Genomic DNA, 57,671 nt, shown 5'->3' on the forward strand with positions numbered 1-57,671 from the left:
AGGCTGATCAGGAAGCGACCGCCCAGCACAAAAGCGATGGTGAACAGCACCGATCCCCACAACGACCAGCGCAAAGCGGTGCGGACCACTACCCGGAACTGGCGTCGGCTACCTTTACCCACGGCTTCGCCAATCAGGGCCTCGGCGGCATTGGCAAAGCCATCCAGACCGTTGGAAATGACCAGCAGGAACGTGAGCAGAACTGCATTGGCGGCCAGGATGGTGTCTCCCTGGCGGGCACCCTGCGCGGTAAAGAAGGCCAGGACCAGCAGCAGTGCGATGGTCCGTACCATGATGTACCGGTTGACCTGCAGAATACGCAGGTAGTCCGCCAGCTGTCCCAGCAAGGCACGGCTGAAGGAGTGCCCCGCAGGTAATCGCAACAGCACCAGGCGAAAACCAATCGCTGCGGCTGAGTACTCCGCGATAACCGTGGCGACCGCGACCCCCTGGCTATTCCAGCCCAGAACCGTCACGAATAGCATGTCCAGCAAGATATTCAGGCTGTTTGCCACAATCAGCATGATCATGGGCGCTCGCGGAAACTGGGTGCCGATCAGCCAACCCACCAGGGTGTACTGACAGAGGACGGCGGGCGCGCTCCAGATTCGTATGGCGGCGTAGTCGGCGGCCAGCTCCGCCACACGCTCGCTGGGGTTCATCAGGGTCAGGCCAATACTGATCAGGGGCTTATGGAAGGCGATCAGCAACAGGCCAATGGCTGTCGCCAGTATGATGGAGCGCAACAGCAGGGCGATCTGGGCAAACTCATCGCGCTTGCCCCAGGCCTGAGCCGAAAGGCCGGTGGTGCCCATACGCATGAATCCGAACGTCCAGTAAAGAATACTGAACAGGTTGGCACCGACCGCGACCGCCCCCAGGTATTGTGGACTCTCCAGATGACCGAGCACAGCGGTATCCACCAGCCCAAGCAGGGGGACGGTGAGATTGGTGAGCATAAGCGGCCAGGCCAGTGCCCATAGCCGTTGATCCATTCTGGTCAGCGGAAGGCTTATATATGATTTGATTATTAATAATCCTGGCTTATAACGTTTGGGTTTAGTCGTCTTTTAGCATTTTCTTGATCTGTGTCTATACTCAATCCTGAGTTATCCATAAGCAGACTTCCACTCTGACCTGACCGGTGTGTGCGAGCTCCGCCAGAGCAGAGGGATTGAACGCAAAATCCGACAAGAATAACACTCTGTGGAGACACAGTATGCGCGTGCACGCTAAGCGGGCAGGTGCCCTTTTGGGCGGCCTTTTGTTCCCCGCCTGGTCCATGGCGGACTGGACATTGAACATGGCTCCCGGGGTAACCGGCACCAGTAACGAAATTTTCAGCCTTCACATGACCATCCTCTGGATATGCGTTGTCATTGGCATCGTGGTTTTCGGGGTGATGTTCTGGTCTATCTTCGCCCACCGCAAGTCCCAGGGGCACAAACCGGCGAACTTCCATGAAAACACGGTGGTGGAAATCCTCTGGACCATCATTCCCTTCGTAATTCTTGTGATTATGGCCATTCCGGCAACGGCGACTCTGGTGGATATGTATGACACCGCCGAGTCGGACGTGGACATCAAGGTGACTGGCTACCAGTGGCGCTGGAAGTACGACTACCTCGACGAGGAGTTTGGTTACTTCTCCAACCTGGCGACCAGCAAGGATGAGATCTACAACCGGCTGGACAAGAGTGAGAATTACCTGCTGGACGTGGATAACCCGTTGGTGATTCCTGTTGGCAAGAAGGTGCGTCTGCTGGTGACAGCAAACGATGTTATCCATTCCTGGTGGGTACCGGCTTTTGGTGTCAAGAAAGATGCCATTCCCGGATTTATCAACGAAACCTGGACTCGGGTTGATGAGCCTGGCATCTATCGTGGCCAGTGCACGGAGCTGTGCGGTAAGGACCATGGTTTTATGCCGGTTGTGGTCAAGGCCGTACCCGAAGCTGAATACAATGAATGGGTCGCTGAACAGCAGGCCGCGGCCGAGCGTGAGCGCGAGCTGACCGAGAAGGACTGGACCCTGGAAGAGCTGATGGAACGTGGCGAACAAACCTATGCCACCACCTGTGCAGCGTGCCACCAGGCCGACGGTAGCGGTGCTCCTCCGGCCTTCCCGGCCCTGAAGGGTAGTCAGGTTGTACTTGAAGATATGGATGCCCACCTGGACATCGTGGTTAACGGTGTGTCCGGTACCGCCATGCAGGCGTTCGGTGGCCAGTTGAGTGAAGTGGACCTGGCCGCTGTTATTACCTATGAACGCAATGCCTGGGGTAATAACACCGGTGAGATGGTTACACCGAAGGAAGTATTCGAGTACAAGAACCAGGAATGATTCGCCAAATAACATCACCAGCCAGAATAACAAGGCGGTAACGGGGGTTTTTCATGAGTGCGGTTGCAGATACCCACGCCCAGGATCATCATCACCACGGCCCTGCCAAGGGCTTCAGCCGGTGGTTGCTGACGACCAATCACAAAGACATCGGGACCATGTACCTGATTTTCAGTTTCGCCATGTTCCTGCTTGGTGGAACCATGGCCATGGTGATCCGTGCTGAGCTGTTCCAGCCCGGCCTGCAGATTGTCGAGCCGGAATTTTTTAACCAGATGACCACCATGCATGGTCTGATCATGGTGTTCGGCGCGGTGATGCCAGCGTTTGTGGGCCTTGCCAACTGGATGCTGCCGTTGATGATCGGCGCGCCCGATATGGCCCTGCCTCGGATGAATAACTGGAGTTTCTGGTTGCTGCCGTGTGCCTTCCTGATCCTGGTATCCACCCTGTTCATGTCCGGCGGCGCTCCCAACTTCGGCTGGACCTTCTACGCGCCATTGTCGACGACCTATGGTCCGCCCAGCACGACCTTCTTCATCTTCGCGGTCCACATCATGGGGATATCCTCCATCATGGGCGCGATCAACGTCATTGCCACGATCCTGAACCTGCGGGCACCGGGCATGACTCTGATGAAGATGCCATTGTTTGTCTGGACCTGGCTGATTACCGCATTCCTGCTGATCGCCGTAATGCCGGTGCTGGCGGGCGTGGTCACCATGATGCTGATGGACATCAACTTCGGCACCAGCTTTTTTGATGCCTCTGGTGGTGGTGACCCGGTGCTGTTCCAGCATGTGTTCTGGTTCTTCGGGCACCCCGAGGTGTACATCATGATCCTGCCGGCGTTCGGGGCGGTATCGCACATCATTCCGGCTTTTTCCCGCAAACCGCTGTTCGGTTATGCGTCTATGGTATACGCGGTTGGTGCCATTGCCCTGCTGTCTTTCGTGGTCTGGGCTCACCATATGTTCACCGTTGGCATTCCCATCGCCGGTCAGCTGTTCTTTATGTACGCGACCATGTTGATTGCCGTACCCACCGGGGTGAAAGTGTTTAACTGGGTGGCCACCATGTTCCGCGGCGCCCTCAGTTTCGAGGCCCCGATGCTGTTCGCCGTGGCCTTTGTCATTCTGTTCACCATTGGCGGCTTCTCTGGCCTGATGCTGGCCATTGCCCCGGCTGACTTCCAGTACCATGACACCTACTTTGTGGTGGCTCACTTCCATTATGTGCTGGTGCCGGGTGCCATCTTTGGTATTTTCGCCTCGGCCTATTTCTGGCTGCCGAAGTGGACCGGCCACATGTACGACGAAACTCTGGCGAAGACTCACTTCTGGCTGTCGTTTATTGGTATGAACCTGGCGTTCTTCCCCATGCACTTCCTCGGGCTGGCGGGCATGCCGCGTCGTATTCCCGACTATGCCCTGCAGTTTGCCGATTTCAACATGGTATCCAGCATCGGGGCCTTTATGTTTGGCGCCACGCAGCTGTTGTTCCTGTTGATTGTGGTGAAGTGTGTGAAGGGGGGCGAGAAGGCTGCGGCCAAGCCCTGGGATGGAGCGGAAGGTCTGGAGTGGACGCTGCCGTCGCCGCCGCCCTACCACTCGTTCACGACACCACCGGAAGTGAAGTAGGACAGAGCCTGTCGGCAATTATCGGATCAGGAAAACAATAATCGATAACGGATAAGCCATCGGAGACTGTCATGGCGGAAAACCAGACGTATTACGTGCCCGAACAGAGTAAGTGGCCGATCATCGCTACGGTCGGTCTCGGGGTAACCCTGTACGGCGTTGCCTCGATCATGGTGAACGGCAAGCAGGGAGAGCCGACCACCGGATCCTGGATCCTGTTTTTTATTGGCGCCCTGATCATGGCTTATATGCTGTTCGGCTGGTTCGGGAGTGTGATCAAAGAAAGTCGGTCAGGCCTGTACAGCCCGCAAATGGATCGCTCCTTCCGTTGGGGGATGAGCTGGTTCATCTTCTCGGAAGTCATGTTCTTCGCCGCCTTCTTTGGCGCTTTGTTCTACACCCGGGTATTTGCGGTGCCCTGGTTGGGCGGGGAAGGTGACAGGGCCAGCAGTAACATGCTGTGGGAGGGGTTCCAGGCGACCTGGCCGCTGATCAATAACCCGGATCCTCAGGCCTTTCCCGGCCCCAAGGAAGTGATTGGCCCCTGGGGCCTGCCGCTGATCAATACGATCCTGCTGGTCACCTCCTCATTCACAGTTACGGTGGCACACCATGCCCTGAAGGAAGGTCACCGACAGAAAATCAAGATCTGGCTTGGCGCCACCATTGCCCTGGCACTCCTGTTCGTGTTCGTTCAGGGCTATGAATACGCTCACGCTTACGCGGATCTGGATCTCACGCTTCGGTCCGGCATCTACGGCAGTACGTTCTTTATGCTCACCGGTTTCCATGGTGCCCACGTCATACTGGGAACGCTGATGCTGAGCATTATGCTGATCCGGATTATCAAAGGGCATTTCACCGCTGACCAGCACTTCGGATTCGAGGCGGCAGCCTGGTATTGGCACTTTGTCGACGTGGTCTGGCTGTGCCTGTTTGTCTTCGTGTATGTGATCTGAGGTGGTATATCAGGGAGTCGGGTTCAGCACCAGGCTCCCTTGCCAGAGGGAAATTACAATCACCAGCAGCAGTAGCACACTCAATGCCACCCGCACCGCCAGTGAGTTCACCACCCGGTTGGTTTTGCCGCCGTCCTTGATCAGAAAAAACAGCCCGCTGAAAAGACTAGCGACGACAGCCAGCATGAGTATGACAACAACAGCTTTCAGCATGAGATTTCCTGTTTCTGATGGTGTTTATTCTGAGGTCACTATAGCAGAGCATGCCTGATACCGGGTCGTCCACACGTCGCCAGTGGCAGTTCGACTGGCGGATACTGTTGTTTGCCGGGGTGTTTCTGCCGTTACTCGTCAGCCTGGGTATCTGGCAGCTTGAGCGGGCCGAAGAAAAAGAGCAGCAGTTGTTGCAGTGGGAGCAGCAGGCAGAGACCCTGAGCTGGCCCCGACAGGAGGCCCGCGGGTTGAGTAACGGTCGTCCGGTTACGCTCCTGGGTCGGTACAGTGACCTGACCTGGCTGCTGGACAACCGGACACGGGATGGCGTTCCCGGCTATGAAGTGTTGACGGTGTTCTATCCGGATGAAGGATCAGCGGTGGTCGTCAATCGTGGCTGGATCCAGGCGCCGAGGACCCGTGACCGCTTGCCCCGGATTGATGTTCCCGACGGGGTGCTTGAAATTCGCGGGCGCCTGGCGGAGTTCCCGGAACCTCCGGTGCTCGCCGATAGCGAAACACTGGACAGCGGCTGGCCACGGCGGGTTCAGGCCCTGCCACGCGCGCAGGCTGTGGCGCAGGAGTCGACCCTGGCTGCAAAGGTGATCAGACTTTCCGACAGCGAACAGCCCGGTGCCTACCGGGCTGACTGGGAACCGGACCTGATGGGTCCACAGACACATTACGGATATGCATTTCAGTGGTTTTCACTGGCCATCGCACTGGTTATATTGACGGTGGTAGCGAGTTACCGAAAGACAGGAGCCAATAATGACAACGACAATGGCTAACAGGGAATCCGATCAGCAATCCGGAGGCCCCACGCCCGAACAGGTTCGCCGTGGCCGACGTACAGCCCTGTTGCTGTTCGCCATTGGCTTCGGCCCCATGGTGTTTGCCACCATCATGTACTACACCGGTTGGCTCAATCCGGCTGGTCACACCAACAATGGCGAACTGATACAACCCGTGTTACCGATTGCCGAACTCCAGCTGCAAACCGCTGATGGCCAACCGCTGGCCAATCGGTTTGGTCCTCAGCGGGCCAACGCCGAATGGATGATGATGGTCGTGGCTGGCCAGTGCACCGAAGAGTGCGAAAACCTGCTTTACCTTGCCAGACAGGTCAACATTGCCCTTGGCAAGAACGCCGACCGGGTGTCCAGAGCCGCCTATATCGCGAATGTACCTGCCGGACTGGAGGCCCGTTGGAGCGATGAGTACAGCGGCATGGAACGACTGCAGTCACGGGGTGATCAGGCTCCGGCCTGGCCGGCCGGAGTTCAGCCCGATCGCGAGCCGCGCATCCTGCTGGTTGACCCATTCGGTAATGTGATGATGCATTACGGCAATGAGCACACCGGCAAGGACATGCTCAAAGACCTCAAGCACCTGATGAAAATTTCCCAGATTGGTTAATCGGATGCCCGGAGGACGCTGCTCTTGATCCAGACTCAGACCACCCGATTATCGCTCTCCATAGCTGACCGTGCCCGCATCATGGAGCGCTGGTCACTGTTTGCCGCGCTACTGGCGGTAGTGGGCATCATGCTGGGTGCCTGGACCCGGCTGGTGGATGCCGGGCTGGGTTGCCCGGACTGGCCTGGCTGCTATGGTTTCCTGTCGGTACCGCAGAGTAGCGAGAGCATTGCAGTTGCCAATGCCCGTTTTCCGGAGACACCGGTGGATGTGGCCAAGGGCTGGCCGGAGATGATCCACCGCTATGCGGCAGGCACCCTGGGGCTGGTGGTGTTTGGACTGGCGGCCTTTGCTGTTCGCCATCGTCGGGAAGGCCTGCCGGTCAAGTTGCCATTGTTTATTGCCGGCTTTATCGTTCTCCAGGGGGCGTTCGGCATGTGGACCGTGACCCTCAAACTGTGGCCTCAGGTGGTCGCGCTGCACTTATTGGGAGGCTTTACCACACTGAGTGCACTCACTCTGCTGACGCTTCGCTTACGGGCGAGACACAAGACACCGTCCGAGCGCAATTCGATGCCAGGACTGAGCCATTTCCGTCCATGGCTCTACGGTGGCCTGGGCCTGGTTATCCTGCAAATCGCTTTGGGGGCCTGGACTGCGTCCAACTATGCAGCAGTCGCATGTCCGGAGCTGCCCACCTGCCAGGGTGAATGGTGGCCGGCCGATATGGATTTCCAACACGGTTTCGATATTACCCAGCATGTCGGCCCCAACTATCTGGGGGGGCAACTGACCGCGGATGGACGAGTGGCCATTCACGTCACCCATCGTCTGGGCGCATTGATACTGCTAGGCTACTTTACCGTGCTACTCGGGCTGATGTGGCGGCGGGTTCGCCAGACCGGGATGGCCAGGCACGTACAACTGGTTGTCCTTGTGCTGGCCGCCCAGATTACCCTGGGGATCATCAATGTAGCCTTCCATATTCCACTCTCTGTTGCCGTGGCCCATAACGCCATGGGCGCAGGCCTGTTGCTGTCAGTGATCAACCTGCTGTGGCGCCTGCACGAACAACCGCAAACGCACGCGGCAAACAGCCAAAACACAACAACAATTAACCGAGAGGTGACGGCATGAGCGAGCATGTGAAAACACTGCCGGCCCACAGCGCTGGGAATCACGCAGAGACGCAGACAGAGGCCTCCATTTCCTGGCGGGATTTCCTGGAGCTGACCAAGCCCCGGGTCGTAGCGCTGATGATCCTGACCTCGGTGATCGGCATGTTGCTGGCGGCCCCCGGTGTCCCGGGCTGGGAAGTGTTGGTCTACGGTAACCTCGGTATTGCGCTGCTTGCTGGCGCCGCGGCGGTGGTCAACCATGTGGTTGATCAGAAGATCGACACGGTGATGGCGCGCACTCGCAAGCGCCCGGTGGCGACGGGGAAAATCAGCCCGGTCGACGCCATGGTTTTCGCGACGCTGCTGGCAGCGGCTGGTATGGGCATCCTGGTATGGCAGGTCAATGCCCTGACGGCGTGGCTGACCCTCGCCTCCCTGGTGGGGTACGCCGGTGTCTACACCCTGTTCCTCAAGCGGGCCACACCCCAGAACATAGTGATCGGCGGCCTCGCGGGCGCCATGCCGCCGCTACTGGGGTGGACCGCCGTTACCGGTCAGGTCGAGGGCCATGCCCTGTTGCTGGTGCTGATCATCTTCGCCTGGACACCACCGCATTTCTGGGCCCTGGCCATCCACCGCAAAGAAGAGTATGCCAAGGCCGGCATTCCCATGTTGCCGGTCACCCACGGCAACAAATACACCGAACTGCATATCGTGCTCTACACGTTCATGCTGTTGGCGGTCAGCCTGTTGCCGTTCGTTACCGGTATGTCTGGTGGCATTTACCTGGTGGGAGCTCTGGCGTTGGGCCTGCGTTTCCTGCAATATTCCATCCGTTTGCTGCGGGGGGATGATCGTCGTGTTGCCCTCAAGACCTTCAAATATTCCATCACCTACCTGATGGTGCTGTTTGTGGTATTGCTGGTGGACCACTTCGTATTTTTCTGAGCAGCCGTTTGATGGAGCCTGCATGAACCGCTCGATTCGCCTGACCCTGATTATCCTGCTGCTGGTAGTGATATTGATATTCGGTCTGGTGGTCGGGCGGCAAATGTACCTGGCCGGAGATCGGGCGCCTGCACCGGCTCCCGAACTCGCCGAGCTCAACACCTACGTCTACGATCAGGGCCGACCCTTGCCGGAATTCGTGTTGCTTGATGAGAACGGTGACACGGTTACCCGTGACGATCTGAAGGGGCACTGGACCTTCGCCTTTGTGGGCTACACCAGTTGTCCTGATGTCTGCCCTGCCGCCATGGCAAATTTCAGACGCACTGATAACCTGATACCGGACGACCTGCCCCAGCCTGATTACCTGCTGGTGAGTGCGGACCCCGAACGCGATACGCCCGAACAGTTGAAGCGGTATCTGGGTTTTTTCGGCACAAACTTCCACGGCCTGACAGGGGACTTGGAAACTTTGCGGGCGATTGCCAAAAGCCTCAACGCCGTCTTCGTTCACCGGGAAGTTGACGGTGAACTACTCGTTGATCACAGCGGCCATTTTGCCTTACTGAACCCCGATGGCGAGATGATCGCGGTGTTCCAGCCACCACACAATCCCGAAGACCTGGCCGAGGCCTTTGAGCGAATCTATGAGTGGGCCAGGGCCAACCACGCACGGGCAAGTTAATAACGCCTGATACCCCTGACTTCGTGACAGTTGTGGCTTAAACTGCGCCCCTTTTTCCAGGGATGTCTGCCATGTCCGTATCTCGCCAGAGCTGCACGTCACGTCAGGAACTGTTTACAGTCCTTGCTGCCGGTGCAGTGGTTCTTCTTGTCGTCCATGGTCTGGGCCGGTTCATCTACACACCGCTGTTACCCTACCTGGTGGATGACGGCCAGTTCGGTGCCGCAGAAGGCGCCGCCGTTGCGACCTGGAACTATCTTGGTTATCTGATGGGCGCCATGGTGGCGATTCGCTGGCATCGCATCGATCAGATTCGCACCTTGCTACCGGTCTCGCTGGCGCTGCACGTTGCCACGACACTGGTGATTACCCAGACCGATCACCTCACTGTTATCTCCGGTGCCCGCTGGCTCAATGGCGTCGCCAATGGCATCGTGTTCGTGCAGGCGCCGGCGTTGATCCTGGAATGGCTGGTGTTACGCAATCGCGCATCCATGAGTGGACTGGTCTACATCGGGGTTGGTCTTGGCCTGCTCCTGTCCAGTGGCCTGGTCACCGGCAGCGCCGACTGGCTCGAGGGCGCCGAGCGCTGGTGGCCCGCCGCCCTGATATCAATTCCCCTTGCCTGGTGGGGCGCGGCACGCCTGATGAAACTGGACGTACCGGTTCGCCAGCAGGAAAACAACAATCACCCCGTCACCACCAGCCCCCTGTTCGACCGCGCCAGCATCCCGCTGTTTCTGTCCTACGCCGGCGCTGGCCTTGGTTACATCCTGCCAATGACCTTCCTGCCGTTGCTGGCGAAAGTGGAATTGTCAGCTGGCCACTGGTTGCTGAACGGTACCTGGCTGATCGTCGCGCTGGCCACCATTCCCGGCCCCTGGATATGGAACAAACTGGGCGCCCGAATCGGCGACCTGCCGGCCCTCAAACTGAACTTCCTGATCCAGCTGATCGGTGTCCTGGCCGCTATCGTTCTGCCCAGCGAGATTGGCTTGATCCTCTGCGCCGCCCTGGTCGGCGGCACTTTCCTCGGCACCGTGCTACTGACCCAGCGCATCGGCCGCGCCCTCCATCCCCACCAGGGGCCCCGACTCTCCGCGGCCATGGTGGCACTCTATGGCTTCACCCAGATGGTCGGCCCCTGGCTGACCAAGCAGTGGCTGGATGGCGGCGGCACCCTGGTCAATGCGTTCGGCATTGGTGTGGCGGCTCTGGTCTTTGGGCTGGTATTTGTGTTTTTTGTGCCTCGGTCGGAGTAGGGAGTTTGGGTTCTTTTCAGGATTGAGGATTTTGGGGATTGATCGGGGTGGAGGGGGTATTTTTTCTTGGAAATGGAACTCGCTTCGCTCAGACACCCATGTTCCGGCGGAAAAATACCCCCTCCACCCCGCTCTAGCTGACCATGCCGATGTCGCTGGTTAGAGACAAAACGAAAAGATCGTTCGGAGCATTTTGCTTCCTGGTAGGTACCGTTGTCGGATTACGCTTTGCTAATCCGACCTACGCGGGAACATGCACACATGTAGGTCGGATTAGGCGCAGCCGTAATCCGACAAAGCAGGCTCGAAAAGCCTCTTCCGGCCAAACCCAAGCCTAACCATGGTATGTTGAAAACGACAACTGGAGTTACAGCTGGGTATGGGGGTGGTATCTATTTTTTGGCGGACAAAGGTGTCTGAGCGAAGCGAGTTCTTTTCCGCCAAAAAATAGATACCACCCCCGTGCCCTCCCCCAAACATCACAGTCCTGAACCAAGCCCAACCATGCTCCCGATAGACCAAATCCTCCCCAAGTTGACCCAAACCCTGGCGAACTCCACCACCGCCCTGTTACAGGCCCCACCAGGTGCGGGCAAAACCACCCGTGTACCCCTGGCATTGCTGGAAGCCCCCTGGCGGGAGGGCCGCAGGATCCTGATGCTGGAACCAAGGCGGCTGGCGGCTCGGTCGGCGGCAAGGTTCATGGCCGGACAGCTCGGGGAGAAGCCGGGGCAGACCGTTGGGTATCGCACGCGGTTGGATACCCGGGTGTCGTCGCAAACCCGCATTGAGGTCGTGACCGAGGGCATCCTGACGCGGCTGATTCAGAGCGACCCGATGCTGGAAGACTACGCCGCCGTGTTGTTCGATGAATTCCATGAACGGTCCTTGCAGGCAGATCTGGGACTGGCGCTGGTGCGGGAGTCCCAGCAAGCGTTGCGGGAGGACCTGCGGGTGCTGGTGATGTCGGCGACGCTGGACACCGCGCCCCTGGCCAGGGTCTTGGGGGACGTGCCGGTGATCACCAGTGAAGGGCGGGCGTTCGACGTGGATGTGCTGTATCGACCGTCTCCACGGAACGCGCGGGTTGCGGATCAGGTTACCGCCGTTATCCATGAAGCCCTGCGGGATCAGAGCGGTTCGTTACTGGTGTTCCTGCCCGGAGCCGGTGAGATCCGGCGCGTGGAACAACAGCTGCGGGGTCAGGATCCGGAGCAGGTAGTGATTGCACCGCTGTACGGCAATCTCAAATCCGACGAGCAGGACCGGGCGATTGCACCGGCTGCAGAGGGACAACGCAAAGTGGTGCTGGCCACGGCGATTGCCGAGACCAGCCTGACCATTGATGGTATTCGTGTGGTGATCGACAGTGGTCAGCAAAGGCGGGCCGTATTCGACCCGAACAGCGGCATGACCCGGCTGGTGACCGGGCGGGTATCGAAGGCGTCTGCCGAACAGCGAAAGGGCCGCGCCGGGAGGCTGGAGCCCGGGGTGTGTTACCGGCTGTGGAGTGAATCCGAGCAGTTCGGCCTGGCGGATTTCACGCCGCCGGAAATACAGGAAGCGGACCTGGCACCCCTGGTGCTGGAACTGGCCCAGTGGGGCGCGCGTTCCCCGGAACAACTGGAGTGGATCGATCTGCCCCCTGCCGCACACTGGCAGCAGGCGGTGGAGTTGCTGCAATGGCTGGACATGCTCGATGCCGACGGCGCCATTACTGAGCACGGCAAGGCTGCCCGGGAGATGGGGGTTCATCCCCGGCTGGCACACATGATTCTTCTAGGCCGCAACATCGGCCATGGCTATCTTGCCGCGGAACTGGCGGCGCTGCTGGAAGAGCGGGACCTGGCCGCGCGATCGGCGGGAGCGGACATGCAGGAGCGGGTTCGGATTCTTCGGGGTCAGGGCACTCGCCATGGTATTGATATCGCCAGGGTGAAAGCCATTGGCAAGTCGGTCTCGCGGCTGGCGGGTGGTCTGGACCGGCCAGCCGAATTGCCCACCGATGACGAAGTGGGGCGCTTGCTGGCGCTGGCCTACCCGGACCGGGTGGCCCGTAAACGGCGTGGCGATGCTCCGCGTTATCAGCTCAGCAATGGCCGTGGTGCTCTGCTCCGGGACGACGACCGGCTGGCCCGTCATCAGTGGCTGGCCACGGCAGAGCTTGATGGCAAGGCCCGGGAAGCGACAATCTACCTTGCCGCGCCGGTTGATCCGGCGCTGCTGGCACAGGATCTGGCCGGTCATGTCCAGGAACTGGACGAGGCAATCTGGGACGACAGCCGGGGAACCGTGGTGGCACGCCGTGTCAGAAAACTCGGACAGGTGGTACTGGAGGAAACGGCCTTGCCGGCTCCGCCCCCAGAACTGTTGCAGCAGGGTCTGCTGGCAGCCGTGCGTAAAAAGGGACTCAACAGCCTGCCGTGGACACCGGCGGCGAACCAGTGGCTGGCCCGGGTCGCCCTGCTGGTGCGTTATTTTCCCGGTGACTGGCCCGACGTCAGCGAGCGTTGGTTGCTGGAGCACCTGGAAACCTGGCTGGCGCCATTCCTGGCGGGAATGAACCGCTGGCGTGATCTGGAGAAGCTTGATCTGAAACAGGCCCTGTCCAGCCTGTTGGAATACCCGCAACAGCAGGCGCTGGAGGAATTGGCGCCAACACGCCTGACTATACCCACAGGCCAGTCGGTGACGCTGGACTATACGGCGGAAAATGGTCCCGTGTTGGCGGCCAAGCTGCAGGCCTTGTTCGGATGGACGGAAACCCCGCGAGTGGCCGGTGGCCGGGTGCCCGTTGTTATCCATCTGCTTTCCCCCGCCCAGCGCCCCCTGGCCGTCACCGCGGATCTTGCCAGCTTCTGGCAGAATGCCTATCCCGACGTTCGCAAGGATATGCGCGGGCGCTATCCCAAACACCCCTGGCCCGAAGACCCGCTTATTGCTGAGGCGAGTCAGGGCACGAAAAAACGCCCTGCTCGCTGACCCGGCCTGTGACCAGAGATTCGGGGATTGTCTCGAAATAGATGTTCCGGGGGGTAATCCAGTCACCCTCCGGCGCACCTAATTCGCTGGCCGGCATTTCTTCCAGAGTGACGTTTTCGCTGGTCTGATCGCTGTGCCGGAAACTGTCCGCAAGCACCCATAACGGCTTTTTGTGGGCGCGGGCGGCCAGGGCGAGGAGTCGGGTCCCGCTCTTGTTGATGAAATGCCCATCCGCCAGCCAGGTATCACAACCGGTGATCACCACATCCGCCTGCGGGACAAACAACCCGATCTGGGCATCGGTAATCAGCGTCACCGGAACCTTCATATCGTTCAGAGCGACGGCCAAAGAGTGCCCCTCGTGGCCGGGGCTGCTCTGGGTACAGATCACGGAAAAGCCGTGTTGTTCATGGGCCAGTAAACGAAGAAGCCCGAGCACTGCGGAGCTGGCACTGTGAGTCATAACCACTGCATTGGTCGGAATCAGTGGGTGCGCGTGCCGTGCTATGGCTGAACTGGCGTTTTCCAGTTCGCAGGTAACCCGGGTTATCGCAGCCAGTGGTGTCTCCCCACCAGCCAATCGTGACGCCACTCTTGCCAGGGCATTGGCAATCACAATCATACTGGGCCGGGCGTTGCGAAGCTCGCTTAGCAAGGGTGTCAGGTCGCCAGGTTTGACCTCCTCTACATACCGAGAGAGACCCTTGAGGGTCTTCAGCGCCAGCGTTGTTGCTCCAGATTTGTAATCCTTCCGGAGCATGCGAAGAAGTTCCATGGCTCTGTCATCGAAACCTGACATGGCTGCCCCCCTTTCACTGAACCTGTTCAAGAGTAACAGGGCCTTCGTTGATTTGGGTAAGACGGGTGACTTGGTGGGAATCAAACCTATTGCGCCGAACCCAAAGCTGTATAAAATGCGATCACCTCACCGGAGCACACAAACTCACAATGAAACTGGTTTCTTTCGATATTTTTCGCACCCTGGGCTTTCCCAATACCAGCACCCTGAAGCCTGAACAATTTCTGCAACACAAGGAGCTCCTGAGAGAGTCGGACTGGGTATTGTTTCCGGAATACTGGCAATTGAACGCCCTGGTTCATGGCTTGAAATGCCGGGTGTTTCCAAGCATTGCCAGCTATCGAATTGGCCACGACAAGGTGGAGATGACCCGGGCATTTCAGACCGTTGCGCCGGAGCACACGCCGTGGACCATGATCGAAGCCAACGGCCCGCAGGAGCGGGAACTGATCTGGGAAGCGATGGTGCATCCCTTTGTGGCCAAGCTGCCGAAAGCCAGCATGGGCGAAGGGGTCTGGCTGATTGAAAACCGGGAAGACTGGCACCGCTATTGTGAACGGACCGATGTGCTTTACGCACAGGAATACCTGCCGCTGGATCGGGACGCGCGGGTAGTGGTTGTCGGCGACCGGGTGTTGACCGCCTACTGGAGAACTCAGGCAGATCAGGGGTTTTACAATAATGTCGCCCGGGGCGGCCGTATTGATACCAGCCCTGTACCTTCGGTGATGACGGATCTGGCGTTGCGTCTGGCGAAGGAGCTGGAGGTCGATCACGCCGGCTTCGACATCGCGCTGGTTGAGGGGTACCCCTATGTCCTTGAGTTCAATCGGTTGTTTGGCAACCAGGGACTGGGACAGGGCCGCGAGTTGCAGCAGGCCATTCTCGACTATTTGCATTGCCAGACCGAGCCAAAAGATCCCGATGGCCCAACGGATCCGACACCGCTTTGGCCCATAGCCGTTTAGCCCCATAACGAGTAGGGAAAGGCTGCCCGGTTATGGGTAGATATGCGCATATCCGGCTCAGAAAAAAAGCCCGATGATCGCGCCAATCCGGGGAGCTGCAGCCAGGCTGTAGCGCCCCTTTTTTATGCCTGTTTGCCCGCTGGAGGGAAACACCATCCATGACCGAGTCTGCCAACGCCCACATCGCCGATTATTACGACGCCGAGACCTTTGCCCGTATCAAGGCTTTTGCCGATACCAAGGAAACCCCATGCGTGGTGATCGACACCGCCACCATTGACCGTCAGTACAACGAACTGGTGGAAGGTTTTCCGTACGCCAACGTTTACTATGCGGTCAAGGCCAATCCGGCGCCGCAGATTCTGACCATGCTGCGTGACAAGGGGGCCAGTTTTGACATCGCCTCTGTGTATGAACTGGACAAGGTCATGGCGCTGGGTGTGACCGGTGATCGCATCAGCTACGGCAACACCATCAAGAAGGCGCGGGACATCCGCACTTTTTACGAGAAAGGCGTGCGCCTGTTCGCCACCGATTCCGAAGCTGACCTGCGCAATATTTCCAAGGCTGCCCCAGGCTCAAAGGTGTATGTGCGTATCCTGACCGAAGGCACGCTGACGGCGGACTGGCCGTTGTCCCGCAAGTTTGGCTGCCAGACCGACATGGCCATGGACCTGCTGATTTTGGCCCGTGATCTGGGCCTGGTGCCCTACGGTGTGTCTTTCCACGTGGGTTCCCAGCAACGGGAGATCGGCGCCTGGGATGCCGCTCTGGGTAAGGTTAAGGTGATTTTCGAGCGCCTGAAGGAAGAAGACGGCATCGAACTGAAGATGATCAATATGGGCGGAGGCTTCCCGGCTAACTACATTACCCGCACCAACGAGCTGAAAGTGTATGCGGAAGAAATCGCTCGATTCCTGCAGGAAGATTTTGGTGACAATCTGCCTGAGATTATCATTGAGCCGGGCCGTTCGCTGATATCCAACGCCGGAGTTCTGGTCAGTGAAGTCGTGCTGATTTCCCGTAAATCACGGACCGCCCTGCACCGCTGGGTCTATACCGATGTGGGCAAGTTTTCGGGACTGATCGAGACCCTCGACGAGTCCATCAAGTTCCCGATCTGGACGGAAAAATCCGGTGAAGGCGAAGACTGTGTCATCGCCGGGCCGACCTGCGACAGTGCGGATATCATGTATGAGCATCACAAGTATCCGCTGCCTTTGAATCTGGCGATTGGCGACCGGATGTACTGGCTCTCTACGGGTGCCTATACGACGACCTACAGTGCGGTGGAGTTCAACGGTTTTCCTCCGCTAAAAGACTATTACATCTAGTTGGGAGTCGGGCCGCGGGGCGGGGTGTCTTTTCCTCTGGGAAAAATAACTCGCTTTGCTCAGACATTTTTTTCCCGGCGGAAAAGACACCCCGCCCCACGGCCTTTCAGCCTTTGGTGTGGGAGTCATTGTGAAAGGATCAGCCTACGGGCTGGTCCTTTTTTCGTTTCAGGTCCAGGGTGAAGGCCAGGGGGAGGACCAGGACGCTGTAGGCGACGATGGTGAGGATGGCGTGGCGGGCATCGCCGGTCCAGTCGGCCAGCAGGCCACCGAGCATCGGAACGGAGAAGGCCATGGTGTAGCCGACCAGGAAGGTGCCGGCGGAGAGGCGGCCGGTTTCCTGTGACGATGTGACCAACGGTGGTACCGCGACCAGCAGGATTAGCAGGATGCCGGCAGTGAGGCTCATAAGGGTGGCGCTGGCGATGGTCCACCAGCCGGTGAAGGTGATGGCGCCCAGGGTGCCGATGATGCTGAGCAAGGCAGTAATGATGATCGCGGAGCGGCGGCCTACCCAGATTCTGGCCATCTTGAGCATGATCAGGGAGGCGAAGACCTGGGCGATGTTGTACCAGAACAGGGCGTCGGCGAGTTTGTTGAACTGTCCTTGCTGTTCCAGCAGGTTACCCATGTAGGCGTTGAGGCCAAAGAACATGGAGCCGGAAAGGCCAAGGAGGAGACCGACTCGCAGGGTCAGCGGATTGCTCCAGTCCGGTAACCAGGCGACTTTGCCCACCGGTTTTGCCCGGTCTCTTTTGGGCAGGTACAGGGCAGCGGCGATCAGAAGGGCCGGCAATGACCAGGCAAGGAGCGTGGCACGCCAACTGTTGTCCAGCAGCGGCATCAGCACGGGTAAGGTAATTCCCGCCCCAATAAATTCGCCCATCAGCATACCATTCATGTAGATGGCAGAACCCAGGGCCAGGTGGTGGGGCTCCAGCCAGCGCGGCAGCAGTGCGGGCAGGGCCGGTTGCATCATGGCGACGCCCAGGCCCATGACGGCGCTGGCGAGCATCAGGGTGAAGGTGTCCGGTACCAGGCCACGCCCGGCGGAGCCAATGACCATGATCAGCATCGCCAGCGCCAGGGTATTACGCGGACCGATACGGGCGATGGCCAGGGAGCCGGGCATGGAGCCGATGGCCAGCATCAGGATCGGCAAGGTGGTCAGCGCGCCGGTCAGTGTCTGGGACAGGGCCAGTTCGTCACCGATGAAGGGTGCCAGCGGCGGTGCGACGAGTATCGGTATGCGCAGGTAGACGCCGGCGAGCCAAAGCAACACCGCCACCGGAAGCAGCGTTGCCTGCGGTGGCGGTGTGGTGGCGCGGGGATCAGCCACGGAGTGCGGCTTAGTCTTCGCCGGTATCCGGCAGGTAGGCGCCGTCCTCGTCATGCACTTCGCGACCGGTAACTGGCGGGTTGAAGGCACAGATCAGGCGCATGTCTTCGGTGCCGCCACGGAGCGTATGCTGGTCGTGCTTGTCGAGTGCGTACAGCGTGCCGTCGGTGATTTCGTGGGTTTCACCGGTGGCCTTGTCCAGAATGCTGCCATTACCGGCAACGCAATAAACGGCTTCCAGGTGATGTTTGTACCAGAGGTTGAGCTCTGCGCCGGCGGGGATGATGGTCTCGTGGAAGGAGAAACCCATGCCATCCTTTTTCAGCAGCATGCGACGGCTGGTCCAGCCCGGGCCGCTGACTTCGCGCTCGGTACCGATGATGTCTTGCACTCGTACGATTTTCATTCGCATTCCTCATTTTGTGATGGAATAGCCCTACAGTATAAACATCCCGGTCAGGTCCGGTTCAACCGCCAATCGTCGTAAACCGTCATCGCCTGCTCGATGGCGGCGGCAAAGACAACCCGCTGACGGTCGTCGGGTGTCCTGCGTTTGCGGCACCGGTTGAAGACTCTCTGGATGTCCTGCCGGCTTTTACGGTCCAGGTTTTCCAGCCAGTGACTATCTGCTGGTGCGAGATCAAGCTGATCGCGGCCGGCATGGTTGCGGTGGCTGATATGCCACCAGTGATCCACGGCCCGTCCCAATACAACATAGCCGAACTGACTGTCCTGTACAGGGCCGAAGGTGGCGGTTTTCAGCCCGTCCTGTAGAGCGCCGATCTTCAACGCCGGCAGCGCCAGCCGATCGCCATAGAAATAGCTGCCGGCGGCGCCGAGAATACCTCCCACCAGAGCACCGGTGCCCAGTGACGAACCGAAGGTGAGTGCGTCAATACCGGCACCACCAACGGCACCGGCCCCAAAGCCTGCGGTGGCCAGGTAACGTCGGCTGACAGCCCAGACACGGCGACTGTCCTCACTGAACAGGTCGTGATCGCTGTGCCACTCCAGTTCTGCCTCCTGACGCTGAATCCGCTTGTGCTGGTACAGGTGTTCAACGGAGACCCGAAGGGTCTGTTCACGACGACGTTGGTGCTGGTACCAACTTCGCCTGAGAGTATCCGCCAGGGCCCGCTCGTTGGTTTCCGTGGCCTGATTGGTCGTCAGGGTGCGCTTTTCCTGGTACGACATTATGTCTTCCAGGGCTTTGGCGATCAGTCGGGCGGCCTGGGTTTTCCGCTGCCTGCGCTGGTCCGCGAGAAAACCGGTGGCTTGATCCAGGGGCGACTCCCAGGCCGGTTCCAGTTGGCCGAAAGCCCTCAGGAGGCTGAGATGTTGCTCAAAATGTGCGCGAACAGCGTCAAACTTGCGAATAACCTGAAAGAACTGACCAAGCGCAGCCTGCCAGGCAGTGCTGTAGTCGTCCGGACCAATGCTGTTGATCAAGGCCAGGCTGGGGCGACCGGTCCAGCGCAGGATGGTCATTTCCGCTTCGTGTTCCGCGCTGTAGGGCACCGACCCGTCGACCACGTAGATGATGCCGGCCCCCTCGACCAGCGGAGCCAGCAGTTCGCACTCGTCAGTAAAGCGCGGGTCGTCGCGGTGTTGGGTCACGAAAGCGGCGACGGTTTCGGCGCGATCCGAGGCGGACACACTGTGGGCGTCCAGCCATTCCAGAACCCGCCTTGGGCGCTGGAAACCCGGGGTATCCACTAGGGTGTAGAGGGTTCTGCCGTCCACGGTTAACGGATAGGCCTGGCGCTGACGGGTGGTGCCGGGCTCCAGGGCAATGGCAATGGCATCGTTCTGGGACAGGGTCGCCACCACACTGGATTTGCCTTTGTTGGGGTGACCCACCACAGCAAAAACCGGGGCATTGTCCATGGCTACAGCTCCCCCTGACGATATGGATTCTGAGGAAACAATGGCGGAAGGCTGACGCAGGCGAAGTCGGTTCCCAATCGCTCGGTAAATCGCAGCCATTGTTGGACCTGGTGCGTGGGCGGCTCTTCCTGCCCGGAGGTGGTCAGCGGCACCACCGCCACGTGACTGGTGGGGGGCCATAGTTCGCGGGCGTGCTGGAGAAAATCCTGCAGTTCGCCGGTGGGGGGCTCCCAGCTGCGGGTCACCACAATGACCGCGGGCCGGGTGATGTGCGCAAGGTGATTGGCGGCTTTCTCCAGGGTAAGCGTGTCGTCCTGAAGCGAGGCCCGGCCACCGGCACGGAGCACCAGGGTGTCGGGTCCATTCAGGGCATCCGGCAGCTCCGGCTCTCCGGCGCCGGCCCAGCAGATAACGGTGTCACTTTCCGGAAGCGGCTTCAGTTGACTGTTGGTGGAGGTGTCCGGCTGGTGCTGGGCGTCGTTATGAGCGTTACCGGTTTCCAGTGCCGGCGTTTCCATCCGGTACTGCAATGCGGTCAGCCCCGGGTGACGGTTGAGCAGCCGTCTGGCCTTTAATTGCAGGTGTCCATTGGCGATGACCGCCAGTACCAGTCGTGGCAGCAGGACATAGAATGTCCACACCATGGCGACGAACGGCCACCAGTCACCCAGCCGTGCCGGATTGAGGGTGAGGTTGCCGGTCTGAGCCCGGAAGAAACGGGTGGTTTCCACCAGACTGGCGTCGGGCACCGCGCCAGGCCAGAGCCATTGCCAGGGGGCTGCAATGGTCTGGACCAGGCCGAGGAATCGGTGACTGTCAGTATTGAGCGTGGTGCTCCAGCCAAATGCCAGGTCCTGAACCACAACCATCACTAACAGCGTCAGCAAACCGCAGGTACCGAATGCCAGGCCACCGATATGAGCGGCCCTGGCCATGAGCTGTGGTTGGAGTTTACCCAGCGCCGCAGGCGACTTCTGGTCGGCAAATCGGGTCAGTAGTGGGCGCCAGGGCTGCCATCCGGCAAAGGCCTGGAGTGTGGTAAAGCCTGCCAGCAGGCACTGGAGAAAAACAAAGGCGAGGATTACGGTAACGTTGATGCGCTGGCCGCCCTCATAGAACAACAGGCCGAGCATGGTGAGGACCCCCAATGCACAGCCAGCGAGGATAAATCCCGTCATGATGCGTCGCCAGGTTCCGAGGGCGGCATCGGCAACAGACTCCCCTCCTTGCCCGCTCAGGCGTTCCAGGTGAGCCAGCCAGTGCCCTGGCGACGGAGTCATGTCGCGTTGTTGGCAATCCAGGGCGTATTTCCGGTCGCGTCGGTGCAGGAAAGCCGGAGGCTGCTCATGGTCTCGGCGTACTTTGTCGTCAAATTCCAGCAGCAGCCGGATGGCGGTGTCGGTCATTCAACATCCCGGTGGCAAGTTCGGTAGGGTATCCCTATGAATGCTAGGATATAGGGATTCCGGCCACCGATACCAGACATACCATGCCCCACCATCTGATGAATCTCCGCCACGTTCCCGATGACGAGGCGGATGAAATCCGCGAATTGTTCGCATCCCATGACGTTCGTTACTACGAAACCCCGCCCAGTCGCTGGGGGATCAGCATGGGGGGCTTCTGGGTTCACGACGATGACGAGGCCGCCCGGGCCCGGACTTTGCTGGAAGAGTATCAGCAACAGCGCCGGGCACGACAGCGGACGGAATACGAGCACGAGCTCGCGGCGGGCCGGGTCGGCGGCTTCTGGTTCCGGTTACGGCAAAAACCCGTACGAACGCTAGCCGCGTGCCTGGCCATCGTTGTCATCGCCGCCCTGAGCCTGCTGCCTTTCGTCAGAATCGGCTAGGACCCGCTGTCAGCAGAGAGGCTGTGCCGGCGCAGAAAGTCCGCCGCCCGATCCACCGCCTGTCCTGCGGTCAGGAAGCTGGTCAGGTGGCCACGAAGGTGCATCCGGTAGAGTTCATTGTCCACGCTGTTCGCATTCAGTGTCTGCTGCAGCCGTTTTGCCTGACTAAAAGGCACCAACATATCCATGCCGCCATGGAACAGGAAAAACGGGGGAGCAGAGGGGGTGACATGGGTCACCGGTGATGCCTGCCGGTAGATGTCGGGTATCTCCTGCTGTTCTCCTCCCAGGAACTGCTTGATCAATCTGCCGGAATCAAACGCTTCCAGATCAGCCGGTATGCCACCGGCGACGACGGCCGTGGGACGAGTTGCGTCACCGCCGTAAGGGTCGTTCAACGGGCTGTCGGAACTGGCGACCAGCGCCATCAGCGACACCAGGTGAGCGCCGGATGAGAAGCCGAAGGCACTGATGGCCGAGCGGTCCAGTCCGTATTCGCTGCTGTGTCTGTGAAGCCAGTGCATTGCCATCTGCACGTCGTGGAGTTGTGCGGGGAAGGTGTGCTCCGGCGCAAAGCGATAATCGACGTTCATTACCGCGAATCCCCGACTGGCCAGGTCCCTGGCAATCCACGCCATATCCTTGCGAGAGCGCCGTTCCCATCCACCGCCATGCACCAGTAACACGGTGGCATGTTTGCCGTTGGTTTCCGGAAGGTAGAGGTCGGCGTAAAGAGTCTGCGGCCAATCCTCGGGGGTATAGGCAATATCGTCGAGCATGCGGAAATCGGTGTGGGGGTGATCCGGCGTGGATGCTGGTGCGCCGGAGTGAGTGGCGCAGCCCCACAGGCTGCTCAGCATCAACAGCATGATGGTTACCCGGTAGCGGAATGGGATGGACATTATGAGCTCCCGAAGGGGTGAGTCCAGATTGGATTATCAAGCTTTTACGGTCCACGACAGCGATCGGATGCATTACAGGTCTGTGATTTTTCTCACATTTTACCGGGTTAACTGGCGACATGTCGGAAACTGAATTTCTGAAAATTCAGTGAAACCAGTCAGTTGGCATGTGTCGCATTTGTGATGACCCGGTTGCCAGGATGTTCGGGTCGACCCTGCCAATCTGAACAGGAAACGGAGCCTTTAGGGTTCCGCCCCACGAACGACTCGGGCTTACCGCTCGGAGAACCAATTCCCGCGTGTCAAAAGGAACTTAGCCATGTCGTACATGATCCGCCGATCCGTACTTTTTTCCCGCCTTGTTTTCGCCACCAGCCTGGTGGGCGTTTCACCTCTGGTGAGTGCAAGTATGGGCAATATTGGATCGACCTATGGCGTGTTGCCGACGGATATAGCCTCCGCACAGGCTTTATCCATGTTTAACACTCAGGTGTCGGCCAATTTCTACAACCCCGCCTATCTGGCTTCGGACTCCCGTGGTGAACTGACCACCGGTTTGTTACATGCCCAGCCTGATCTGGAAGCCACAGGTAGCAACGGCACCTTCAGCTTTGAAAAGGAAAGTCAGCATGTCCTGATCGGTATGAAAACCGATCTCACGTCGATGTTTCGAAACGGCCCGCCGATCTACCTCGGGTTTATTGCCGGTGTGGAAAAGTACGGCAAGGAAATGCTGGCCTTTGGTTCGCAAACATCCAGCGAGGGGCAATTCCTGGAGTATGGCCGCCAGCCATTGTTCCTGAACATCGGTGCGGCTTCGAATGTGTGGCGAGGCGTCAGCGTTGGTGCCTCGGCTCGGGTCACGCTTCATGCAAGCGCGGAGCTGCGGGCCGTCAGTGATCTGGCGGGGAATACCGAAAAGGAAAAGCTGTCGGTCGACGCCCAACCCTCGGTTCGCCTGATCTATTCCACCAGTGTCGATCTGGGGCGCACCTTCTGCCAGGAAAGCCAGTGCCTGCTCAGTGGCTGGGAGGTGGCTGCGGTCTATCGCACCAGTTCGGATACCAATACCACGGTGGATTCGAGTGTGGTCATTCCCGGGTTGATACCGGCTTCCGCCCCCCTCGAATTCACCATCCGTACCTACGACTCCTACCAGCCCGAAACCCTGGCGCTGGGGTTGCAGTACAAGGGCGGCGGCTGGCGGATTGGCGGCAGCCTTGAGCAACAGAACTGGTCAGGCCTGAGTGACAAGTTCGAAGGAGATCAGATCAAGGATCAGGCAGAGGTGCGCTTTGATGACATTATTGTGCCCCGTATCGGCGGTGAGTATCAGTTCCACCCCAATTTTGCGCTGACTACCGGACTGGCCTATCAGGAATCTCCTCTTGGAGATGGCCTGACACCGGATGTGAACTATTACGACAGCGACCGATTTATTGTCGGGCTCGGCCTATCCGCGCAGTACGAGCAAACGCGTCTTCTGGCATACCCGGTCCGCCTGGACATCGGGTATCAGTTCCATCAATTGGATGATCGTGAGTTTGAGCTGAGCTCCACCGGTTCTGGTAACGAAACGGTGACCAACGGGCAGGTGACTGCCGGGGGCGAAGTCCATGTCATCGCCGGTTCCATCACGCTGAAATTCTGAACAGGAGGCATCCATGAACCTTTGGAAAGTCGGCTCACTGATGCTGGTTTCGGCCTTGCTGTCAGCATGCGGGGGAGAAAACTCCAGCATGCAGACACCAGGGCCTGCGCTCTCGTTGATATACAGCTACCCCGCCGACGGTCAGCGGGACGTTTCGCCCCGGGCCAGTCTGGTCCTGAGGTTTTCTCAGCCAGTGGATGAGCCTGAACTGGCACTGGAGGCCGGGGATGAGCGGATAGACCATAAGCTGACCCCGGTGGATGGTGGCCAGAGCTGGGTGATTCGCCCGGCTGCTGCCCTCAAACCGGCCACCACCTACAGTGTTCGTCTGCAGCGACCGGTCCGAACCGGTGATACTGCCATTGAGCAGCTGGGTAGTGATGGCAGCCTGGAGTTTCAGACCCGTGGGAGTTTCAGTGGTATCCCCTCACTCTCCGGCACGACGGCCGAATTCGGAGTCCAGGGCATGGTCCCTGACGGTGAGCATTATCCCCTGGTGGATTTTTCGACCCTCCGACTGTCGTTCAGTCAGCCTATTCATCCGGCGGGCGCCGTTTACGGGGAGTCGGTGAGGCTGGAAGACAGTGCCGGTAACCTGGTCCCCGCGCGGGTTCTGTCCGGAAAGCGGCACCTGGTGATAGACCCGATCGCCGCTACCGACGGCTCAGCATCGGATCTGAACCCCGGGGAAACCTACCGGCTGGTTGTCCGCGACTTGCCCAATGCCTATGGCGATCAGTTGGCCAATTATGAAACCACCCTCACCCCTCAGGACTCGGGCCCGGGGGAAATCCTCTACCAGGCGGCGGTTGCCAACTCGGATGCCCGGGACCTGCGCTCGGTACTGAACGGTGAGCCCATAAACGGCATTGCCCTGAGTTCGGTGTTGCTGGGAGATACTCCCACTTCCTACCAGACGGGCGAGATGTGGGCAGAGCTGGCCTATGCGCCGGACTACCCCGAAATGACACCGTTGCAGATCCCCGCCGGGACGTTACTGAGCAGCACCTCCCTGGATGTGAACGTCGGCGGCGTGGTGCCGTTGATGACCGACCGTGGCGTCCAGACAACGGGCGACATCCGGGTGACCACGATCTCCGATGCGGTGGGGTACCTGTACCGGAACCCATACTCCGATGCGGATGACGCGCCCCGGCATATCCGCCTGTTCATGGATGTCGCCATGAGCACCGAGGAAGCGCAACCGAATGCTGCGCTGTCCCAGACCATTCTTGGGCTGGAGCTGGTAGGAACCGCGATCATCAGGAACGGGACCCTGGAAATCGATGCCCTGAGCATGGTCGAACCGCGGCTGCTGGGGCTTGAGAATGCGGTGGCCTCACTGGCGTTCCGGATCGAAGCGGATACCCTGGATCGGGCCCAACAGAACGCGCCGGACCCATTCGTGGATACCCGGGGCCCCGAGCTGTTGAGCTGGATGCCCGATGAGGCCGGCAGCGGTCTGTACAACGCCCATCGGCCAGGGGATCCGATCACCCTGTATTTCGATGAACCGGTATCGCGCGAATCCCTCGCTGACGGGCTCCGGGTACTCGCCGACGGGAATCCCGTGGAGGCGCTGGACCTGTCCGTGGATGGAACCAGTGTGTCGGTGGCGCCTGCCGGCGGGCTTGTTCACGGTACGCATTACCAGATTCGGCTGACCTCGGGCCTCACCGACCTGGCAGGTAATGGCGCTGTGCCCGAGGAACTGTCGTTTGAGCTCCCGGTCCAGGCGGACCAGTCTGCGTCGTCCCCACTGGCGGTGGCGGTTTATCCCGGGTTTCCCTGCGTCACCAAGGGGCTGGATTTACTGAACGACCAGCATGGGCGTTGCGTTGGCGCCATTGATGGCAATGGCGTTGACTACAACCTGGATGACGAAAGCATGCCGGTGGTTTCACTGCCCGCTAACCGGCCCATTGCGGTGACGTTTTCCCAGTCCATGGATCCTGCGTCCATCCGCCTGAACGAAACTTTCACGGTGGAAAAGGTGACCGATCCGGGTGATGGCACCGGTGATAACGTCGAGGTTGCCCGGGAACCGGTGGCGGGCCGGCTTGAGATAACCGCGCGTAAGCTCTGGTTCTATCCGGAGCAACCATGGGAACAAGGGGCCCGGTACCGATATACCCTGTCTTCGGAGGCATCTGAATCCCCGGACTGCGATCTTGCCATCTGCTCTGTCGCTGGCCAGGCTCTGGAGACCGATGCGCTCGCCGGTTTGAGTCAATCGGGCGGTCCGGATATGACCATTTATTTCCGGGGCGGTGCGCCGTCCGATACGGTGCTGCTGCCCCTGAGAAACCTCCCGGTGCGGGATGTGAACGCCGACGGGGTGGTTCAGTGTGGCATCGTGGATGAGACGGACAGTGACGGTGTTGTTATTCGCAAAGTCTACGAGCGTGACTGCACAGAGCCACCCGAAGTGGCCCTGGATGACATGGGCCAGCCACTCACGCCACCCCAGGCTACCCGGGTCATCAGCCGGAACCGCGAAGAGGCCCGTGTTGGCTGTAACCGCGACCGTAAGGATATCTTCTCGCCCTGGATTGAAACCGAGTGTCCTGAGCTCAAGTTCATCTACATGACCGGAGCCCTGAACACCGAGGTTGTGGGTCCGGTGGATCCGGATGATCCTTCTGCGGGTGTGCGCATCCTGCTCCATCCCACCCTGCTGACCACCACGTCCCTGACAGTGAATGCCAAAGTGGGAACAGACCTGACCTGGGCAGAGACACCAACCGGTCCGCAGGTTATCCGCATGCGCTATGCAGAGGATGAAGAGGGAAATCGCACGCGTTTGATTCCGGGGGTTATCCGCACAGGTGAGGATGGTTTTCCGGTTTTCGAGACCGACGTTAAGACTTACCTGGATGCGCCGGATCTGGCCACCCCGCTGGACCTGCCCCACAACCTGCACAGTGTGCCTCTGGATCTGGACCTGGCGGGTGAAGTCCGATTCCTGGATGATGGTCGTCAGGTGATTGAGCAATACAATCAGGTGGCGCAAACTCTGGCGGTGGATGTCGGGGGAATTGTGGCCTTTGATCTGGAAATACCAGCCAACGGTCTGCATTTGAGTTACCTGTCATCCCCGGTCAAATCCATGATCGGGGTGAATTCGGGGCGCTGACCCCTCCAGCGACTCCGTCCAGTCGGGGCGGAGTCCGCCTGCTTGTTCGTATTTCCGGACAGTGTCTGGCTATCCGGACACTGCCATTAACTGCCTGTTTACAGTGCGCCAGAGTCTAACGGTGGATACGGCAGTGTCCGGAATCCCGGATAGCCTCGAATCGAACTCCTATCTTTCCAGTAAATATTCTTTGTTTTCAGTGCCTTGGTGAGTTGGCACGGCATACGCATGACAGCCAGTCGGGCCGGAGTGCCTGAGGTTCGGCCTGACCGTTAACAACAACAAACAAGGAACGAATCATGAGACGATTGCTGCTATGCACCCTGATCGGTGCAATCGGGGCTGCGCCCGCCACTGGCAATGAGGGCAAGCCGCCATTCAATGCGATACCCGATTTTATCTCCGGTGATATCCAACAGACGTGGTACGACGGGCAGACCGACGACCTGCTGACGGCTGGCCTGGGCGCCGACGGTCTGGCCAGCGCAACCCCGCCGGCCTTTGATGATGCCCTCAATCCACCCCCCGCGGAACTCCGACGACTGGCGATCTACAACAACTACCGCGCGCTGGTGGACACCGCGCCGGGCGGCGGTTATGGCACGTTCTTCGGGCCCACTGTCGGAGTTGACGGAAACGGTCTGATTGCCGGCGAGGAGTTCCTCGCCTTGATGACGGTAGCAGGCCATACGGTGCCGGTGACTGCGATGGTCCAGGTGCCGGACAGTTTCGATCCTCGCCGGCCCTGTATGGTAACCGCCCCTTCCTCCGGTTCGCGGGGGGTGTACGGTGCGATTGGTACCGCTGGCGAATGGGGCCTGAAAAAAGGCTGTGCCGTAGTCTATACCGACAAGGGCACCGGAACCGGCGCTCATAATCTGGTCACCAACAGTACCCAGCGAATCGACGGTACGCTGACCACCACCGACGATGAATCGGTGTTGTTCCGGGCCAGCCTGGATGATGCCGCCCGGGCAGATTTCAACAGCCAGTGGCCGGACCGGTTTGCCTATAAGCACGCTCACTCGGGCGTGAACCCCGAAGCCGACTGGGGGACTCATGTGCTGCAGTCGATCGAGTTTGGCTTCTATGTGCTGAACGAGAAGTATGGCCGCGAACTGGGTAATGGTGAGCGATTGATGACCATCAAGCCGAGGAATACCCTGGTGATTGCCTCCAGCGTTTCCAATGGTGGTGGCGCCTCTGTCAGGGCCGCTGAGCAGGATGACCGGGGGCTGATCGACGGTGTCGCGGTTTCCGAGCCCAACATCAACCCACAGGTGGATGACTCGTTTACCATTCGTCAGGGCAATGGCCCGGTCATTTCCGGGCACAGCCGCAGCCTGCTGGATTACACCACGGCGCTGGCGGTGTATCAGGGCTGTGCCAACCAGGCACCCGCCATTCGGGATGTGGCACCGTTTAACTCGGTATTCAATCCGCCGGCTATTGGTGAAAACATCTGCGATTCGCTCGCCAGCAAGGGCCTGGTTTCCGGCATTACCACCGAGGAACGTGCCACCGATGCCTTGCGGATCCTGAACGAAGACTTCGGCATTCAGCTCGAGCAGAACCTGCTGGCGCCGGTGCATTTTGGCCTCTCGGTGGCACAGGGTATCTCCATGACCTACGCCAATGCCTATGGTCAGGCCGGCGTTGAGGATCGGGTGTGCAGTCTGAGTCTGGCGGCGACGGATGGCACCGGAGCGGTGGTTCCGTTGGCCCCATCACAGGAAGCTGCCCTGTTCTCGGCCAGCAACGGCATTCCGCCAAGTGCCGGTGTGAATGTGGTGAATGACAATGCCCTGGGCCAGCCGACCCATCTGGCCATGAGCGCTTCGGCCAGTACTGGTCAGCAGGACTATGGCCTGGATGCACTGTTGTGCCTGCGCAGCCTGGTGCAGGGGGAGGATGTCGCCACGGGCAATCCCCTGGAGGGAGCCGATTCCGTCCTGGCCGATGCCATTGATCAGGGTATTGAGGCGATCCGCGCCAGTGGCGACCTGCAGGGCAAGCCAGCCGTGTTTGTTACCGGGCGGGCCGATGCGATCCTGCCGATCAACCACACATCCCGGCCATACCTGGCGCTGAATCAGAGGGTTGAAGGTGATAGCTCCGGCCTGCGTTATTACGAAATTCTCAACGCCCATCATCTGGATGTATTGAATGGATTGCCGGGCGTGGCGGAGCGTTATGTTCCCTTGCACCATTACTACTTCCAGGCACTGGATCTGGTCTACGAACACCTGACCGAGGGCCGGTCCCTGCCGCCGAGCCAGGTGGTGCGAACGGTGCCGCGGGGTGATATCACCACGGCGTTGTCGGAAACCAATGTGCCGGATATCCAGGATCAGCCGCCGGAGAGTGATCTGATCGTGTTTGCTGATAACCAGCTGAATATCCCTGATTGACGGGCTGCCCAGGTTTTGTACCATGCAAGACAATCTCTCTGGCGGTAACCGGTACATGACACAGCTATTTGCCCACAATAAAAAGAATGGCCTGACTCGAGAACTCATCGAAGCCCTGATCCCGATGTTCGAGGAGGCCAGCGCAGGGGCAATCGCTGTTGGTCGTGACAACCGGATTACCTGGATCAACGCCAGTTACTCCGATTTGCTGGGATTCAAATCCCCGTCATCGGTGATCGGCCGGTTCGTGCGGGATGTGATCCCGCACACCCGCATGCCCGAGGTGGTGGAGACCGGGAAACCGCTGCTGCTGGATATCATGGAACACCAGAACCAGCAATTTGTGGTCAGCCGCCTGCCGTTCTTTGATGAAGAAGGCGAGATCGTTGGCGCGGTGGCCTTTGTCCTCTACGACGATCTACAGCCGCTGACGCCTTTGGTCAGCAAGTTTCGGCGCTTGCACCAGGACCTGGCGGCGGCCCGCAAGGCACTGGCAAAAAAGACCCGTGGTACCCGCTACAGCCTGGGGGATTTCGTCGGTGCGAGCCCGGCCTCCCTGGAGGTCAAACGCCGGGCCCGGTTGGCCGCCGGTCGCGATATGCCGGTATTGCTGTTGGGCGAGACCGGTACCGGCAAGGAGGTGCTGGCTCAGGCCATTCATACGGTATCCGGGCGCGCGGAAAAGCCCTTTGTCGGGGTCAACGTGGCGGCCATTCCGGACAACCTGCTGGAAGCGGAGTTCTTTGGTGTGGCGCCCGGCGCCTATACCGGCGCCGACCGCCGCACCCGGGACGGTAAATTTCAGCTCGCCAACGGTGGCACCCTGTTCCTGGATGAGGTGGGCGACATGCCGTTGCCATTGCAGGCCAAGCTGTTGCGGGCGTTGCAGGAAGGGGAGATTGAGCCCCTGGGTTCCAACAAGGTGGTATCGGTGGATGTCCGTGTCATTGCCGCCACCAGTCGCAACCTGGAAGCCATGATGGCTGAAGGCAGCTTCCGCTCCGATCTGTATTACCGGCTCAATGTCCTGGAGATTCCGATTCCGCCCCTGAGGGAGCGGCTGGCGGACCTGGGTGTGCTGTGTGAGGCTCTGCTGGAAGACATCTGCGACGGTCTGGAATTGCGCGGTGAGATTACCGATGCCGCGGTTTCGGCATTGGGAGGTTACGACTGGCCGGGTAATATTCGTGAACTGAGAAATGTGCTCGAGCGGGCGCTCACCATGGGTGAGGATAACGGCCTCCTGGATGCCGATGCCATCTTCAAGGTGCTTCCCCGTAACGGATCTCGCCCGCAGTCATCCCTCTCCCCCCGACCGGTCAGGCCGCTGGCTCAGGTGATGGCGGAAGCGGAAGCCCAGGCGATTGAGTCGGCGCTGGTTGCCTGTCGGGGTAACCGGACCCGGGCAGCCAAGCTTCTGGGTATTTCCCGTTCCGTTCTGTATGAAAAGCTCGCCAGGATGTCCTGAAATCAGGACAGTTGTTCGAAGATCAGGACAACTACCTACGACATAGGTCTTAATGCGTCCTGAAATCCGGACGCTTCGATCTGCCCCTTCTCTGCAATAAAATACTTACGTCGCTGATTTATTTGATTTTTCTGAGTCTGGCACGGCATCTGCTAAATCCCCGACGCAGGACGTCAGAACAACGCGGAAAACAAGACTGGCGCTCAACGTTGGACCCACAATTTGTATTGTCTGTCTCGTTTTCTGCGATGTCTGACTACACTCAGACTAGGACCGTCAGTCAAGAACCGGCGGCCGGATAAAACAACAATGCTAGGAGACTCGCTAATGAAACTCTTCAAGGCTCTCGCCGGAATTACCGGTGCGATCGCCCTGTCCGCAGGATCGGCGTTCGCAGACGACCTTCGCTGGAAAATGCCTGTCGCTTTCGCCACCAATCTGCCAGGTCTCGGTTCTCCCGCAGCCTGGGTGGCCGATAACCTGACCACAGCTTCTGATGGCAGCATTCAGGTCCGGGTATATGAGCCGGGCAAGTTGGTGCCCCCTTTCGATATTCTCCAATCTGTTTCTGACGGCAAGGTATCCGCCGGCTATACCTGGATCGGCTATGACCAGGGCAAGGTGCCTGCGATTCCCCTGTTTGCCGCTGTGCCTTTTGGTATGAAGCCCCCCGCTTACATTGGCTGGTATTACTTCGGTGGCGGTCACGAAATGCTGCAGGAAGTCTACGACAACAAGGGCTTCAAGGTTCATGCCCAGTTGTGCGGCATTATCGGTCCTGAAACAGCGGGTTGGTACTCCAAGCCCATCAAAACACTAGAAGATTACAAAGGTTTGAAGATTCGCTTCGCTGGCCTGGGTGGCAAGGTTCTCGAAAAACTGGGCGCCTCCGTCACCATGATGCCCGGCGGAGAGCTATACCAGGCCCTGGAAAAAGGCACCATTGATGCCACCGAATTCTCCATGCCTGCCATTGATCAGATCCTGGGCTTCAACCAGGTCGTCAAATACAACCTGTTCCCGGGCTGGCACCAGCAGTTCACGGCCCAGTACATGCTGATCAACAAGGATGAGTGGAACAAGGCTACCAATGCGCAGAAGGCGCTGGTTGAGGCTTCCTGCACCGCGGCCACCACTCGTGGTCTGGCCGAGGGCGAGTACAAGAACGGCAAGGTTCTGGCTGAATTCCAGGACAAGGGTGTTCAGGCCGACCAGATTCCCCGTGACGTTCTGCTCAAGCTGAGAGAAGTGACTGAGGAAGTGCTTGAGGAAGAAGCCTCCAAGGATGCCGATTTCAAGCGCGTCTATGAAAGCCAGCAAGAGTTCATGGAAACGTACAAGGTGTGGGATACGCGCGCCTATGTTCCGGCGGACCTGTAAGGTTCGGGGCTGATCCCGGGGCGCCGGAAAAAATTCCGGTGCTGTGATCGAGTCTGGATGGCCCTTCGGGGCCATCCTTGTTTCATGACAGGCTTTCTGAACGAGGAACTGTTGTATGACAGTGTCTGGTAAAGGCTCACCGCAGGATGTGCGGGCATCCGTGTCTGACGCCGGTAAATTTATTCATCATCACACCGAGTTTCCTACAACCTGGCTCAGTCAGGTTATAGACGGTGTAATTTCTGCAATTGGCAAGAGTGCTTCCTGGCTCTGGGTGGTGGTCACCGGCGTGATCATCTATGCAGTGGTGGGCCGCTATGCCTTTGGCCTTGGTTCGGTGACGTTGGAAGAAGTCCAGTGGCACCTGGCCGGTGCAGGCTGGCTACTGGGGCTGGGCTACACGCTGGTGACGGATGATCATGTGAGGGTGGACGTGATCCATGAACGCCTGTCTCTCAGAGGCCAGGCCTGGATTGAGCTTTTAGGCGTGGTGTTCCTGCTGTTGCCGTTTCTCGTGCTGGCAGTTTACGAAATGGTTCCCTACGCCTTCAGTTCCTGGCAACAGGGCGAGACCAGTCAGGCACCCGCCGGGCTTCCACATCGCTGGATTCTCAAGAGCATTCTGGCATTGTCTTTTGTACTGCTGATTCTGGCTGCCCTGTCCCGCCTGCTGAAAGTAACGGCTCTGCTTTTCGGCTTTCCGAAGCCAATCCGGATCGAGTCCGGGAATAACAAGAAAGAGGATGCGTCCTGATGGAGCTTGAAACCCTATTTGTAATCGGCATGTTCCTGACGTTCGGGGCATTGTTGATGACCGGTTTTCCGGTTGCCTGGGTGTTGGGTGGCACCGCGGTTATCTGGACGGTGATTGGCGTGGTGGCGGTTGATAACTTCGGCGCCAATTTGTGGTTCGACTATTCCTCCTCCATGGGGCTGGTGCCTGAGCGGGTGTGGAAAGTTGTAAGTAGTGAGACCCTTGTGGCTCTGCCCATGTTTATCTTTATGGGCATCATGCTTGATCAGTCCGGCGTCGCCGAGCGACTGATGAACGCTATGGTAAAACTCTTTGGTGCCGTTCGCGGTGGCTATGCGGTCACAGTGATTGTCATCGGGGTACTGCTGGCAGCCACCACCGGTATCATCGGTGCGTCCGTGGTGCTTCTGGGTATGCTCTCCCTGCCGGTGATGATGGAAAACAAGTACGACAAGGGGTTTGCCGTGGGCACTGCCTGTGCCACCGGTACCCTGGGGATCCTGATTCCTCCGTCCATCATGCTGGTGCTGATGGCAGACCGGCTGGCGGTGCCCGAGGCGTCGGTGGGCGATCTGTTTATGGGCGCGTTCTTCCCCGGTTTAATGCTGGGCGCCATGTACGTGGCCTATGCCATTATCCGCCCCCTGTTGCAGCCTCACGTTGCACCGGTGCCAGAAGGTACCCTGAAAGTATCCTGGAGTATTGTCTGGGAAGTGGCCAAGGCCGTAGTGCCCACGGCTGCGCTGATCCTGGGTGTGCTTGGTTCGATCTTTGCCGGTATAGCCACGCCCACGGAGGCTTCCGGCGTGGGTGCTCTGGGTGCTCTGTTACTGGCCCTGATGGCTAGACGCCTGAACCTGAAAGTGCTCAACTCATCGTTGCAACAGACCACGCGCACGTCCGCCTTCATCTTTGCCATTTTCCTGGGCGCGACGGCCTTCTCTGTGGTATTGCGGGGCCTGGGTGGCGACCAGGTAATCGAAGATGCGCTGTTGGGACTGCCATTCGGCCCCTATGGCGTGGTGCTGACCATTCTGTTCGCGGTGTTCCTGCTCGGCTTCTTCCTGGACTGGGTCGAGATTACTCTCATCATCCTGCCGCTGGTGGCGCCGGTGGTTCAAACGCTGGGCTTTGACCTGGTGTGGTTCACCATCCTCTTTGCCATGTGTCTGCAGACGTCGTTCCTGACGCCACCGGTAGGCTTTGCCCTGTTCTATATCAAAGGTGTCGCGCCGCCGGAAATCAAAGTGATGGACATCTACAAGGGTGTCATACCCTTCATCATCATTCAGCTGGTGGGGCTGGCCATCGTATTCCTGGTGCCCGAGATCGCTACCTGGCTGCCCGCCGCGGCTTATAATTAAGGAGATAATAAAATGCGTCTAGAAAACCGGATTGCTCTGGTGACCGGTGCCGGTCGTGGCATCGGCAGGGCCATTGCCGAACACTATGGACGTGAGGGGGCAAAGGTCGCGGTTGCCGATCTGACCCTGGAAAGTGCCCGTGACACCGTTCAGGCTATAGAAGCCAGCGGCGGCACGGCCATGGCCATTGCGATGGACGTCACCAATGAGCAGGCTGTTGATGATGGTGTGGCCGCCATTGTCGAGCAATGGGGCGGGCTGGACATTGCCCTGGCCAACGCCGGTGTCCAGCACATCGACCCGGTGCACAAGCTGGCGTTTGCGGACTGGAGCAAAGTCATGAGCGTCCACCTTGACGGCGCCTTCCTGGTTACCCGTGCCGCTCTGCAACACATGTATGCCTCCGGTGGCGGTACCATGTTGTACATGGGCTCGGTGCATTCTCTGGAGGCGTCACCCCTGAAAGCACCCTACGTTGCCGCCAAACACGGTATGCTCGGCCTTTGCCGTGCAGTTGCCAAGGAGGGAGCCGAGCATGGTGTGCGCAGTAATATCATCTGTCCGGGCTTTGTGCGGACCCCCCTGGTGGACAAACAGATTCCGGAGCAGGCAAAGGAACTGGGGATTTCCGAGGAAGACGTCATCAGCAAGGTCATGCTGAAAAATACCGTGGATGGCAAGTTCACGACCCTTGAGGATGTATCCGAACTGGCCGTTCATCTGGCTGCCTTCCCGTCAGCAGCCCTGACCGGCCAATCCATTGTCGTCAGCCACGGCTGGCACATGCAGTAATGAGCAGGAGAGACGGATGAGTAATACAGAACAATCACCGGTAGTCTGGTCTCCCTCGGAAGACACCCTGACCAACTGCCAGATGGCCCGCTTCAAGTCGTGGCTGGAAGATCAGGGCTTCGGACCCTTTACTGATTACCACGCTCTGCACCAGTGGTCCATCGACGATCTGGACACCTTCTGGGCAAAGGTGTGGGATTATTGCGGGCTGGTAAGTGATACCCCCGCAGACCGGGTGCTTGGCAAACGGGATATGCCGGGCGCTGAATGGTTTCCGGGCATGACAACGAATTTTGCCGCCAACCTGCTGCGCCTGGCGGATGGTGAGCAGGCCGATAATGAAGCGGTTGTGGCCTATTGCGAGACCCGACCGGTATTGCGCCGCAGCTATGCTGAACTGAAGGCCGACACCGGCGCTCTGGAAGCCTTCCTGCGGGATCAGGGCATTGTGCAGGGTGATCGTGTTGCCGGCGTGGTCACCAACGGCTATGAAGCGCTGGTTGGTATGCTGGCGGCGACCAGCCTGGGGGCCATCTGGAGTTCCGCGTCGCCGGACTTCGGCGTAGGCGCGATTCTCGACCGCTTCGGTCAGATCGAACCCTCCGCGCTGGTGGTGGTGAACGGCTATGGCTATGGCGGTAAGGTGTTTGCGCGTCAGGCCGATTTCGCCGAGCTGATCGCCGGGCTGCCAACGCTGAAATGCGTGGTCAGCGTCCAGCAGCTGCCGGAGGAAGCGCCCATCGCCGGCGAGCGTGTCACCACCTGGGAAAACGCCCTGGCCTTCGGTGCCGGCAAAGCGCCGTCCTTTACGCCGCTGCCTCCGGATCACCCGGTCTACATCCTGTATTCCTCGGGCACTACCGGCAAACCCAAGTGCATCGTCCACGGCGCCGCCGGCCTGCTGGTCAACCACGCCAAGGAACTGATGCTCCACGGCGACGTCGGGCCGGAAGACCGCTTCCTCTACTTCACCACCTGCGGCTGGATGATGTGGAACTGGCAGGCCTCCGCCTTGCTGACCGGCGCAGCGGTGATCACCGTGGACGGCTCGCCTGGCTACCCGGATCTGAACTTCCTGTGGCAGGTCGTTGCCGACGAGAAAGTCACCCACTACGGCACCAGCGCCCGCTTCCTTGCCGGTTGCCGGAAGGCCGAACTCAAACCCGCCCAAACCCTGGATCTCAGTGCCTTGCGGGTACTGTTCTCCACCGGCTCGCCGCTGTTGCCGGAAGACTACGACTGGGTCTACAGCGACGGCGCCCCTGGCGTGCTGCTGGGCTCCATCGCCGGCGGCACCGACATCTGCGGCTGCTTCGTTGGCGCTACCCCGCTGTTGCCTGTGCGCCGTGGCGAAATCCAGTGCCGTTTCCTCGGTGTCGACGCCGTAGCCTATGGCGACGACGGCAAACCGGTCAGCGAAGGCCGCGGCGAACTCGTCTGCCGCCAGCCACTGCCATCCATGCCGGTATGCTTCTGGCAGGATCCGGACGGCGAGCGATATCGCGATGCCTATTTCAACACCTTCCCGGGCGTGTGGGCTCACGGTGACTTCATTGAATTCACCGAACACGGCGGCGCCATCATCTACGGCCGCTCCGACGCCACCCTGAACCCGGGCGGTGTAAGAATCGGCACGGCGGAAATCTACCGCCAGGTGGAAACCGAGGCTGCGGTGAAAGACAGCCTCGTCATCGGACGCCAGATCGACGGCGACGTGGAAGTGGTCCTGCTGGTGGTGCCGGCTGAGGGAGAAAATCTCGGGGAAGCACTGGTCAAACGCCTGAAAACCCGCATCCGTGAAGGGGCCAGCCCAAGACACGTGCCCAAACACGTGATCACCGTGCCGGACATTCCCTACACCCGCAGTGGCAAGAAAGTGGAACTGGCCGTCGCAAGACTGATCAACGGCTCGGCACGTAGCGACAACCGCGACGCGTTGGCCAATCCAGAGGCGCTTGATCAGATCCGCGAATGCCTGGCCGAGGCAAACCTGCTGCCGAAGGGGTAACCGTAGGTCGGATTAGCCGCAGGCGTAATCCGACGGTGCAATGGCCTGAGAACTGGTTGTCGGATTACGCCTGTGGCTAATCCGACCTACGGTTCCGGGACGGCAACTCCAACGTTGTATCAAGGAGCATGGCTGGGGGAAGCCCCCAAAACAGTCAGGGAAGCCACGCTTTCCGTTTTGGGGGCTTCCCCCAGCCATGCTCCGAGCCGCCAAAATCCACAAACCCAATGTCCGAAAGTTTCGTAAAATCCCGCCTTTTCACCAACCTGTAACAGGTTTTAGCGCATTTTTAGTCCGTTGTTATACTAAGATCGTACCCAAAATCTGCGAAAAAATGGTATCTTAGTAGCCCTATCAAAAGTTCCCGTATCAGTCATTGCTCAGGTTGGGCGTTCACAAGACACCTGACCCCGCCATGACCGTCCTGAACTCACACTCTAGCCTGAGGACGAAAATGACAACATCCAAAGCCAAGATTATCTACACCCTGACCGACGAGGCGCCAGCCCTCGCCACACGTTCACTTCTTCCCATCCTTGAAACCTACGCTAAGCCGGCCGGCATCGAATTCGGAACCAGCGATATCTCCCTGGCGGCGCGTATTCTGGCAGGGTTCCCGGATTATCTGGAAGAAGACCAGCGGGTTCCCGATGCCCTGGCGGAGCTGGGTGACTACACCAAAGATCCGGATGCCAACATCATCAAGCTGCCCAACATTTCTGCCTCCATCCCGCAGTTGCGTGCAGCCATCAAGGAACTGAACGAACAGGGGTACAAGGTTCCCGAGTACAAGGAACACCCCGAGACAGACGAAGAGAAAGAAGCTCAGGCCCGCTACGCCAAGGTACTCGGCAGTGCCGTGAACCCGGTACTTCGCGAGGGCAACTCCGACCGTCGCGCGCCGGCCGCCGTCAAGGCCTTTGCCCGTAAATACCCCCATTCCATGGGTGAGTGGAGCCCGGCTTCCCGCACCCACGTGGCCCACATGCGCGGTGGTGATTTCTACTCCAACGAACAGTCCGTGACTCTGGACAAGGCCACCAATGCCCGCATCGTGTTCGAAAACAGCAAGGGCGAACAGACCGTCCTGAAGGCCGAGCTGCCGCTGCAGGAAGGCGAAGTGCTGGACGGCATGTTCATGAGCAAGAAGTCGCTGATCAAGTTCTTCGAGGATGCGATTGCCGATTGTGAAAAGACCGGCGTCATGTTCTCCCTGCACGTAAAAGCCACCATGATGAAAATCTCTCACCCGATCGTCTTCGGTCACGCGGTGAAGGTTTTCTACAAAGAGCTGTTCGACAAGTACGGCGACCTGTTTGACGAGATCGGCGTTAACCCCAACAACGGTCTGTCTTCCGTTATTGAAAAGATCAAGCAACTGCCGGAGTCCAAGCAGGAACAGATCCAGGAAGACCTGCACGCGTGCTACGAGCATCGTCCGGAAATCGCCATGGTGGACTCGGTAAAAGGAATCACCAACCTGCACGTACCGAGCGACGTTATTGTTGATGCCTCCATGCCGGCGATGATTCGTAACTCCGGCAAGATGTGGGCCCGTGACGGCAAGCTCAAGGACACCAAGGCGGTGATGCCCGAGTCCACTTACGCCACCATCTATCAGGAAGTGATCAACTTCTGTAAGACCCACGGTGCGTTTGATCCGACCACCATGGGTACGGTTCCGAATGTCGGCCTGATGGCACAGAAGGCGGAAGAATACGGCTCCCACGACAAAACCTTTGAAATGAAAGATGACGGTGTGGTGCGCGTGGTTGCCGAAGATGGCACGGTACTGACCGAACACAAGGTTGAGAACGGTGATATCTGGCGCGCCTGCCAGACCAAGGATCTGCCGATCCGTGACTGGGTCAAACTGGCCGTTAACCGCGCCCGCGCCACTGGCATGCCGGCGGTGTTCTGGCTGGACGATGAACGTGCTCACGACGCCCAACTGATCAAGAAGGTCCAGACCTACCTGAAAGACCACGACACCGAGGGGCTGGATATCCGTATCATGTCGCCGGTTCGCGCTATCCGCTGGACCATGGAGCGCCTGATTCGCGGTCTGGATACCATTTCCGTCACCGGTAACGTGCTGCGCGATTACCTCACCGACCTGTTCCCGATCCTGGAGCTGGGCACCAGTGCCAAGATGCTGTCCATCGTCCCGCTGCTGAACGGTGGTGGCCTGTACGAGACCGGTGCCGGCGGTTCCGCGCCCAAGCACGTACAACAGCTGTTGGAGGAAAACCACCTGCGCTGGGATTCCCTGGGTGAATTCCTGGCGATCGCGGTTTCTCTGGATGAGCTGGGTGAGAAGCACGGCAACGAGCGTGCACGCCTGCTGGGTCAGACGCTGGACAAGGCCACCGAGCGCCTGCTGGAGAACAACCAGTCTCCATCCCGCGTCACCGGTGAGCTGGACAACCGTGGCTCCCACTTCCATTTGGCCCGTTACTGGGCGGAAGAGCTGTCCAGGCAGGACAGTGACCAGGAACTGAAGGCATTCTTCGGCAAGTTGTCCAAGCAGCTGGAAGAGAACAAGGACAAGATTCTGGAAGAAATGAGTGTAATCCAGGGTCACCCTGCGGACATCGGTGGATACTACCACCCGCCCGCGGATAAAGTCTGCGGGGTGATGCAGCCGAGCGAAACCCTGAACCGGATCCTGGCGGATGCACGCGATTCTGTGAAGTGATCCAGAGCAACGCCAGCCGGGTGTTTTGACCCGGTATCCTGTGAAAAAGCCGGACAGCCCGCGAGGGTTCTCCGGTTTTTTCGTATTTGGGACGACTAGTCGTCATCCACGGATTCTTCATAACCTTTGCCGGTTTCCCCGGCGTGGCGGAGCTCGATCAGGGTCAGGGGTGGCCCGACCAATTCAAAAATAACCGTCGCTCCAATCACCAGCGGCAGTATGTAGGTCAGCTCTGGCAATCGGTCGGTTGCGACAAGGGCGAGGCCCAGCGCAACGCCGGCCTGAGGCATCAGGCATGCACCGATACGTCGACGGTTATGGGGGGCGGATCCTGCCAGGTAGCCACCAATCTGTCCGCCTGCCAGTCTCCCGGCGATTCGGGCACCGACGTACGCAACACCGAGCGCACCCAGTGCTGGTAACATCGACCATTCCAGCTGATAACCCGCCATGAAGAAGAACAGCGCCAGGAACGGTTCTGAAATTCCGTCGATCGAGCGAAATGGCCGGACGTGGTGGCGTGCCTGGTTGGCAACGACGACCCCCAGAGTCATGCAGGTCAGGAGATAGGAAAGTCCCAGCAGTCCGGCAATGCCTGCTGCCAAAAAAACAAAACCAGCGGATTCCAGCAGCATCGGCTCGCCCGGTCTTATGCGCCCGGTTAACCATGCCATCGGCAGTCCCAGGATGGTACCGAGAACCAGGGAACCGCCGACTTCCACGATGCCGGTACCCAGGCTGCCGAGACCGGTACCGCCATTTCCCATTAACAGCTCTGCGCTTACCAGGCAGACACTGAACAGAATAACGCCCCATGCATCATCAATGGCAACGACCTGATATATCAGCCGGGTCAGTGGACCATTGGCGCCGGCCTCCCGCAGCACATCAAGCGTGGCGGCGGGTGCGGTGGCCGTCGCAACGGCGCCCAGCAGCAGGGACGCTGGCAGGTTGGACGTCACCAGCCAGACTGCGCCGGCAACGAAGGCAGCCGTGACAAGCGTTACCACGAGGCTGACAATCAGGGCTTCCCGGCCGTCCTTCAGATCTTTCACGTACATCCGCTCACCCAGAAGGAAGCCGACCATCGCCAGAGTGAGCTGGGTAATGAAACCGAAATGTTCATCGGCATCCGGGGGCAAAAGATCCAGCAATTCGGGCCCGGCGAGTGCGCCGAGTAATAACAACAGGGTGACTCGGGGGATATGGATCCGTTGGCCGACACCATGAGCGGCAACCGCTAAAAGCAGGGTACCGCCGATCAGTAGCAGGTCAGTGGCGTTAGTCACTGTTCAGTCCTGATGCAGCGGCGTAAATACGCCTCCGGTCAACTGCGCCAGATCTTGAGGTGCGAGCTCAATTTCCAGGCCCCGGCGACCGGCGCTGACGTAGAGGGTGTCGAAACTCCGGGCGGAGTCGTCAATGAAGGTTTTCAGGCGTTTTTTCTGGCCCAGAGGGCTGACGCCGCCGAGCACGTACCCGGTACTGCGTTGTACATCCTGTTTGTCGGCCATGACCGCTTTTTTCCCTCCAGCTGCTTTGGCAACCAGTTTCAAGCTCAGCTGGGACGTGACGGGTACGACGCCGACCGCTAGGTCTTTGCCATCAATGGCGACTACAAGGGTTTTGAATACTCTGACCGGGTCTACCCCCATCTTCTCCGCCGCCTCGGTACCGAACGATTCGCTGGCGGGATCATGCTGGTATTCGTGAATCCGGTGATTCACTTTCGCTTTTTTTGCAGCGTTGATACCGGGTGTCATACTTTGAGTCGGGCTCCGCTATTCCGTGAACGGGTGAAATTCTGTAAATCATCCCATGACAGTGGCCGGGAATACCAGAACCCCTGATAACTGGTACAGCCGAAGGATTTGAGGAGGTTAAATTGTTCCTCCGTTTCCACACCTTCAGCGACAACGTCCATGCCCAGTTCGTGGGCCATGGACAGGGTGCCTCGGGTAATCGCAGCGTCACGCTGACTGGCAGTGATGCCGTTGATGAAGGTTCGATCGATTTTTATCCGGTCGACCGGCATATCCCGCATATAGCTCAGACTTGAAAATCCCGTACCAAAATCGTCAATCGCCACTACTACTCCGAGGTTCTGCAACTCACGGAGTTGTTTGATGGCTTCCTGGGGATCGTCCAGAAAAACATTTTCGGTGATCTCGACGCACAGCTTTCCAGCCTGGATCTGGTACCCATCCAGCAGGCTGGTTATTCGCTCCACCAATCGATGACGATGAAACTGCAATGGTGAGAGGTTAATGGAGATGGTCGGAACGCCTATCTCTGTCAGTCCTGCAACCATGGTTGCAGCTTCCTCCATAACCCATTCGCTGATGGGGATGATTTGCCCGGTACGCTCTGCGACCGGAATGTACTCGGCAGGTGAGATGTAGCCCCGGGTAGGATGTTTCCACCGAATGAGCGCTTCCACCCCGATAATATCGAGATCGTTGCCAAACATCGGTTGATAGAACAGTTGAAACTGTTTCAGGTTCAGGGCTTCGTGAATTTGCTGCCGCAGTGATACTTCGTGCAGGGCATGTTTGTTCAGGCCATCATTGAACCAGTGCCAGGTATTACCTCCCAGTCTTTTGGCCTGATACATGGCCATATCGGCCTGCTGAATCAGCACCATGGCATTGGCCAGTTTTTCATTGCTGACGGCAATACCGATGGCAGCTGACAAGGTGACTTCCACTCCGTCATGACAGAACGGCTGGACGAACTGCGCCAGCATCGTCTCGGCAACCCTGTTCAGGTGATGGTTGTCACCCGGTGCTGGCACCAGGGCAACGAATTCGTCACCACCAAAGCGAGTCAGTGTGGCGTCGGCTGGTACCGCATCGGCAAGACGGTGGGCCGTTTGCTCCAGGATCTGGTCCCCGAAATAATGTCCGAGACTGTCATTGACCGGCTTGAATCCGTCCAGATCGATAAACATGACATAAATAGAGTGGCCCTTGCCAAGGGCGTGCCGGCAGATGTCTGCCAAGTGTGCCTCAAGATAAACCCGGTTTGGTAATCCGGTCAGGGAATCGTGGCTGGCCTGAAAGGCCAGAACTTCCTCTTGTTTTACCCGTGCACTGATATCGTTCTGAACCCCGACAAAGTGGGTGACTTCCTGGCGGTTATTGCGCACCGGGGCAATGTACAAATCGTTCCAGAATGTCGAGCCGTCCTTACGGTAGTTCAGGATGGACGTATGTACCTCCCGGAATTCGGATAGCCTTCGCCGAATCCGGCGCTTTGCCGATTCACCGGTAGCTGCTCCCTGCAGCAGGCTGCAGCTGCGTCCCAGGATTTCATCACGGGCGTATCCGGTGATATGTTCAAATGCAGGGTTTACATAAATGAGAGGAAACCCCGGCAGGCTGGCATCGGCGATGGTTATGCCATTGGCCGATGCTTCTACCCCGCGTTCCAGCAATTTCAGGCGGGCTTCTGTCCGTCTCTGTTCGGTGCGGTCTTTGGCAACCCCGTGAATCCCGGTCACTTTGCCGTCAACAACAATGGGCATGTTGGTAATATCGATATCAAGCAAATCCCCGGAGCGTTGGAATACCTTGATCTCGTAACGCTGTGGTTCTCCGGACATGGCGCCTTCAAAATGCCGGCGCGTGCGCTCAATGTCCTCGGGAGAAACCAGCTTTTCGTAATGCTGCCCAAGGATTTCCGCTTCGGAGTAGTGCACCAGTTCGGTGCCGGCCTGGTTGAACTGAATGAACTTCCCTTCAAGGTCGAGGGTGAATACTGCATCCGGGTTATGGGTGAACAGTGAACGGAAGTGTTGTTCATTGTGTTCTCTGAGAATTCTCTGATGGTGGTTTTCCAATACCAGGCTGACTATGTGCCGCGTGCGTTCAATCAGGCGGAACTGCCGTTGGCTTGGGGTCCGCTGGTCATGGAAATAAATTGCAAACGTACCAAGAAGATCATCGTTGGCGGCAATAATGGGAAAAGACCAGCAGGCTACGAGATTGTATTGGGTGATCAGGTCCGTATAAGGCGAGAACCGATCATCCTGGCGCATGTCCGGCACGATCACCGGCTGGCGGCGGTAGGCCGCGGTGCCACACGCGGCGGAGTTGTCTTCAATGGGTAAGGCCCGCAGGGCTTGACGAAACTCCGCAGGGAAACTGGGCGCAGCCTCTGCCGACAAATTCTCGAGAGGAATATCAGCAAGCATCACGGTGCACAGAGCGCCGGATACCTGGTGTTCGATCAGATGGCAGATACCATTGAGCTTGTCCTCCAGTGGTGTTTGTCGGGTGATGGCCTCTATGGCGGAGTGCTGGTCCTGTATTAACTGGTTGAGGCGATGCTTCTCCCTGCAACTGATCCACCACAGCATCGCGAATACTGCAGCGATGATGGAAGCAATAACAGACAGAGTGACAGGCAGGTTCAGAGACAAGGCTTACCTCATATCCAGGCTGGAACCAGGGGGTGTTCCGGTGAGCGGACCTACTATCTATAGCTAACAACTGTAGGTGAGTTTGTATGGGAATGCACAGGCATTTTCCGCAGGCGATTTTCTCCTGGCGATCGGTGTTGTTCCATGGCCTGGAGGTGATGGCGCCATAACAGCGTTCGACGAACTGGCCGAATATGACTATTTTCAAAAGGTATCAGGCTATCGGTCGGGTCAAGGGAAGTGCTCGCCAATTACAACGGACTACCAGGATGGCAACTCATGAGGGATCTCAAGAAACGGCATACGCCACTGCAGCGATCAGTCGTAATTGTGGTGATATACCTCTGTGCGGGTTGGCTATGGATTACCTTTTCAGACGCCGTTGCAGAAGCCTGGATTTCAGACACCCGGATGCTTAGCCGTGTTCAGACCTGGAAGGGGCTCTTGTTTGTGCTGGTAACGGGGGGTGTGTTGTTTGCCGTATTGCTGGCGCAATTCCGGAAAGACTGCAATCTGATCAAGCTGCAACAGGATCAGCGCGAAGCGTTACGTCAGCAAGAACGGCAACTGGCGGTGTTGATGGGCAACCTGCCGGGTATGGCCTACCGCTGTCGGTTTGACGAACACTGGACCGTGCTCTTTGCCTCCGAGGGCTGTCAGGTTCTGACCGGATATGCACCGGACGAACTGGTGGACAATCGGGTCGCCAGCTACGCCAGCCTGATTGATCCCGAATCCACCGACGAAGTGAGCCGTGCAGTGGAAGCTTCAGTGGCCAAGGACGAACCTTTTTCCATCGAATATGCGCTCAGACGCAAGGATGGTCAGACAATCTGGGTCTGGGAGCGTGGCCGCTGCATTGATGATGATGGAGATCTGGTGCTTGAAGGTATCGTCCTCGACATCTCCGATCGCAAGGCGCTTGAAGAAGAATTGTCTGAGCTGGCAACTAACGATCCGCTGACTGGACTGAATAACCGTCGCGAAATGACCCACTTGCTGGAAGAGGAGGTCGCCCGTGCCACCCGCTATGGCCGGGAAGTGGCCTTTTTATGGATTGATTTCGATCACTTCAAAGAGATCAACGACAGCTTCGGTCATGCGGCCGGTGATGCCGTATTGAGGAATGTTAGCCACCTTCTTGTTGATGGTATACGCACTGTGGATTCCGTGGGGCGTTTTGGCGGTGAGGAATTCGTGATCCTGTTGCCGGAAATGGGTGTAGAAGAGGCCCGAGAGGCTGCGGAGCGTCTGCGCCAAAGGGTCCATGAGACCCCGATACCTCTGGATACCGGTGAAACCGTCCCGTTAACCATCAGCATTGGTATCGCGGTGTTTCCACAACATGGCAGGAGTCCGGAAGCGTTATGTGCGGCTGCCGACAAAGCAATGTACCGGGCCAAGCAGTTCGGTCGTAATTGCGTGGTTATGGCGTCGGCACCGGCTGAGGCGCAGAACTCCTGACCGTTGCGGTGGACAGAGTGACATTCTGGCTACCGGCCCTCCGGCCAATGCTCCGGCTGGGATCAGCGTTGATCATGAAACTAAGGAGCCTCTGAACAACTCCTGAATCGCCTCTGCGCGATCTGAAGGCTGTAGATGCAAGGCGCAGCTCGCCGCCAATGGCCGTAGTCCTTGGCAAGAGTTGCAACACCGCAGATGCAGCCTTCAGAGCGCGCCCTTCGGGGCTTTCAGAGCAATTCACACTCCGCGTTGCGACTTTTTGCAAGGTCCAGACATTACTGCAAAGTCGCGCCTTGATTGTGAATCGCTCTGAAAGCCAGAGGCGATCCAGGAGTTATTCAGAGGCTCCCTAAAACAGCAACCTGAACCCAAGGCGTACTGATGAATCGAATTGCCCGTCGTGCACTGCATACCTGCCAGGTGCCCAAGGACCTGGCCGCGATTACCTACCGGGATACCAATGGGGAAAATCCGGACGCTGTCGGCGTGGATTCCCAGCTAGTGGAGGACATCTGGGCGAGCGCAGAGCGATTGTACCGAACCGGCGTTCACCCCGGTCTCCAGTTGTCGGTGCGCCACCGTGGTGAGCAGATATTGCACCGTGCTATCGGGCATGCTTCCGGGAACGGCCCTCATGATCCGGCTGGCGCCGTCAAGGTGCCAATGACCACAGACACACCTATCTGCTATTTCTCGGCCTCCAAAGCGGTGACGGCGTTGTTAATGCATATGCTTTCGGAGCAGGGATTGGTGAACCTGATGGATCCGGTCTCCTATTATTGCCCGGAGTTTGCCGCCAATGGTAAGCGAACCATCACCGTGCACCAGATACTCTCCCATCGCGGCGGGATACCTGCTATTCCCAGAGAAACCCCCATCGATGCACTGTGGGACCGGGACGAAATCTGGAGGATTCTGTGCGATGCCAAACCGGTGGAAGTCGATGGATCAAAAGTGGCCTATCATGCCATTACCGGTGGGTTTGTGTTGCAGCGCGTGCTGGAAAAAGTCACTGGCGACACGATTGAGAATTTCCTGGACCGCCACTTGCGCCAGCCCATGGGCATGCGCTGGTTCACTTACGGAATTTCAGCGGATAAAGTCAACGAACTGGCCACCAACTATGCAACTGGCCCGACGCCGAGGTTTCCTGTGTCCTGGATTGTGAGCAGGGCTCTGGGCGGCGACATTCAGACCATTGAGCAGGCCGTCAATGATCCCCGCTTCCAGGAGGCGGTGATTCCGGCCGGGAATCTCTGTGGCACCGCCGAGGAAATGGGGCGTTTCTTCCAGATGATGTTGAATGGAGGCGTCTGGAACGGAAAGCGCATTTGCAGCGAGATGACGATTCGCCGTTCCATCCAGCAGTTCGGCTCCCTGCAGATTGATCGCACCATGATGATTCCCATGCGGTTCAGCGCCGGTATGATGCTGGGCGGCAACCCGTTTGGATTGTGGGGACAGCAAAGCCGTTACGCGTTTGGTCACATTGGTCTGATTAACAAACTGTGCTGGGCCGATGCGGGGCGGGATATTTCTGTCAGCCTCTTGAACACAGGCATCCCCATTGTCGGCCACCACCTGCCCGCGCTGGCGAAATTTGTCTATACCGTGTGTGACCGTTTTCCGTTGATTCCCGAAGACCAGCGGCCACTGATCGCGGCCTGAGACGGTTCAGAGCGTGCGTAACTGCTCTTCCAGTATCCCCAGCACTGACGACAGGATGTCGCGGAAGTCGGTCAGTGTCTGGGTTCGCTGGATTACGTCTTCCCGGTACTCATCCAGTCTTTCGAGCTTGGGCACTACCCGGCGTATGCCTTCGGTGATGACTTCGTACGGATAATGGTGGTCCATAACGCTGAGCTTGTTGATCTCCGCCACTTCCTGGCTGAATATGCTGATGATGTCATACAGCATGTCCTTGTGCTGGATGTTGCTGGCTTCCCAGTACGCGTCGTCCAGAAGTTCAAGTAACGAGAGATATTCCCTGAGGGTGTCGGCAACGGAAGTCTGGCTCATGGAGGGCGCTCGTCCGGTTGGTGAGTTTCTTTATCGTTCCCCGGAACTATAGCAGGAGAATGCCTGTCTGTTTCGAAGGTAGGCCATCATGTGTCTGCAGGAAATATGAAACTAAATTCATTGTTATTGAGTTTTGTCTGACAGTTGTGCAAACTTCTGGTGTGCGTTACGGAAAACCACCACTCAATGGAAGAGATGCGTGATGGACAACAATCTTCACTCTCCGCAGGATCGGGATGATGCGCGTGTGGTCAAGCTGGACCACCATGATAGCGTCCGCTCCCATGTGCGGGAGCAAGTCAGGTCCGAGGTAGAGCGCCTCGAACATCGTATTGAAACGCTACGTCTGGTCAGGGCGCCCCATGCGGCGATCATGATTTCTGCTTATGAGCGGATGCTGGACCGCAAGAAAGGCTTTCTGAAGAACTGGGGGCTGCGGGACGGTAACGGTTACTGACGGCGTGCGATGGCGATGCTGCTATAGCTTGCGGCTTCCTCGCCATTTTGCTGGTTACCACAATGGGCCGGGTTGGCCGCGCGGTCCCCATTGTCGTCCACTGCTGGCGGCTCGTCCTTTGATGTGAATACCTGAACCCGCTGATCGTTATAACTCAATACCACCCGGATGCAGTCTGGCTCCTCACCGTTTATGACAATGCCGCTGGCACTGGTGAGTGTCATAGTGTCCCGTTGGGTACCAATGAATTCCTGCAGCAGTTCCACATTGCCACGAGTGCGGCCGGTCAGGCTTGCGGCGGCAAATTCAGGCTGATTAAATCCGCTGGTTCCGAAGGAATCCGCGTTGTAGCGCCCGCTCCAAGAAGCACTGGCCAGCTCTGCCGGACCTTCGTCGTCTGCGGCGGGTTGTCTGGCGACATACTGAGTTGCCCGGAAAACCTTGCCCAGGTTCGGGTTGCTGGTCCAGTCGAGCATGGGGAATATCCAGGTACGGTCCGCGTCTGACACGTTGCTGTCACTGTTCTTTTCGGTAAAGCGGATCAGTGCGTCATTGGCCGGGGTGTTGTAACTCGCGGCTTCGTCCTTGTTGATGCTGTCCCGCATAAGCTGTCGGCCTTCATTGAAGTTGTCGACTGCCCCGGAGCGAATTACTTCGTTGATCAGGTCCAGCGGATTTCGCACACTGGTGTAGTCGGTACCCTCTTCGTTGGGGGTGGCGCCAAGGAACGGATTCAAATGCTCACGCAGGGCCTGAGCAATGCCGGAATCATCTCCGTCAGTGACAGGTTCGATGCCGCGGTAGAAATCCCGGAACGCGGTGTATTGCAAGACCGGCTCCAGCCCCTCGGTGTCCCGGAGGCGAAAGGTCGTCAGGGGCAGATCCACGTCCGACGCCGGATTCAGGTAGCCATCGTCACTGGAGCTGTCAGGACCACACCCTGACAAACCCAGCGTTATCATGGCCGTCGCGGCGAAAAAGCAGGTATGTCTCATTTATGTCGGCCCCTGGATGCGAAGAACGTAATTAAGCGCTAAAGTGACTGTCTGCGGAGCAGGGAATGCCCTGCCCCAATCCGACTGCTGACAATAAACCATAAAACAGGTATCTACCCTCGCGGAGATCACATTTTGCAGCAACGGCAATGCCTGATCCGTCGTTTGATCACAGTGATCCCGGTCCTGCTGGTGCTGTGTTTCTCCTCCATCGCAACCGCCAGTGAGCAGTGCCAGGACGGTGACATTGTACTCGCCAGCGGCACCACCAGCGTTCGGGATCTTGGTAACTGTGTCTGGTTTCTGGAGGATCCGGACCATAGCCTCGGTTTCAACGATGTTGTTGATGAAGCCGCCCACCCTTTTACCCGCCACGAAGGCGGCGTGCTTAATTTTGGCTATACAGAGTCCGCGTACTGGACCAGGTTCGACCTGCATGCAAGAGCAGGCGCTGCCGACTCGGACTGGATCCTGGAGTTGGCATTACCTTTGGTGGATGAGGTGGTGCTCTACGTTGTGCAGGACGGTAAGGTGGTTGAACAGCGTCGTGCCGGCTATGAAGGGGACTGGTCCTCCCGGGATCTGGCTGTCCCCAACCCGACCTTCAGGCTGTCGCTGAAGGCAGGTGTGCCTACCCGGATCTACCTGCGAATCACCAATACCAATACGTTTCGCTTACCTATTTCGCTCTGGCATCCGGACAGCTACATCGAGAAAGTCTCGGTAGAGGAAGTGGTGCGCGGTATCCTGCTTGGCAGTATTCTCGCCATCCTGGCTTACAACCTGTTCGTCGCTGTGTCGGTCCGGGAACGGAGCAACATCTATTACGTTCTCTATCTGATCTCGGCCACGGTGTTCATCGCTACCGAACAGGTCCATGGTACCCAACTGTTTGACGAGCGACCGGCGTTCCTGAACAAGGAGTACCTGCATTATCTGATTCTGATGACCTGGTTCTGGGGCCTGTTGATGGCGCGGTCGTTGCTGGAAACCCGGGAGCGTTCGGCGGATCTGGATCAGGTGATACGGCTGTGCCTGTGTTCGGTTGTTGTCACGTTCGTCTTGTCACTGTTCCTGCCATACCACGTTGCCATGGAATGGATCGTTCTGGCATCCGTTGTGCTCAGTAGTCTGATGATTCTGATCAGTTACCTGTCCTGGCGGTACTACAACCCGGCCGCCCGTTCCTATTTTTTCGCCTGGACCGCCGCGCTACTGGGTATTGGTATCTATGCCCTGACGGTGACGGGCTATATGCCTGTGAATATGTTTACTTTGTACGCCCCTCAGATTGGCCTGACGGCACAGATTATCCTGTTCTCGTTTGCACTGGCGGATCGAATCAAGCAGGTCCAGGGGGAGGCGTTGGGCTGGAGTGAGCGGGCCTTGTCAAACCTGCGTCGATACCAATCCCTGTTCGATAATGCGATCGAGGGCTTGTTCCAGATGTCGCTGGATCGGCGGTTCGTGACCGCGAATCCGGCCATGGCGACACTGTTGGGCTACAACAGCAGTCGGGAGTTGCTCGACGATAATCCGGACGTTCTGGATACCTGTTTCGCAGATGCCCGGGTTCGCCGGCGGGTTGTGGAGCAACTGGAAGCCCGGGGGACGGTGAAGGGCATTGAAGCACGTTATTACACCCGCGCTGGCGACGAGCGCTGGGCCACAATCTCCCTGCACACGGTATACGATAACAATGGCCTGCCGGCGCATCTGGAGGGCACCTGTATCGATGCCACCGAACGCCATCAACGCCAGCGCATTGAACGGGAAAGGGAGCAAGAACGGCTGGACAAGGAGTTGGCCCGCAACTCTGCGGAAGCCAAGAGTCAGTTCCTTGCCAATATGAGCCATGAAATCCGCACGCCGCTGGCGGCGATCATCGGTTATGGTGAAACCCTGCTGGACGCGGATCTGCCCGAGAAGGAAAAACAAAGCAGTGCCGAAACCGTTGTGCGTAGCGGTCGCCACCTGCTGGATCTGGTCAACGATATACTCGATCACTCGAAGATTGATGCCAACAAACTGGACGTGGATATCGTGTCCGTCAATCTGCCGGAACTGCTGGAAGAGATTCGCGCCTTTTTCGCGCCCCGGGCCACGGAAAAAGGATTGGATTTCCAGATTAACTGTGAGTTCCCGTTGCCGGAAACCATTCGTACCGATCCCACGAGATTTCGCCAGATTATTATCAATCTGTGTGGAAATGCGCTGAAATTCACCGAAAAAGGCTCTATCTCCCTGCTGGTTCGTTGCGATCAACAGCGGGAGCGGCTGGTCGTCCGGGTGGTGGACTCGGGTATTGGCATGAAACCCGAGCAACTGGACCGCTTGTTTGACCCCTTTGCCCAGGGCAGTGCCGCTATTGCACGTCAGTATGGTGGCACCGGGTTGGGGTTGAGCATCTCAAGGCGATTGGCAGAGCTGCTCGGGGGCGACATTACCGTCAACAGCACCTACGGAGAGGGGAGTCAGTTCGAAGTATCGATTGCCACCGGGTCTCTGGATGATACCCACTTCCTGCGCGCCTATTCGGAACTCAGCGAACGGCGTCGTAGTTTGGCCGGGGTCGAGGCGCCACGGTTGGCTGGACGTATCCTGTGTGCAGAAGACAACGACGTCAATCGCCGATTGGTGTCCCTGCTGGTCAGCCGCACCGGGGCAGACATCGTGCATGTCAACAACGGCGCGGAAGCGCTGGAAATGGCGATCCGGGAGCCCTTTGATGTCATTCTCATGGACATCCAGATGCCTGTCATGAATGGCCGTGATGCGACCGCAGCCTTACGGGAAGCCGGGATTAACACGCCGGTTATTGCGCTGACGGCGAATGTTATGGTGGAAGATATTGCAGACTACCTGGCTGCAGGTTGTAACGAGTATCTTGCCAAGCCGATTGACAAGCAACGTTTCTATGAGGTGTTGGCACGTTACCTGGAGACACAGTCAAGCCAGTATCAGGGGAAGGTACTCGTTGCTGAGCACAGTGATGACAACCGTCGGCTGGTCGAACGCATGCTGCGTCGTCTGGGGCTGGAGGTCATTACTGTCACCTGTGGTGACGAAGCGGTACGTGTGGCCCTTTCAGAGTCTGTCCGACTGGTGCTGATGGACCTTCATATGCCGGGACTGGATGGGGTGGACGCTACCCGGCTGTTGCGGCAAACCGGGTTTCGGCGACCGATTGTTGCGTTTACCGCCGGTGATCAGCAGGACATTGAGGCTCTGCGGGACGCTGGCTGTGATGACGCACTGAACAAGCCCATCGACATGGATCAGTTGCTGGCGTTACTGGACCGAATTCTGGGTAGCCGCGGAGAAGAGGGTGAAAACTCGCCGGAAACCGGCGAAGATAGAGGTATTGATGAGTTGGTTGTCCAGTTCCTTTCCGGATTGAAGGAGCGCCAGCAGCGGATGGCAGTTGCCCTGGAGAAAATGGATGCTGGCAACCTCAAGGTGGAAGCTCATCAGATCAAGGGCACGGCGGGAGCGATGGGCTACCCGATGATGACGACCCAGGCAGGGGTTTTGGACGCTTGTCTGAACAGCACGGAGCCGGACTGGGAGCGTATTCGTAGCGAACTGGCCAGGCTGGATGAGATGATTGACAGTGCCCTGTTGGACCGGAAAGTGCGAACGTGATAACGATTGGGCGAGATTCACCAAAACGGAAAACCGGATGATGAGTGACACGCAACAACGAAGTGAACAACACTCCCTGAGCATGATGTACGGCACCTACGCGGATATCCTGTTTGTCCTGTTTCCGTTTCTGGTCATCACCATGCAGCGACTGTGGGATGGTGAACTGAAAGATATCCTGATGCGTCCGGATCTGAGCATTGCGGCTGCAATTCTCGCGGGACTGGCGATCGGGAAATTTGTTCTGGGTCTGGTCAGCAACCGGGACCTTGGGCGCTTCAAGGAGCGCATCGTGTTTTTTATTGCATTGACCCTGTTTGTGGTGCTCGGACCCGCAATAATCCTGATGCTGAGCATTGTTGGTGACAGTGAGGTGCCGGCATTTGTCGCGTTTGTGCAGCCGGTGCTGCTGATCATTGCGATTTCCCTCTACACCACGGCTGTCAGTATCAGCAACATACTGATCCGGGATGAGCCCGATGACGTTGAGGCAGTTCGAGTGGATGGCAACCATGGTGCGGCCGGCGGGTCGTCTGGTCATGAACCATTGGCTATTCCGCGCCGTTCTGGCGGTGACTCGATCTGAATCGCTCCCGGGAATGTTAGGAGAAAACTGATGAATAAGCTCAGAGTGTTGGTAGTTGAAGACGAGCCCGTCATGCGGGAGCGGTTGGTACAGATGCTGTTCAAGGCTGGTGCCACTGCGGTTGAGTCTGTGTGGGATGTGGCGAGTGCACGGGCGGCCTTTGATGCCGCTGAGTTTCAGATCGTTATGTTGGACCTGGGTTTGCCGGATGGCAACGGCCATGATTTGATGAAGGAGTTCAAGGGGTTGAAGGAAAGTCAGCATGTCGTGCTGGTAACCGCTGATGACTCCATTGACAGCATCCAGAAGGCCATCAGTGCCGGGGCCAACGGGTATGTGGTCAAGCCTTACTCTCAGGAAAAGATACACGACGTGGTGAATAATTACGCCATGGTTCACAGCGGTGACCTGGCAATGATGCAGGGCCTGGGCCGTCAGCACTGACCGGCCCGGGGCCCTGAGTCGGTGGATCACGCCACCTGGCGGGCAATCCAGGAATTGTAACGGGTTGCCAGTGCCCTCACGTATCGGGCTTCCGCGCCATCCAGGTTGCCCAGGACGCCATTGAAGATCCAGCCTCGCTCGTAGAGTCCAAGCACCCGCTGTTCGTCATCCAGGTTGACGCGTTGATTCAGTTTCTTGCAGATGGCATCCAGCAGCGGCAGCTTCTCGGGACGCTTGATCGCGCCCTGGCGGGGGCCGGCTGGCTGGTTTGCTGCACGTGTTGTCGGATGTCTTCTCATGATGTTCTCCTTGTCGTTTTGCGGCTGCAAAAACAAAAACCCCGGAGCCTTGGCGCAACCGGGGTCTGGCGGAGAGATTGGCCCGGTCGCTCGAAAGGCTCCCGGGACTGACCGAAAGCCTTTAGCTGTCTTTCACCATAGCGCGAACACACTGGCCGGCGTGACAGCTCGTGCCCGTGTAAGCAATGGAATGTCGGATGGTGTGTTGCATGGTTTCTCGCTCTTTTCCGGCGGTGCACTGGGCACTCGTCAACCGGGTATTAACGGTTTCGGTACAGAGATCAGTGTATAGCCTGCCGGCGGGTTTGCAAGAGGCAAAGTGCTTCGGCAAACCCTTACAGACGGCTTTTTGGAAACGCCCCATAATTCGTCCCGTCACGTGTTTTACGTTGTGCAATCCTTGGTGTCGGCCATCTTATTACTGTGGTACACCATTTGGATCTCTCCTTTCGACGCAGCCCCTCGGGCTGCGTTTTTTTTTGAATAGTGGTTAATCCGTAGCCACTAGTTCGTCCAGAACTTTCCCTCTGATTTATCGATAATACGCTTGCTAACCAATTACTCATCTCAACGGATATTCAGAGGTTGAAACCTAAGTAAATGCCTGACAAATCAGGATCTGCCAGAGAAAAGTTCCGTTCACACGTTGTTGTGGAAATGTTCCTTGTCGCCGCGCTTGTTGTGTATCTGATCTTGGCTAAAGGACGGATTGTGGGGGATGACCTCACATTTACCGTGGTAGGAGCGGGTCTTATGGCCCTGGTTACCTACTGGACCCTGAACACCCTGCGTGATGGTCTGGAAGTAATTGCGGTTCGCCGCTATCCAGATTGATCAGCTCCCAGGTCCTGTGGAGGATCAGGGCATCATTGGCGGCTCGGTGAACCGGTAGTCCCAGCTGGTTGATGACCTCCTGGCGAAGCATGGACCAGCGCCTGACCTGCGCCGAGTTCAGCAACATGGATATGGATTCCAGTTGAAAAGATGGCTGGACTCCGGCGACCCGGAACAAGCGATGCAGCCAGAAGCTGTCGAACGTCCAGGCGTCGCAGAAGACCTGATCAGGGAGCAGTTCGTTGAGGCCGTTTGCCACTTCAGCGACCGGAACGCCCTCTGTCTGCAGAGTCTCCCGATCAATCCCGTGTATCCGCTCGGCACTTTCCGACCAGTCCTGCCACAGTACATGGGGACGAATCAGCCAGCTGTGCAGTTGCCCATCAGGCAGGCAGATACCCACTTCAATCGGGTAGCTGGCAATAAGGTCGAGGCTGGATGCCTCGAAATCGATAAATGCTGGCCTGGTCTCGGAGTTCATTTTCTCTGATTTTTTTATTGATGTGCTTTGATTTGAGTTTACCCGCCCCGTTGTTCAGACGCGAACCCATCGTGTCATTCCACTGTTACAATATGCTCATCGAATGTAAAACCCCGATGACAGCCAAGCGGTTGTTGGGGATATCACTGGGAAGCACTGATGTCTGAAACTGTTGTTGTGATTTACTCCGGAGGTATGGACTCGTTCACTTTGTTGCACCTGGCCCGCGCCCGCGGTCACCAGGTCCATGCCCTGTCCTTCGATTACGGCCAGCGCCACGTCCGCGAGCTGGAGTACGCGCGTAACGTCTGCGAGGAGGCCGGTATTCCCCACAAGGTGATTGATATTAGCGCCCTGGGAGCGGTCATGGCGGGGTCGGCGCTCACCGCCGATGTAGACGTTCCGGAGGGGCATTACGAAGAAGATTCCATGAAGGCGACGGTGGTGCCCAATCGCAACATGATCCTGCTTTCCCTGGCTACCGGATATGCCGTTACCGCCGGGGCCGGTGCGGTCTGGTATGGGGCCCATGGTGGAGATCACGCCATCTACCCCGATTGTCGCCCGGAGTTCGTGGAGAAAATGGACGCAGTATGCCGGGTGGCCAATTACGAACCGGTGGCTATTGAGGCCCCGTTCATGGCCATGGATAAATCTGCGATTCTGGCGGAAGGGCTGAAGCTGAATCTCGACTATAGCCAGACCTGGACCTGCTATAACGGTCGGGACAGGGCGTGTGGCCGCTGTGGTTCCTGCGTGGAACGTCGTGAAGCCTTTGCCACCCATGGTCTGGTTGACCCGCTGCCATACGAGGACGCTGACTGATGTACAGAGTCAAGGAAGCGTTTTATACCTTGCAGGGGGAAGGTGCTCAGGCCGGGCGTGCGGCTGTGTTTTGCCGGTTCAGCAAGTGTAACTTGTGGACCGGCCGGGAGAAGGACCGCGCAGGATCTGTCTGTGATTTTTGCGATACGGACTTCGTCGGGACCGATGGTCAGAATGGCGGGACGTTCGCTACTGCGGCCGCGTTAGCCAGCCATATTCGCAGCCTGTGGCCAGATGCGCCCGGACGGCCCTATGTCGTGTGCACCGGGGGTGAGCCATTGTTGCAACTGGACACCGACCTAATTGCGGCGTTCCATGATCAGGGTTTTGAAATCGGTGTGGAAACCAACGGTACCTTGCCGGCGCCTGAGGGCATTGATTGGCTGTGTGTCAGCCCGAAAGCCGATGCGCCTGTGGTCATTGAGCGGTGTGATGAACTGAAACTGGTATACCCTCAGCCAAAGGCCATGCCCGAACGGTTTGGGCACATTCAGGCGCAGCATTATTTTCTGTCGCCCATGGCCTCCCCATCTGCGCCGGAAACCGGTGTCGATCCGTTAAAGCAAAGCAACACCCGCAAGGCAACCGAGTATTGTCTGGCTCATCCCCAGTGGCGGCTGACATTGCAGATGCACAAGATTGTCGGCATCGACTGACGCCGACGGTTGCTGATTCAGGCCGTGGCTCTCATGGATGAGGCCTGGGGTTTGATCGGTTGCAGGGCCTGGCTGCGATAGTGGCTCGGGCTGGTGCCCGTCCAGCGTTTGAATGCTCGGGTGAAGTTGGCGGCATCGGCATAGCCCAGTACATCGGCAATCTGGCTAAGGTTCATGCCGGTGTTCTTCAGCAGCTCCCCCGCCCGCTCCAGGCGAACATGATCCACGAG

Annotated in this window: 47 protein-coding genes (2 of these 47 only partly in view); 31 read left to right on the top strand and 16 right to left on the bottom strand. The window is 58.3% G+C overall.

The annotated features are described in order from the left end of the window. A protein-coding gene (locus MARLIPOL_RS10950; protein WP_012138170.1) for an MATE family efflux transporter crosses the window boundary here: on the bottom strand, nt 1-995 show its 5' portion. It extends 313 nt beyond the left edge of the window; 995 of the gene's 1,308 nt are visible here — the first part of the coding sequence; its start codon is at nt 993-995; the stop codon falls past the left edge of the window. Between the two features lie 224 nt (nt 996-1,219). On the opposite strand from MARLIPOL_RS10950, the gene coxB reads away from it, so the two are divergent. From coxB to MARLIPOL_RS10965, 3 genes are all read left to right on the top strand, one after another. Next, the gene (gene coxB, locus MARLIPOL_RS10955) at nt 1,220-2,344 is read left to right on the top strand and encodes a cytochrome c oxidase subunit II (RefSeq protein WP_012138171.1); all 1,125 of its coding nucleotides are present in this window, start codon (nt 1,220-1,222) and stop codon (nt 2,342-2,344) included. 53 nt (nt 2,345-2,397) lie between these two features. Continuing rightward, nucleotides 2,398-3,984, top strand: a complete 1,587-nt coding sequence (gene ctaD / locus MARLIPOL_RS10960; RefSeq protein ID WP_012138173.1) for a cytochrome c oxidase subunit I — start codon at nt 2,398-2,400, stop codon at nt 3,982-3,984. A 71-nt stretch (nt 3,985-4,055) separates the two neighbouring features. Further along, nucleotides 4,056-4,943, top strand: a complete 888-nt coding sequence (locus MARLIPOL_RS10965; RefSeq protein WP_012138174.1) for a cytochrome c oxidase subunit 3 — start codon at nt 4,056-4,058, stop codon at nt 4,941-4,943. A gap of 9 nt (nt 4,944-4,952) precedes the next feature. On the opposite strand, the gene MARLIPOL_RS10970 is transcribed toward MARLIPOL_RS10965, so the two are convergent. Further along, nucleotides 4,953-5,156: a twin transmembrane helix small protein gene (locus MARLIPOL_RS10970; RefSeq protein ID WP_012138175.1), complete on the bottom strand. Its 204-nt coding sequence runs from the start codon at nt 5,154-5,156 to the stop codon at nt 4,953-4,955. A gap of 50 nt (nt 5,157-5,206) precedes the next feature. Here MARLIPOL_RS10970 and MARLIPOL_RS10975 point away from each other — a divergent pair, with 50 nt between their 5' ends. The 7 genes from MARLIPOL_RS10975 to hrpB all read left to right on the top strand — a co-directional run bounded on the left by MARLIPOL_RS10975 (nt 5,207) and on the right by hrpB (nt 13,570). Continuing rightward, a complete protein-coding gene (locus MARLIPOL_RS10975) occupies nt 5,207-5,947 on the top strand; it encodes an SURF1 family protein (protein ID WP_012138177.1) in 741 nt (246 codons plus the stop codon). Then, the gene (locus MARLIPOL_RS10980; protein WP_228677609.1) at nt 5,928-6,575 is read left to right on the top strand and encodes a hypothetical protein; all 648 of its coding nucleotides are present in this window, start codon (nt 5,928-5,930) and stop codon (nt 6,573-6,575) included. The genes MARLIPOL_RS10975 and MARLIPOL_RS10980 overlap by 20 nt, the downstream gene beginning before the upstream one ends. A gap of 81 nt (nt 6,576-6,656) precedes the next feature. Next, the gene (locus tag MARLIPOL_RS10985; protein ID WP_036191450.1) at nt 6,657-7,712 is read left to right on the top strand and encodes a COX15/CtaA family protein; all 1,056 of its coding nucleotides are present in this window, start codon (nt 6,657-6,659) and stop codon (nt 7,710-7,712) included. Continuing rightward, nucleotides 7,709-8,641: a heme o synthase gene (gene cyoE, locus MARLIPOL_RS10990; RefSeq protein ID WP_012138180.1), complete on the top strand. Its 933-nt coding sequence runs from the start codon at nt 7,709-7,711 to the stop codon at nt 8,639-8,641. Before MARLIPOL_RS10985 ends, cyoE begins: the two co-directional genes overlap by 4 nt. Nucleotides 8,642-8,663: 22 nt before the next feature. Beyond that, a complete protein-coding gene (locus MARLIPOL_RS10995) occupies nt 8,664-9,326 on the top strand; it encodes an SCO family protein (RefSeq protein WP_012138181.1) in 663 nt (220 codons plus the stop codon). A 71-nt stretch (nt 9,327-9,397) separates the two neighbouring features. Next, on the top strand, nt 9,398-10,588 hold the full coding sequence (locus tag MARLIPOL_RS11000) for a YbfB/YjiJ family MFS transporter (protein ID WP_012138182.1): 1,191 nt from the start codon (nt 9,398-9,400) through the stop codon (nt 10,586-10,588). Between the two features lie 504 nt (nt 10,589-11,092). Continuing rightward, a complete protein-coding gene (hrpB, locus tag MARLIPOL_RS11005) occupies nt 11,093-13,570 on the top strand; it encodes an ATP-dependent helicase HrpB (RefSeq protein WP_012138183.1) in 2,478 nt (825 codons plus the stop codon). Here the strand turns inward: hrpB and MARLIPOL_RS11010 are convergent. Beyond that, the gene (locus MARLIPOL_RS11010) at nt 13,524-14,369 is read right to left on the bottom strand and encodes a translation initiation factor eIF-2B (RefSeq protein WP_012138184.1); all 846 of its coding nucleotides are present in this window, start codon (nt 14,367-14,369) and stop codon (nt 13,524-13,526) included. The genes hrpB and MARLIPOL_RS11010 overlap by 47 nt on opposite strands. Before the next feature lie 149 nt (nt 14,370-14,518). Here MARLIPOL_RS11010 and MARLIPOL_RS11015 point away from each other — a divergent pair, with 149 nt between their 5' ends. Next, nucleotides 14,519-15,337 carry an ATP-grasp domain-containing protein gene (locus tag MARLIPOL_RS11015; RefSeq protein WP_012138185.1) on the top strand — a complete coding sequence of 273 codons (819 nt, stop codon included), beginning with the start codon at nt 14,519-14,521 and terminating at the stop codon, nt 15,335-15,337. A gap of 158 nt (nt 15,338-15,495) precedes the next feature. Beyond that, complete coding sequence (locus MARLIPOL_RS11020) at nt 15,496-16,671, top strand: type III PLP-dependent enzyme (protein ID WP_012138186.1); 1,176 nt, start codon at nt 15,496-15,498, stop codon at nt 16,669-16,671. 139 nt (nt 16,672-16,810) lie between these two features. On the opposite strand, the gene MARLIPOL_RS11025 is transcribed toward MARLIPOL_RS11020, so the two are convergent. The 4 genes from MARLIPOL_RS11025 to MARLIPOL_RS11040 are packed head-to-tail and all read right to left on the bottom strand — an operon-like array spanning nt 16,811 to nt 21,303. Continuing rightward, nucleotides 16,811-18,010, bottom strand: a complete 1,200-nt coding sequence (locus tag MARLIPOL_RS11025; RefSeq protein WP_012138187.1) for an MFS transporter — start codon at nt 18,008-18,010, stop codon at nt 16,811-16,813. Nucleotides 18,011-18,020: 10 nt separating this feature from the next. Beyond that, nucleotides 18,021-18,416 (bottom strand): ectoine synthase, encoded by a 396-nt coding sequence (locus MARLIPOL_RS11030; RefSeq protein ID WP_012138188.1) that lies wholly within the window; start codon nt 18,414-18,416, stop codon nt 18,021-18,023. A 50-nt stretch (nt 18,417-18,466) separates the two neighbouring features. Then, nucleotides 18,467-19,897 carry a GTPase/DUF3482 domain-containing protein gene (locus tag MARLIPOL_RS11035; RefSeq protein WP_012138189.1) on the bottom strand — a complete coding sequence of 477 codons (1,431 nt, stop codon included), beginning with the start codon at nt 19,895-19,897 and terminating at the stop codon, nt 18,467-18,469. 2 nt (nt 19,898-19,899) lie between these two features. After that, entirely contained in the window at nt 19,900-21,303 is a 1,404-nt protein-coding gene (locus MARLIPOL_RS11040) for a DUF2868 domain-containing protein (protein WP_012138190.1), read from the bottom strand. Between the two features lie 83 nt (nt 21,304-21,386). On the opposite strand from MARLIPOL_RS11040, the gene MARLIPOL_RS11045 reads away from it, so the two are divergent. Continuing rightward, nucleotides 21,387-21,749 carry a DUF6164 family protein gene (locus tag MARLIPOL_RS11045; protein ID WP_012138191.1) on the top strand — a complete coding sequence of 121 codons (363 nt, stop codon included), beginning with the start codon at nt 21,387-21,389 and terminating at the stop codon, nt 21,747-21,749. On the opposite strand, the gene MARLIPOL_RS11050 is transcribed toward MARLIPOL_RS11045, so the two are convergent. Beyond that, nucleotides 21,746-22,651 (bottom strand): alpha/beta hydrolase, encoded by a 906-nt coding sequence (locus MARLIPOL_RS11050; protein WP_012138192.1) that lies wholly within the window; start codon nt 22,649-22,651, stop codon nt 21,746-21,748. The two genes, MARLIPOL_RS11045 and MARLIPOL_RS11050, sit on opposite strands and share 4 nt — an antisense overlap. A 319-nt stretch (nt 22,652-22,970) precedes the next feature. Between MARLIPOL_RS11050 and MARLIPOL_RS11055 the strand changes: the two genes are divergently transcribed. The 10 genes from MARLIPOL_RS11055 (at nt 22,971) to MARLIPOL_RS11100 (ending at nt 40,313) form a co-directional block, all read left to right on the top strand. Then, nucleotides 22,971-24,302 (top strand): outer membrane protein transport protein, encoded by a 1,332-nt coding sequence (locus MARLIPOL_RS11055; protein ID WP_012138193.1) that lies wholly within the window; start codon nt 22,971-22,973, stop codon nt 24,300-24,302. 13 nt (nt 24,303-24,315) lie between these two features. Next, entirely contained in the window at nt 24,316-27,438 is a 3,123-nt protein-coding gene (locus MARLIPOL_RS11060; RefSeq protein ID WP_012138194.1) for an Ig-like domain-containing protein, read from the top strand. Between the two features lie 299 nt (nt 27,439-27,737). Then, on the top strand, nt 27,738-29,849 hold the full coding sequence (locus MARLIPOL_RS11065; protein WP_012138195.1) for a 3-hydroxybutyrate oligomer hydrolase family protein: 2,112 nt from the start codon (nt 27,738-27,740) through the stop codon (nt 29,847-29,849). Between the two features lie 55 nt (nt 29,850-29,904). Then, nucleotides 29,905-31,317 carry a sigma-54 interaction domain-containing protein gene (locus MARLIPOL_RS11070; protein WP_036191454.1) on the top strand — a complete coding sequence of 471 codons (1,413 nt, stop codon included), beginning with the start codon at nt 29,905-29,907 and terminating at the stop codon, nt 31,315-31,317. A gap of 327 nt (nt 31,318-31,644) precedes the next feature. Continuing rightward, entirely contained in the window at nt 31,645-32,697 is a 1,053-nt protein-coding gene (locus tag MARLIPOL_RS11075) for a TRAP transporter substrate-binding protein (RefSeq protein WP_012138198.1), read from the top strand. A 115-nt stretch (nt 32,698-32,812) separates the two neighbouring features. Then, nucleotides 32,813-33,451, top strand: a complete 639-nt coding sequence (locus MARLIPOL_RS11080; RefSeq protein WP_012138199.1) for a TRAP transporter small permease subunit — start codon at nt 32,813-32,815, stop codon at nt 33,449-33,451. Then, entirely contained in the window at nt 33,451-34,815 is a 1,365-nt protein-coding gene (locus MARLIPOL_RS11085) for a TRAP transporter large permease (protein WP_012138200.1), read from the top strand. Before MARLIPOL_RS11080 ends, MARLIPOL_RS11085 begins: the two co-directional genes overlap by 1 nt. Before the next feature lie 12 nt (nt 34,816-34,827). Continuing rightward, nucleotides 34,828-35,607, top strand: coding sequence for a 3-hydroxybutyrate dehydrogenase (locus MARLIPOL_RS11090; RefSeq protein WP_012138201.1), 780 nt, complete (start codon nt 34,828-34,830; stop codon nt 35,605-35,607). A gap of 16 nt (nt 35,608-35,623) precedes the next feature. Further along, nucleotides 35,624-37,615: an acetoacetate--CoA ligase gene (locus MARLIPOL_RS11095; RefSeq protein WP_012138203.1), complete on the top strand. Its 1,992-nt coding sequence runs from the start codon at nt 35,624-35,626 to the stop codon at nt 37,613-37,615. 454 nt (nt 37,616-38,069) lie between these two features. Beyond that, nucleotides 38,070-40,313 carry an NADP-dependent isocitrate dehydrogenase gene (locus MARLIPOL_RS11100; protein ID WP_012138204.1) on the top strand — a complete coding sequence of 748 codons (2,244 nt, stop codon included), beginning with the start codon at nt 38,070-38,072 and terminating at the stop codon, nt 40,311-40,313. Nucleotides 40,314-40,408: 95 nt separating this feature from the next. On the opposite strand, the gene MARLIPOL_RS11105 is transcribed toward MARLIPOL_RS11100, so the two are convergent. From MARLIPOL_RS11105 to MARLIPOL_RS11115, 3 genes are read right to left on the bottom strand one after another with little or no spacing between them, the layout of a single operon-like run. After that, nucleotides 40,409-41,602, bottom strand: coding sequence for a cation:proton antiporter (locus MARLIPOL_RS11105; RefSeq protein ID WP_012138205.1), 1,194 nt, complete (start codon nt 41,600-41,602; stop codon nt 40,409-40,411). Nucleotides 41,603-41,605: 3 nt separating this feature from the next. Next, on the bottom strand, nt 41,606-42,076 hold the full coding sequence (gene ybaK / locus MARLIPOL_RS11110; RefSeq protein WP_012138206.1) for a Cys-tRNA(Pro) deacylase: 471 nt from the start codon (nt 42,074-42,076) through the stop codon (nt 41,606-41,608). Then, entirely contained in the window at nt 42,073-44,736 is a 2,664-nt protein-coding gene (locus MARLIPOL_RS11115) for an EAL domain-containing protein (protein ID WP_012138208.1), read from the bottom strand. The genes ybaK and MARLIPOL_RS11115 overlap by 4 nt, the downstream gene beginning before the upstream one ends. Nucleotides 44,737-45,015: 279 nt before the next feature. Here MARLIPOL_RS11115 and MARLIPOL_RS11120 point away from each other — a divergent pair, with 279 nt between their 5' ends. Then, entirely contained in the window at nt 45,016-46,200 is a 1,185-nt protein-coding gene (locus MARLIPOL_RS11120) for a sensor domain-containing diguanylate cyclase (RefSeq protein WP_012138209.1), read from the top strand. 381 nt (nt 46,201-46,581) lie between these two features. Next, nucleotides 46,582-47,868, top strand: coding sequence for a serine hydrolase domain-containing protein (locus MARLIPOL_RS11125; protein WP_012138210.1), 1,287 nt, complete (start codon nt 46,582-46,584; stop codon nt 47,866-47,868). A 6-nt stretch (nt 47,869-47,874) separates the two neighbouring features. Here MARLIPOL_RS11125 and MARLIPOL_RS11130 read toward each other — a convergent pair whose 3' ends face one another. Next, nucleotides 47,875-48,219, bottom strand: a complete 345-nt coding sequence (locus tag MARLIPOL_RS11130) for a hypothetical protein (RefSeq protein WP_012138211.1) — start codon at nt 48,217-48,219, stop codon at nt 47,875-47,877. Between the two features lie 202 nt (nt 48,220-48,421). Between MARLIPOL_RS11130 and MARLIPOL_RS11135 the strand changes: the two genes are divergently transcribed. Next, nucleotides 48,422-48,676, top strand: a complete 255-nt coding sequence (locus MARLIPOL_RS11135) for a hypothetical protein (protein ID WP_012138212.1) — start codon at nt 48,422-48,424, stop codon at nt 48,674-48,676. On the opposite strand, the gene MARLIPOL_RS11140 is transcribed toward MARLIPOL_RS11135, so the two are convergent. Then, nucleotides 48,670-49,671: a hypothetical protein gene (locus tag MARLIPOL_RS11140; RefSeq protein WP_012138213.1), complete on the bottom strand. Its 1,002-nt coding sequence runs from the start codon at nt 49,669-49,671 to the stop codon at nt 48,670-48,672. The two genes, MARLIPOL_RS11135 and MARLIPOL_RS11140, sit on opposite strands and share 7 nt — an antisense overlap. 135 nt (nt 49,672-49,806) lie before the next feature. Between MARLIPOL_RS11140 and MARLIPOL_RS11145 the strand changes: the two genes are divergently transcribed. The 3 genes from MARLIPOL_RS11145 to MARLIPOL_RS11155 are packed head-to-tail and all read left to right on the top strand — an operon-like array spanning nt 49,807 to nt 54,346. Continuing rightward, nucleotides 49,807-53,316, top strand: a complete 3,510-nt coding sequence (locus MARLIPOL_RS11145; RefSeq protein ID WP_012138214.1) for a response regulator — start codon at nt 49,807-49,809, stop codon at nt 53,314-53,316. Nucleotides 53,317-53,356: 40 nt separating this feature from the next. Further along, nucleotides 53,357-53,902: a hypothetical protein gene (locus MARLIPOL_RS11150; protein ID WP_036191460.1), complete on the top strand. Its 546-nt coding sequence runs from the start codon at nt 53,357-53,359 to the stop codon at nt 53,900-53,902. Between the two features lie 30 nt (nt 53,903-53,932). Beyond that, nucleotides 53,933-54,346 (top strand): response regulator, encoded by a 414-nt coding sequence (locus tag MARLIPOL_RS11155; protein WP_012138216.1) that lies wholly within the window; start codon nt 53,933-53,935, stop codon nt 54,344-54,346. Nucleotides 54,347-54,372: 26 nt separating this feature from the next. On the opposite strand, the gene MARLIPOL_RS11160 is transcribed toward MARLIPOL_RS11155, so the two are convergent. Together MARLIPOL_RS11160 and MARLIPOL_RS11165 are read right to left on the bottom strand one after the other, a co-directional pair. Then, entirely contained in the window at nt 54,373-54,645 is a 273-nt protein-coding gene (locus MARLIPOL_RS11160) for a hypothetical protein (RefSeq protein WP_012138217.1), read from the bottom strand. A gap of 763 nt (nt 54,646-55,408) precedes the next feature. Further along, nucleotides 55,409-55,960, bottom strand: coding sequence for a 3'-5' exonuclease (locus MARLIPOL_RS11165; RefSeq protein WP_012138219.1), 552 nt, complete (start codon nt 55,958-55,960; stop codon nt 55,409-55,411). 159 nt (nt 55,961-56,119) lie between these two features. On the opposite strand from MARLIPOL_RS11165, the gene queC reads away from it, so the two are divergent. Together queC and queE are read left to right on the top strand one after the other, a co-directional pair. Beyond that, nucleotides 56,120-56,785, top strand: a complete 666-nt coding sequence (gene queC, locus MARLIPOL_RS11170) for a 7-cyano-7-deazaguanine synthase QueC (protein ID WP_012138220.1) — start codon at nt 56,120-56,122, stop codon at nt 56,783-56,785. Then, a complete protein-coding gene (gene queE, locus MARLIPOL_RS11175) occupies nt 56,785-57,441 on the top strand; it encodes a 7-carboxy-7-deazaguanine synthase (RefSeq protein ID WP_012138221.1) in 657 nt (218 codons plus the stop codon). Before queC ends, queE begins: the two co-directional genes overlap by 1 nt. Before the next feature lie 17 nt (nt 57,442-57,458). Here the strand turns inward: queE and MARLIPOL_RS11180 are convergent, their stop codons facing one another. Continuing rightward, nucleotides 57,459-57,671 carry the 3' portion of an AraC family transcriptional regulator gene (locus MARLIPOL_RS11180; protein WP_012138222.1) on the bottom strand. Its footprint extends 855 nt past the window's final position, so only the last 213 of its 1,068 coding nucleotides appear in the window; the start codon falls outside the window, past its right edge; the stop codon is at nt 57,459-57,461.

It is taken from the genome of Marinobacter lipolyticus SM19 (assembly GCF_000397065.2).
GTDB lineage: Bacteria > Pseudomonadota > Gammaproteobacteria > Pseudomonadales > Oleiphilaceae > Marinobacter > Marinobacter lipolyticus.

Excerpts from the sequence above, each read along its gene's own strand:
- coxB (WP_012138171.1), top strand. The coding sequence starts at position 1,220 with ATGCGCGTGCACGCTAAGCGGGCAGGTGCCCTTTTGGGCGGCCTTTTG.
- ctaD (WP_012138173.1), top strand. The coding sequence starts at position 2,398 with ATGAGTGCGGTTGCAGATACCCACGCCCAGGATCATCATCACCACGGC.
- MARLIPOL_RS10965 (WP_012138174.1), top strand. The coding sequence starts at position 4,056 with ATGGCGGAAAACCAGACGTATTACGTGCCCGAACAGAGTAAGTGGCCG.
- MARLIPOL_RS10970 (WP_012138175.1), bottom strand. The coding sequence starts at position 5,156 with ATGCTGAAAGCTGTTGTTGTCATACTCATGCTGGCTGTCGTCGCTAGT.
- MARLIPOL_RS10975 (WP_012138177.1), top strand. The coding sequence starts at position 5,207 with ATGCCTGATACCGGGTCGTCCACACGTCGCCAGTGGCAGTTCGACTGG.
- MARLIPOL_RS10980 (WP_228677609.1), top strand. The coding sequence starts at position 5,928 with ATGACAACGACAATGGCTAACAGGGAATCCGATCAGCAATCCGGAGGC.
- MARLIPOL_RS10985 (WP_036191450.1), top strand. The coding sequence starts at position 6,657 with ATGGAGCGCTGGTCACTGTTTGCCGCGCTACTGGCGGTAGTGGGCATC.
- cyoE (WP_012138180.1), top strand. The coding sequence starts at position 7,709 with ATGAGCGAGCATGTGAAAACACTGCCGGCCCACAGCGCTGGGAATCAC.
- MARLIPOL_RS10995 (WP_012138181.1), top strand. The coding sequence starts at position 8,664 with ATGAACCGCTCGATTCGCCTGACCCTGATTATCCTGCTGCTGGTAGTG.
- MARLIPOL_RS11000 (WP_012138182.1), top strand. The coding sequence starts at position 9,398 with ATGTCCGTATCTCGCCAGAGCTGCACGTCACGTCAGGAACTGTTTACA.
- hrpB (WP_012138183.1), top strand. The coding sequence starts at position 11,093 with ATGCTCCCGATAGACCAAATCCTCCCCAAGTTGACCCAAACCCTGGCG.
- MARLIPOL_RS11010 (WP_012138184.1), bottom strand. The coding sequence starts at position 14,369 with ATGTCAGGTTTCGATGACAGAGCCATGGAACTTCTTCGCATGCTCCGG.
- MARLIPOL_RS11015 (WP_012138185.1), top strand. The coding sequence starts at position 14,519 with ATGAAACTGGTTTCTTTCGATATTTTTCGCACCCTGGGCTTTCCCAAT.
- MARLIPOL_RS11020 (WP_012138186.1), top strand. The coding sequence starts at position 15,496 with ATGACCGAGTCTGCCAACGCCCACATCGCCGATTATTACGACGCCGAG.
- MARLIPOL_RS11030 (WP_012138188.1), bottom strand. The coding sequence starts at position 18,416 with ATGAAAATCGTACGAGTGCAAGACATCATCGGTACCGAGCGCGAAGTC.
- MARLIPOL_RS11035 (WP_012138189.1), bottom strand. The coding sequence starts at position 19,897 with ATGGACAATGCCCCGGTTTTTGCTGTGGTGGGTCACCCCAACAAAGGC.
- MARLIPOL_RS11040 (WP_012138190.1), bottom strand. The coding sequence starts at position 21,303 with ATGACCGACACCGCCATCCGGCTGCTGCTGGAATTTGACGACAAAGTA.
- MARLIPOL_RS11045 (WP_012138191.1), top strand. The coding sequence starts at position 21,387 with ATGCCCCACCATCTGATGAATCTCCGCCACGTTCCCGATGACGAGGCG.
- MARLIPOL_RS11050 (WP_012138192.1), bottom strand. The coding sequence starts at position 22,651 with ATGTCCATCCCATTCCGCTACCGGGTAACCATCATGCTGTTGATGCTG.
- MARLIPOL_RS11055 (WP_012138193.1), top strand. The coding sequence starts at position 22,971 with ATGTCGTACATGATCCGCCGATCCGTACTTTTTTCCCGCCTTGTTTTC.
- MARLIPOL_RS11060 (WP_012138194.1), top strand. The coding sequence starts at position 24,316 with ATGAACCTTTGGAAAGTCGGCTCACTGATGCTGGTTTCGGCCTTGCTG.
- MARLIPOL_RS11065 (WP_012138195.1), top strand. The coding sequence starts at position 27,738 with ATGAGACGATTGCTGCTATGCACCCTGATCGGTGCAATCGGGGCTGCG.
- MARLIPOL_RS11070 (WP_036191454.1), top strand. The coding sequence starts at position 29,905 with ATGACACAGCTATTTGCCCACAATAAAAAGAATGGCCTGACTCGAGAA.
- MARLIPOL_RS11075 (WP_012138198.1), top strand. The coding sequence starts at position 31,645 with ATGAAACTCTTCAAGGCTCTCGCCGGAATTACCGGTGCGATCGCCCTG.
- MARLIPOL_RS11080 (WP_012138199.1), top strand. The coding sequence starts at position 32,813 with ATGACAGTGTCTGGTAAAGGCTCACCGCAGGATGTGCGGGCATCCGTG.
- MARLIPOL_RS11085 (WP_012138200.1), top strand. The coding sequence starts at position 33,451 with ATGGAGCTTGAAACCCTATTTGTAATCGGCATGTTCCTGACGTTCGGG.
- MARLIPOL_RS11090 (WP_012138201.1), top strand. The coding sequence starts at position 34,828 with ATGCGTCTAGAAAACCGGATTGCTCTGGTGACCGGTGCCGGTCGTGGC.
- MARLIPOL_RS11095 (WP_012138203.1), top strand. The coding sequence starts at position 35,624 with ATGAGTAATACAGAACAATCACCGGTAGTCTGGTCTCCCTCGGAAGAC.
- MARLIPOL_RS11100 (WP_012138204.1), top strand. The coding sequence starts at position 38,070 with ATGACAACATCCAAAGCCAAGATTATCTACACCCTGACCGACGAGGCG.
- ybaK (WP_012138206.1), bottom strand. The coding sequence starts at position 42,076 with ATGACACCCGGTATCAACGCTGCAAAAAAAGCGAAAGTGAATCACCGG.
- MARLIPOL_RS11120 (WP_012138209.1), top strand. The coding sequence starts at position 45,016 with ATGAGGGATCTCAAGAAACGGCATACGCCACTGCAGCGATCAGTCGTA.
- MARLIPOL_RS11125 (WP_012138210.1), top strand. The coding sequence starts at position 46,582 with ATGAATCGAATTGCCCGTCGTGCACTGCATACCTGCCAGGTGCCCAAG.
- MARLIPOL_RS11130 (WP_012138211.1), bottom strand. The coding sequence starts at position 48,219 with ATGAGCCAGACTTCCGTTGCCGACACCCTCAGGGAATATCTCTCGTTA.
- MARLIPOL_RS11135 (WP_012138212.1), top strand. The coding sequence starts at position 48,422 with ATGGACAACAATCTTCACTCTCCGCAGGATCGGGATGATGCGCGTGTG.
- MARLIPOL_RS11140 (WP_012138213.1), bottom strand. The coding sequence starts at position 49,671 with ATGAGACATACCTGCTTTTTCGCCGCGACGGCCATGATAACGCTGGGT.
- MARLIPOL_RS11150 (WP_036191460.1), top strand. The coding sequence starts at position 53,357 with ATGAGTGACACGCAACAACGAAGTGAACAACACTCCCTGAGCATGATG.
- MARLIPOL_RS11155 (WP_012138216.1), top strand. The coding sequence starts at position 53,933 with ATGAATAAGCTCAGAGTGTTGGTAGTTGAAGACGAGCCCGTCATGCGG.
- MARLIPOL_RS11160 (WP_012138217.1), bottom strand. The coding sequence starts at position 54,645 with ATGAGAAGACATCCGACAACACGTGCAGCAAACCAGCCAGCCGGCCCC.
- MARLIPOL_RS11165 (WP_012138219.1), bottom strand. The coding sequence starts at position 55,960 with ATGAACTCCGAGACCAGGCCAGCATTTATCGATTTCGAGGCATCCAGC.
- queC (WP_012138220.1), top strand. The coding sequence starts at position 56,120 with ATGTCTGAAACTGTTGTTGTGATTTACTCCGGAGGTATGGACTCGTTC.
- queE (WP_012138221.1), top strand. The coding sequence starts at position 56,785 with ATGTACAGAGTCAAGGAAGCGTTTTATACCTTGCAGGGGGAAGGTGCT.